The following is a 55,151-nucleotide window of genomic DNA, read 5'->3' on the forward strand; positions in this document are numbered from 1 at the left end:
GAACCCGCAAGCCACCCGAACCCGCAAGCCACCCGAACCCGCAAGCAATCCGGAGCCGGAAGAAACCCTCATGTCCCGCACTCACACCGTCGTCGACAGCCCGTACGGGCCGCTCACCCTGGTCGCCGACGACACCGCCCTGACCGGCCTCTACATGACCGACCAGCGCCACCGCCCCGCCGAGGAGACCTTCGGCGCCCCCGGCGACCCCGACGAGGCCCCGTTCGCCGAGACCATCCGCCAGCTGCGCGGCTACTTCGCGGGCGAGCTGACCGAGTTCGACCTGCCGCTGCGGATGTCCGGCACCCCCTTCCAGCGCCGCGTCTGGTCCGAGCTGCAGCGCATCCCGTACGGCGAGACCCTCTCCTACGGCCAACTCGCCGACCGCCTCGGCCAGCCGACCGCCGCCCGCGCCGTCGGGCTGGCCAACGGCAAGAACCCGGTCGGCATCATCGTCCCCTGCCACCGCGTCGTCGGCTCCACCGGCAGCCTCACCGGCTACGGCGGCGGCCTCGACCGCAAGCGGCAACTGCTGGAGTTCGAGGCGCGGGGGCGGCAGCCCGGTCTCCAACTTTTCTGACGGACCCGGCATAGCGGCACGACCCCGCGCACGTCCAAGGAGGTGACAGACGACCGCGAGACGAGGACGACCGATGACGGGAAACCATGGATGACGAGGAAGAGCGCCGCTTCCGCCAATTCGTCGCGGCGCGCTCGCCCGCGCTGATACGCACGGCGACCCTCCTGACCGGCGGCGACACCCACGCCGCCGAGGACCTGCTGCAGACGGCCCTGGCGAAGGCGGCGGGCCGCTGGGGACGGCTGGAGAGCCCCGAGGCGTATGTGCGGCAGGTGCTCTACCGGCAACAGGTGAGCGTGTGGCGGCTGTTACGGACCCGCCGCGAGACCACGGTGGCCGAGCCCCCGGACAGCCCCGGACGCGAGGACACCACCGGCGCGGCCGAGCTGAGGATCCAGCTGCGCCGGGCGCTGGGCCGCTTGACTCCACGCCAGCGCACCATGCTGGTGCTGCGCTATTTCGAGGACTGCCCCGAGGGGGAGGTGGCCGAGCTGCTCGGCTGCTCGGTGGGGACGGTCCGCAGCACCACCCACCGGGCGCTGGCCAAGCTGCGCGCGCTGGTGCCGGAGCTGGACCCCGGCGCCGTGTCCCGTAACCCCGAATTCGGCAACTCACCTGCGGAGGTGTGGAAGTGAACGCTGAGCAGCTGGTGCGGGACACGCTCCACGAATGGGCCGAGGAGACGCCACCCCCGGCCGGGCCGGATCTGGCGGGCCGGGCCCTGCGACGGCGCCACAGGCGCCGGGCGACCGCGCTGTCCGTGGGGGCGGCCGCCTTCGCGCTGCTGGTGGGCGGGGTGGCGGTGCCGGTGCTGGCGGACGGACACGGCGACTCCGCCGCACCGGCCGCCATACAGTCGGCGGACGTGTCCGCGCACCCGAGCGAGTCGCCGCCGCGCCATCTGATCGCCGCCGGGGACGTCGCGTTGTCCGCGTACCAGGCGGGCCGGAAGGCCCGGACCCGGGACGGGGTTGAGCGGACGACCTACACCTGGTATCTGTACAGCCCACGGACGCAGCGGTACGAGAAGACGCCCTGGGGCTGGCTGGACGTCGCCCCCGGTATGCGGCGGGCGGCCGTCCTGGAGAAGACGCTGCCCGCGCCACGGATCGGGATCCTCGACATGGCCACCGGGAAGGTGACGAAGTGGATCCCGCTGGAGCACCAGGCGGGCGGGGTGAAATGGTCGCCGGACGGCAAGCGGCTGGCGGTGACCACGTACCGCGGCTACCCGGACATCCAGACCGCGGACCGCGCGCGGTTCATGTCCCATGCAAGGACCGGCTATTACCTGGTCGATGTCGACTCGGGCCGGAAGGAATTCCGTCCGATGGGCGCCGAAACGGACAACGTGTTCACCGGGGTCGGCCGGGTCGACGTGCGGTGGAGCCGGGACGGCACGCTGGTGGTGGTTCCGGGCCCGCCGGGCGGAGCCATGGAGATCTGGCTCGACCTGGACGGGCGGTTGAGGAAGGCCCCCGCGTACGAGGGCCCGGACGCGCCGCCCGCCGGTCTGTCGCCGGACGGCCGCTACTACACGGTGGGCGATGGCTGGCTGGCGACCGTGAAGGAGACGCGGACCCACCGGACGGTCGGTGTGCCGTATGGGGGCATGACCCTCGCCTGGGCGGGCAACGACCGCTTGCTGCGCTGGGAGTGCCCGCCGGATCGGCACTGCACACGCGACGTGGGGGAGCGGCTGGTGCTGACCGATGTGGCCGGGCGTACGAGGATCCCTCTCACCGGTTACCGCTACGCCGACACCCCTCAGGACTGGGAGCCGCTGATCACCCGCCGCTGACCGGTGGCCCGGGCGCCCGTCCGCTCCGCCCGGACGGGCGCCAGGGCCCTCACCCCTCCGCCGCGATCCGCTCCAGCAGCGCGGGCAGGGCCGTGCCGATGGGTTCGCGGATCAGCTCCTCCGCGAGCTCGTCGTACGGGGTGGGCTCGGCGTTGACGATGATCAGGCGGGCGCCCGACTCGGCGGCCATGCCTGCGAGGGAGGCGGCGGGCTGGACCTGGAGGCTGGTGCCGACCGCGATGAAGATCTCGCAGGCCTTCGCCACCGCGACCGCGCCCGTCAGGACCTCCGGGTCGAGGCTCTCGCCGAACATCACGGTCGCCGACTTCAGGATCCCGCCGCACGCCAGGCACGCCGGGTCGGGCTCGCCGCCCGCCACCCGCTCCAGGGCCTCCGCCATGTCCGAGCGCGCCTTGCAGCGGGTGCACACCACCGCCCGCGCCGTGCCGTGCAGCTCCAGCACCTTGCGCGCGGGGAGCCCGGCGAGCTGGTGCAGCCCGTCCACGTTCTGCGTGATCACCCGGACCGGGGTGCCCGACCGCTCCAGCCGGGCCACGGCCTCGTGCGCCCGGTTGGGCTTCGCGTGCAGCGCCTGGCTGTCGCGGCGCATCTGCCAGGAGCGGCGGCGGATGTCCGGGTCCGACATGTAGTAGTCGTACGTCACCAGCTTCTCGGCCTCCGGGTCGCGCCGCCAAAGCCCCTGCGGGCCCCGGTAGTCGGGGATTCCGGAGTCCGTGGAGATGCCCGCCCCGCTCAGGATCGCCACCAGGGGCCGGCGTGTCGCTTCGGTGCTCATGGGGCGAGCGTACGCAGCGGGCGCTGACGGCGGCGAGCGCGTTTATGCGGAGCGGTAAAGTCCGGCTCCGTAGGTGATCGTCAGGTGGTCGGTGCGGCGAGGCGGAGAGTTCCGGATGACACGGTCTGTGTGGCTGAGCGATGCGAGTGTGCGGCGGAAGGGTGATCCGCCACCCGAGGACGGCCGCGTCACCTGGGAGATACGCGCCTCCGACGGCCCCGACCCAGCAGGCGGCCGGGCCATCCGGACCCTCGCCTACCCGGAGCGGCGGCTGCCGCCCGGCGGCGGCCCGAAGGAGTACCGCGCCGCCCGCAAGGAGGGTGTCCGCGCCTTCACCCTCTGGGCCGACCCGCACCGCGCGGGGGTGTTCGCGCAGGTCATCACCAAGTCGGCGGCCAAGGGCGGCCCCGCCACGTACGAGGTGCTGGGCGCCGCCGGTGAGCCACTGGCCCTCATCGTGCGCGAACCGGCCATGAGGGGCGGCCGCGTCCGCACCCGCTGGACCGTCCAGCGTCCCGGAGCGCGGCCCGCCGTCGGGCTCAAGGGGCGGCCCTTCTGGTGGGGTGTGTGGTGGCTGATCTCCCCGATCCAACTGGTCATCATGGTCGGCAGCGTGCTCTCGGCCAGTGGCGACATCGCGCGCATGCCGCGCCGTACGAGGTGGCGCACGGACGGCCGGGTCGTGCTCGACTTCCACAGCGGGGCGGACGACAACTTCGAACTCGACGTGGCGGAAGACGGCTGGGACGAGCGCGTGACCGCCTCCCTCCTCGCGCTGCTCGACAGCCACGAAGGCTGGCTGGGCAGCCCGTGGGACGCGGCGGAGCGGTGACCCGAGCGGTTCACTCGCCGTACGGGTCGACAATGGTGTGCTGGCGCCGGGCGGTGGCCAGCACGTGCTGGGGGAACCGGGGCCCTGTGATGTAGTGGCGGCCCTTTGTCTGTCCGACGGCGGTCAGCAGCTCGGCCTTCGTCAGGGCCTGCAAGTCCCGCGTCGCCTGCTGCGTGTTGAGCCCTTCGGCCTTCTCGTAGCGGGATCGCCGTACCCGGCCCACCATGGCCACCTCATGCAGGGCGGTCACCTGCCGCTCCGTGATCCTGTGCTCAGGGGCCGCCTCCATGAGCTGCGTCCAGCAGTCGTTCGACCGCTCGACGCGGCGCTGCACCCGCTGGGCCTGCTGGTGGTAGGCGCGGAGGTTGAACTTGATCCACGGCAGTGTCTCCCGCTGCGGTGACCAGACGGGGCCGCCGACCGTGCGCAGCACCTTGTAGTACTCCCATGTGTTGCCCGGCATGCCCAGCCACTCCTCGATGGAGGAGAACTCGGGGGCGAGGACCCCACCACGGGCGATCAGGAGGGTCTGCAGCGACCGGGACATCCGGCCGTTGCCGTCGGACCAGGGGTGAATCTTCACGAGGTTCAGGTGGGCCATCGCGGCACGGATGAGGGTGTGCTCGTCCAGATCGCCCTCGTTGAGCCAGTCGACCAGCTCGCCCATCAAGCCGGGGACCAGCTCCTGGTCCGGGCCCTCGTAGTCCGTGGCGAACTCATCGCCGGGAGCGGTGATGCGGATGGCCGACTTGCGCCACTGGCCGGCGGTTTTCCTCGGGTGGTGGTGGCCCTGGAGCATCCAGTGGAGGCTGTTGAGCAGTTCCTTGCTGTACCGGAAGTCGGCGACGTCGTGCAGGGACTGGATATACGTCATGGCCTGCTGGTAGGCCAGCGTCTCCGCCTTGTTCTCGTCGCTGGCGTCGACCTCGCGCTCGCCGTCCATGAGGTCGGCGACGTCCCGGACGTCGACCCGGTAGCCCTCGATCGTGTTCGACGCCGCGATCGCGCTGGCGGTGAGTGCCTTGCGCAGGTCGAGCGTCCACTTCATGGGCACCTGCTGCACGGCGTGCCGCAGTTGGTCGCGCATGGTGTCCACCTCGTCCAGGACCTTGCGGTCCATGCGAGGTCGGGCGTCTGATACAACATGCCATCATGATACCCCCCTCCTATCATTCACTCGTCCGAGTGATGTTCCGGACCTTCAGCCCTCCCCGTGGTCGGCACGCCCTACGCTGACCGGAATCCAGTCCTGCACGGTGGGTGACTACCCGGGTGCGTATGGCGAGGGGGTGGCTGACGGTGGCGGACCCGACGGACGAGGACGCGGGCGACGGCGCGGTGGATCTGTTCCGGGCGCTGGGGCGGCAGATCAAGGTGTTGCGGGAACGGGCCGGCCTGACACAGAAGGCGCTGGGGGAACGGCTCGGGTACGCGGAAGAGACGATCTCGGCCGCCGAGCGGGGGCGGCGCGTTCCGCAGCCGGAGTTGCTGGAGGCGGTGGACGATCTGCTCGGCGCGGACGGTGTGTTGAAGGCCGCGAAGGAGGATGTCGAGCGGGCCAAGGCGAAGGCGAGGGTTCGCCATCCGACGTGGTTCAAGGACTACGCGCGGCTGGAGGCGGAGGCGGTCGACCTGTGCTGCTTCGCCAATCAGGCCGTGCCGGGCCTGTTCCAGACGGAGTCGTACGCGCGTGCTGTCTTCGTCAGCCGTCAGCCGCTGTTCGATGACGAGACGGTGGAGACGAGAGTCGCCGCCCGACTGGCCCGGCAGGGAATCTTGACGCGGTGGCCGGTACCCGCCGTGAGCGCCGTCATCCAGGAATGTGTCCTGCGTCATCCGTTTGGCGGCCGGACCGTGCAACGCGGTCAGTTGGAACACTTGCTCGACGTTGCGAGGATGCGTAACGTCGAGGTGCAGATCATGCCCATGGCCAGTGAAGAGCACGCGGGAATGGGCGGCCCCTTCACGCTCCTCACCCCGAAGGGCCGCCCCCAGGTCGGCTATCTGGAAGTGCAGCACGTCAGCCGACTGATCACGGATGCCGAGGAAGTCCGCGTCCTCGCGGCGAAATATGGCAGCATCCGCTCGCAGGCACTCAGACCACGTGAGTCCCTGCTCTTGATCGAGAAGATGCTGGGGGAGCTGTGAACATTGGGAAGAGCGCACCACTTGGCTGGTTCAAGAGCAGCTACAGCGGTGACGAGGGCGGCGAGTGCATAGAGGTCGCCGTGACCGACCACATAGTCCGGGTCCGGGACTCCAAGGACGTGACACGTCCCCACCTCGCCGTCGGCCGCGCCGACTGGGCCCGGTTCGTGCGGTACGTGGCGGGCGACTGAACCCCGCCGGGTTCAGTCCGCGAGCGGCTGGGGGGCGAGACGACGCGCACCCATCAGCGCCAGCCGGTGCGTGCGCGCCGCCAGGTCGCTGATTCGCGCGCCGTCGAAGCCGAACACCGCGCTGCGCACCCGGTCCCGCAGCGGCTCGGTCCACTGCGGCGGGATCGCGGCCGCCCCGCACAGGACGCCCGCCACCGACCCGGCCGTGGCGCCGTTGGAGTCGGTGTCCAGGCCGCCGCGCACGGTGAGGGCGATGGTGGAGGTGAAGTCGCCCTCTCCGTAGAGCAGCCCGGCCGTGATGACGGCGGCGTTGGGCACGACGTGGATCCAGTGCAGCCCGGCCGTCTCCCGCTCCAGCTGGTCCAGCGCGGCCGCCCAGGCCATCCCCGTCTCGTGCAGGGCGGCGGCCCTGCGGACCGTACGGGCCAGCCGGCAGCGCGGCGGGATGCGCTCCAGGGCGGCCTCGATCGCCTCGCGCGGGCCGTCGGCCGTGAACGCGGCGGCGATCAGCGCAGCCGCCCACATCGCCCCGTACACGCCGTTGCCGGTGTGCGACAGCACGGCGTCGCGCCGGGCCATCGCGGCGGCGGTGCGCGGGTCGCCGGGGTTGGCCCAGCCGTGGATGTCGGCGCGGATGAGGGCGCCGATCCACTCCTGATACGGATTGTCGAGGGTGGCGGTGAGCGGCGGCTTCACCCCGGCGGTGAGATTGCGGTAGGCGACCCGCTCGGCGGTGAAGGTCTGCAGATACGGCAGGCGCAGCAGCCACAGGTCACCGACCTGCTCGGTGGTGAAGCCGAAGCCGTGGGTCTCCAGGAGGTGCAGCCCCAGCAGGGTGTAGTCGATGTCGTCGTCCCGGCAGCTGCCGTCGATCCGGCCCCGGACGCACTCCTGCCACTCCGGGCGCAGCTCGAACTCGACGGGGTCCGGTGGCGGCTCCAGCGCGGGGACGTAGTCGGTCAGCGGCAGGGCGCCCGCGCGGCGCAGATAGCGGTCGATGCGCTCGCGGGTCCAATGATCACCGCGCTCGACGGGCTTGCCGAGCATGTTCCCGGCGATGCGGCCGAGCCAGCCGCCGAGGATCCGGTCCGCGAGCGCGCTCCCGGCAAGGGTCATGTGTCAGGTCTACCCGAGCCGGCGCCCCGCCGCAGGCCGACACCATCGCGCCCGGCGAGCGGCCCGGATAGGGTCGCCGCGGGGTGGGCGGATCTTCCGGGGGTGAGAGCGAGGGGTGACGACGGTGGCGGAGAACGAGCGAGTTCCGGCGGAGGCCGAGGCGCCGACGCGGGTGTTGATCGCCGCGGACAAGTTCAAGGGCTCGCTGACGGCGGTCCAGGTGGCCGAGCACGTGGCGGCCGGCCTGCGGCGCGGCGCGCCGGGCGGGGCGGGGGCGGTGCGCGTCGAGGCGCTGCCGGTCGCGGACGGCGGCGACGGGACCGTGGACGCGGCGGTCGCGGCGGGTTTCGAGCGGCGCGAGGCGCGGGTGACCGGGCCGCTGGGCGAGCCGGTGACCGCGGCGTACGCGCTGCGCGGCGAGGTGGCCGTGGTGGAGATGGCCGAGGCGTCCGGGCTGCGCCATCTGCCGGAGGGGCTGTTCGCGCCGCTGGCCGCGACCACGTACGGCAGCGGGGAGCTGCTGCGCGCGGCGCTGGACGCGGGCGCCCGTACCGTCGTCTTCGGGGTCGGCGGCAGCGCGACCACCGACGGGGGCGCGGGCATGCTGGCCGCGCTGGGCGCCCGGCTGATCGACGCCGCGGGGGAGCCGGTCGGGCCGGGGGGCGGCGCGCTGCGGGAGCTGGCCACGGCGGATCTGAGCGGTCTGGACCCGCGCCTGGCGGACACCGAGATCGTCCTGGCCAGCGATGTCGACAATCCGCTGACCGGGCCGAAGGGCGCGGCGGCGGTGTACGGCCCGCAGAAGGGCGCGACCATGGCCGATGTGGTGCTCCTGGACGGGGCCCTCGCCCACTACGCGGCGGTCCTGGAGCGGGCCGTGGGGCCGCGTGCCGCCGAGTACGCGCAGGCGCCCGGCGCGGGCGCGGCGGGTGGCGTCGGCTACGGCGCGCTCATCGGCCTGGGCGCGGTCTTCCGCCCCGGGATCGAGGTGATGCTGGACGTGCTCGGCTTCGCCCCGGCGCTGGAACGCGCCGACCTGGTGATCACCGGCGAGGGCTCGCTCGACGAGCAGACCCTGCACGGCAAGGCCCCGGCGGGCGTGGCGGCCGCGGCCCGGGCGCGCGGTGTCGAGGTGGTCGCGGTCTGCGGCCGCCTCGCGCTGACCCCGGCGGCCCTCGCGGGGGCGGGCATCAGCCGCGCCTACCCGCTGACCGCCCTGGAGCCGGACCCGGCCCGCTGCATCGCCGAGGCGGGTCCCTTGCTGGAGCGCGCGGCGGAGCGGCTCGCTGCGGACTTCCTGGCCTGAGGCCGTTCTGCCCGAAACACCTGCGGGTACGGGTGCGTACCCGTACCCTGGGCTCTTGAGTGGAAGGAGCCTCACCATGGCCGACGCCAATATCCGCATCCCCAGCGAGGCACGCGATCGGCTGGCCGAGATAGCGGCGGCCGAAGGTCTGTCCCTGCGCGCCTACCTCGCCCGGCTCGCCGACACCCTGCTGACCCCGGCCGAGCGAGCCGAGCGAGCCGAGCAGGCTCGCGCCGCTCTGCGGGCGTGGAACGGCTACGACCCCAGCCCGGCCGATGAGGCGGGTCTCGACGCGGAGCTGGACCGGCGCCTGGCCGAGGCGGCCGCCCGGTGAGCGACAGCCTGCACATCGTGCTGGACGACGCGGCCATGGTCGCCGCCGGGCAGGGCAACATCCTGGCGTCCCGTCTCATCCACCGGGCGCACGCCGAGGCGGGCTGGTTCCTCTACGCTCCCGCTTGCGCGCTGGTGGAGGCCGACCGGGCCCGCCCCGGTACCGCGAAGCACATCGCCGCTCTGCCCGGTATCACCGTCCTGGACCTCGATCTGCCGGCCGCTCTGGCGGTGGCCCGGGACACCTCCGCCTGGGCCGTCGCGCACACCCGGTACGCGGCTCAGCCGACGCCCGAGCGCCCTGACGGCGCGGTGGTGGCGACCGCTGCCGCGGACACGTGGAAGGGGCAGGCGGTACCCGTCCTCGACCTGGGGCCGTGACCGGGAGCCGGACGGGCCCCAGGGGCCGCGGGCCTACGGAAACGGGGTGGGCCCGGTGAATCGCTCTGGCCCAACCCGTTGGCGTAGGCATGATCCCGCTACGGCAGCTGCGCCGTCCTCGCCTCGCGGCGGTTGTCGCGGAAGGCGTTGACCCGGCGGGCCGTGGCGAAGAGGGGGATCACCGCGCCGAGGACCACCTGCAGGGCGCAGGCCGTCTGGAGCAGCAGCTCGCCGCCGGGGGCCTCGAAGGCCCAGGCCGCCAGGAGCGCCATGCTGGTGACGATCCAGCTCAGCATGGCGACCGCGAGCCGGCCCCGAGGCTTGGGGTACTCCACCCGGCTCACCATCAGCCAGGCCACGCCGATGATCGCCAGCAGCGTGGGGACGAAGGGCAGGCCCAGCAGTACGACCGAGACCACGGTCAGCGCGCCGAAGGGGCTCGGCATGCCCTGGAAGACCCCGTTGGGCATGGTCACGCAGGAGAATCTGGCCAGCCTCAGCACCACCGCCAGCAGCACCACGATCGCGGCCACCGCCGAGACCCGCTGGTACGCGTCGTCGGCGACCATGCCCCACACGGCCACGAAGTACGCGGGGGCGAGCCCGAAGCTGATCAGGTCGGAGAGGTTGTCCAGCTCCGCGCCCATCGCCGAGCTGCGCAGCTTGCGCGCGACGAGCCCGTCGAACAGGTCGAAGACGGAGGCGAGCAGCATCAGCATCACCGCGGAGGCGGCGCTGTGCCGGGTCATGCCGCCGTCCTCGCTGCCCGTGAGGTGCGGGATGAGGACGCCGGTGGTGGTGAAGTACACCGCCAGGAAGCCGCAGGTCGCGTTGCCGAGGGTGAGCGTGTCCGCTATCGACAGGCGCGTCGAGAGCGGCATGTCGTCCGTCTCGTCGACGTCCTCGTCCACCTCGGCGTCGGGGGCCCAGGTGGCGGCCTGGGTGTCGGGATCAAGCACGGTCAAGGCGTGTCACCCCCGCCGTGGTGGCCTGGCCGACCTCGACGTCGACGTCGATGCCCTCGGGCAGGTAGATGTCGACGCGCGAGCCGAAGCGGATCAGGCCGATCCGCTCGCCCTGCTCGACCTTGGTGCCCTGGGGCACGTACGGCACGATGCGCCGGGCGACGGCCCCGGCGATCTGCACCATCTCGATGTCGCCGAGCTCGGTGTCGAAGTGCCAGACGACCCGCTCGTTGTTCTCGCTCTCCTTGTTGAACGCGGGAACGAAGCCACCGGGGATGTGCTCGACGGACGTCACGGTGCCGGCCAGCGGGGCGCGGTTGACGTGGACGTTCAGCGGGCTCATGAAGATGGCGACGCGGGTGCGCCCGTCCTTCCACGGCATGATGCTCTGCACCACGCCGTCGGCCGGGGAGATGACCCGGCCCTGAGCGATCTCCCGGTCGGGGTCGCGGAAGAACCACAGCATGCCCGCCGCGAGAGCGGTGGCGGGCACGGCGACCGCCGCCCAGCGGCCGGAGCGGCGGGCGCGGGTGAGGCTGACCGCCGCGGTGGCGACGGTCGGGAGGAGCCACGGCGACGCTCCGCGCGCGAGGCGTACGCCGGCCAGGCTGTCGCGTGGTGCAGAGGAATGGCTGTGGGGCATGGATGACCTTCGTAGCGGAGGATGCCGCGACACGAGACTGGGGACGGCGGCTTTCCGGGATGGTATCGGTTGCGAGCGGTAACTGGGCAAGCGCCAGGGCCTGTCGATGGCCGAAGTCTCCCCGGCGTGGTGTGATCTTCTTCTCGCGGATACCCCCGCAATACCATGCCGAAAGGGACATTCAGCCCTGGATGCGATACTCCTCCAGGAGACGTCGTCCGATAATCATTTTCTGGATCTCGGCGGTGCCTTCACCGATGAGAAGCATCGGGGCCTCCCGGTAGAGGCGCTCGATCTCGTACTCCTTCGAGAAGCCATAGCCGCCATGGATGCGGAATGCGTCCTCCACGACCTCCTTGCAGTACTCGGAGGCCAGGTACTTCGCCATCCCGGCCTCCAGGTCATTGCGCCGGCCCGAGTCCTTCTTGCGGGCCGCGTTGACCATCATCGCATGAGCTGCCTCGACCTTTGTGGCCATTTCCGCCAGTTTGAACTGGATGGCCTGATGCTGGGCGATGGGTTTGCCGAAGGTGTGCCGCTGCTGTGCGTATGCAACGCCCAGCTCGAAGGCGCGGCGCGCCACGCCACAGCCGCGGGCGGCCACATTGACCCGCCCGACCTCCACTCCGTCCATCATTTGGTAAAAACCGCGGCCGGTGGTGCCGCCGAGGACCCGATCCGCCGGAATGCGCAGTCCGTCCAGGATCAGCTCGGTGGTGTCGACGCCCTTGTAGCCCATCTTCTCGATCTTGCCGGGGATGGTCAGTCCGGGCCGGACCTCGCCGAAGCCCGGCTCCTTCTCCACCAGGAAGGTGGTCATGGACCTGTGCGGGGCGGCCCCGGCCCCCTCCGCCTCCGCCCCCTCGTCCGTGCGGCACAGCACCGCCACCACCGTGGAGGTGCCGCCGTTGGTCAGCCACATCTTCTGGCCGGTGAGCAGGTAGTCGTCGCCGTCCTGGACCCCCTTGGTGGTGATCGCGGACACGTCCGAGCCGAGACCCGGCTCCGACATCGAGAAGGCGCCGCGGATCTCGCCCAGCGCCATCTTGGGCAGGAAGTACTCCTTCTGCTCCTCCGTGCCGTGCTGCTTGAGCATGTACGCGACGATGAAGTGGGTGTTGATGATGCCCGACACGCTCATCCAGCCGCGGGCGATCTCCTCCACGCACAGCGCGTAGGTCAGCAGCGACTCCCCGAGCCCCCCGTACTCCTCGGGGATCATCAGCCCGAAGACGCCCAGCTCCTTGAGGCCCTCGACGATCTGGGCCGGGTACTCGTCCCGGTGCTCCAGCTCGGTGGCGACCGGAAGGATCTCTTTGTCGACGAAGTCGCGGACGGTGGCCAGGATCTCCTGCTGGACGTCCGTCAGGCCGTCGGTCTGCGCGAGGCGGCTCATCTCAGTCCTCTCCCAGCGTGGGCCGGCCGGGCTGCTCGCCGCCCCGCTCCTTGATGTACGTGGCCGTCGGCACCATCACCTTGCGCCGGAAGACGCAGACGAGCGTGCCGTCCTGCTTGTAGCCCTTGGTCTCCACATGGACCACGCCCCGGTCGGGCTTGGACTTCGACGGGGTCTTGTCGAGCACCGTCGTCTCGCCGTAGATGGTGTCCCCGTGGAAGGTGGGCGCGACGTGCCGCAGCGACTCGATCTCCAGATTGGCGATCGCCTTGCCGGACACATCGGGCACGGACATGCCCAGCAGCAGCGAGTAGATGTAGTTGCCGACCACCACGTTCCTGCCGAAGTCCGTCGTCCGCTCGGCGTAGTTCGTGTCCAGGTGGAGCGGGTGGTGGTTCATGGTGAGCAGGCAGAAGAGGTGGTCGTCGTACTCGGTGACGGTCTTGCCCGGCCAGTGCCGGTAGACGTCGCCGACCGTGAATTCCTCGTAGGTGCGGCCGAACTGCATGGCGCTCACGCCTCCGGGGCTTCGAAGCGGGACGTACGGGTCATGCCGGCGGCCCGGCCCTTGCCGGCGATCACCAGCGCCATCTTGCGGCTGGCCTCGTCGATCATCTCGTCGCCGAGCATCGCCGAGCCCTTCTTGCCGCCCGCCTCGGACGTGTAGTACTCGTACGCGTCCAGGATCAGCTCGGCGTGGTCGTAGTCCTCCTGCGAGGGCGAGAAGACCTCGTTGGCGGCCTCCACCTGCCCGGGGTGCAGCACCCACTTGCCGTCGAAGCCGAGCGCGGCGGCCCGGCCGGCGACCTCGCGGAAGCCGTCCACGTTCTTGATCTGCAGATAGGGCCCGTCGATCGCCTGGAGGTCGTTGGCCCGGGCGGCCATCAGGATCTTCATCAGGATGTAGTGGTAGGCGTCCGCCGGGTAGCCGGGCGGCTGCTCGCCCACGACCAGCGACTTCATATTGATCGACGCCATGAAGTCGGCCGGGCCGAAGATGATCGTCTCCAGGCGCGGGGAGGCCTGCGCGATCGCGTTGACGTGGTTCAGCCCCTGGGCGTTCTCGATCTGCGCCTCGATGCCAATCCGGCCGACCTCGAACCCCATCGTCTTCTCGATCTGCGTCAGCAGCAGGTCGAGCGCCACGACCTGCTCGGCGCTCTGCACCTTCGGCAGCATGACGCAGTCGAGGTTCGGGCCCGCGCCCTCGACCACCGTCACGACATCGCGGTACGTCCACTCGGTCGTCCAGTCGTTGACGCGCACCACCCGGGTCTTGCCCGTCCAGTCGCCCTCGTTGAGGTACTTGACGATCGTGTGCCGCGCCTCAGGCTTGGCCAGCGGCGCGCACGCGTCCTCCAGGTCCAGGAACACCTGGTCGGCGGGCAGGCCCTGGGCCTTCTCCAGGAAGCGCGGATTGCTCCCGGGGACCGCCAGGCAGGAGCGGCGCGGACGCAGGCGGTTGATGGGGGACGGCGCGGTCATGCGGGGACCTCCAGGGGGTCGAGCTGGTTCGCGGTACGGATCTCGTCGACGATACGGCCGATGATCTCTGTGATACCGAAGTCCTTCGGGGTGAAGACGGCCGCCACTCCGGCCTCGCGCAGCGCGGCGGCGTCCGCGGCCGGGATGATCCCGCCGACGATCACCGGGATGTCGGCCGCGCCGGCCGCGCGCAGCCGGGCCAGCACGTCCGGCACCAGCTCGGCGTGCGAGCCGGAGAGGATGGACAGGCCGACGCAGTGCACGTCCTCGGCGACGGCCGCCGAGACGATCTGCTCGGGGGTCAGCCTGATCCCCTGGTAGACCACCTCGAAGCCGGCGTCCCGGGCCCGTACGGCGATCTGCTCGGCGCCGTTGCTGTGCCCGTCCAGGCCGGGCTTGCCGACCAGCAGCCGCAGCGCCCCGACGCCGAGGTCGGCGGCGGTCGCGGCGGCCTTCGCGCGGACCGCGGCCAGCGGGGTGCCCGTCTCGGCGGCGACCGCCACCGGCGCCCCGCCGACCCCGGTCGGGGCGCGGAACTCGCCGAACACCTCGCGCAGCGCCCCCGCCCACTCGCCGGTGGTCACACCCGCGCGGGCGCACTCCAGGGTCGCGGCCATCAGGTTGTCGCTGCCCGCGGCGGCCTTCTTCAGCGCCGCCAGGGAGTCCTGGGCCCGGCCCTCCTCGCGCCCGTCGCGCCAGGCCCGCAGGGCCTCGACCACCCGCGCCTCGTTCGCCGGGTCCACCGTCATGATCGCGGTGTCCAGGTCGGCGGTGAGCGGGTTGGGCTCGGTGGACTCGTAGCAGTTGACGCCGATGATCTTCTCCTCGCCCGCCTCGATGCGCGCCCTGCGCTCGGCGTGCGAGGCGACCAACTGCGCCTTGAGGTAGCCGGACTCGACGGCGGCCATGGCCCCGCCCATCCCCTGGATCCGCTCGATCTCCGCCGTGGCGGCCTCGGTCAGCGCGGCCACCTCGGCCTCGACGACGTGCGAGCCGGCGAAGATGTCGTCGTACTCCAGCAGGTCGCTCTCGTGGGCGAGGACCTGCTGGATGCGCAGCGACCACTGCTGGTCCCAGGGGCGGGGCAGCCCCAGCGCCTCGTTCCAGGCGGGCAGCTGCACGGCGCGGGCGCGGGCGTCCTTGGAGAGGGTGACCGCCAGCATCTCCAGCACGATGCGCTGGACGTTGTTCTCCGGCTGGGCCTCGGTCAGCCCGAGCGAGTTGACCTGGACGCCGTAGCGGAAGCGGCGGTGCCTGGGGTCCTGGACGCCGTAGCGCTCCAGGGTGATCCGGTCCCAGATGCGGCCGAAGGCGCGCATCTTGCACATCTCCTCGATGAACCGGACGCCCGCGTTCACGAAGAAGGAGATCCGGGCCACCACCTCGCCGAAGCGCTCCTGGGGCACCTGCCCGGAGGCCCGGACGGCGTCCAGCACGGCGATGGCGGTGGACATCGCGTAGGCGATCTCCTGCACGGGGGTGGCCCCGGCCTCCTGGAGGTGGTAGCTGCAGATGTTGATCGGGTTCCACTTGGGGATGGCGGCGACCGTGTACGCGATCATGTCGGTGGTCAGCCGCAGGCTGGGCCCCGGCGGGAAGACGTGCGTCCCGCGCGACAGGTACTCCTTGACGATGTCGTTCTGTGTGGTGCCCTGGAGCGCGGCCACGTCCGCGCCCTGCTCCTCCGCGACCACCTGGTACAGCGCCAGCAGCCACATGGCGGTGGCGTTGATGGTCATGGAGGTGTTCATCCGCTCCAGCGGGATGTCGCGGAACAGCCGCCGCATGTCACCGAGGTGGCAGACCGGCACGCCGACCCGGCCCACCTCGCCGCGGGCCAGGACGTGGTCCGGGTCGTAGCCGGTCTGGGTGGGCAGGTCGAAGGCGACGGACAGGCCGGTCTGCCCCTTGGTGAGGTTGCGCCGGTACAGCTCGTTGGACGCCTCGGCGGAGGAGTGCCCGGCGTAGGTCCGCATCAGCCAGGGCCGATCCTTTTTACGCCTGCCGGGGGCTGTCATGCGGCGTCCCGGAAGAGGTTGATGGCGTCCAGGTGCTTGGCCCGCAGCTCGGGGTCGCGGACGCCCAGGCCCTCCTGGGGGGCGAGGCACAGCACGCCGACCTTGCCCTGGTGGAGGTTGCGGTGGACGTCGTGGGTGGCCTGGCCGGTCTCCTCCAGGGGGTAGACCTTGGAGAGGGTGGGGTGGATCCTGCCCTTGGCGATCAGGCGGTTGGCCTCCCAGGCCTCGCGGTAGTTGGCGAAGTGGGTGCCGACGATCCGCTTGAGCGACATCCACAGGTAGCGGTTGTCGTACTCGTGGGTGTAGCCGGAGGTGGACGCGCAGGTGACGATGGTGCCGCCCTTGCGCGTGACGTAGACGCTGGCGCCGAAGGTCTCCCGGCCGGGGTGCTCGAAGACGATGTCCACGTCCTCGCCGCCGGTCAGCTCGCGGATGCGCTTGCCGAAGCGCTTCCACTCCCTGGGGTCCTGGGTGTGCTCGTCCTTCCAGAAGCGGTAGTCCTCCGCGCTGCGGTCGATGATCGCCTCGGCGCCCATCGCCCGGCAGATCTCCGCCTTGCGAGGGGAGGAGACGACACAGATCGGGGTGGCGCCGCCGGCGAGGGCGAACTGGGTGGCGTAGCTGCCGAGCCCGCCGCTGGCCCCCCAGATCAGCACGTTGTCGCCCTGCTTCATCTGGGCGCCGTTGCTGGAGACCAGTTGCCGGTACGCGGTGGAGTTGACCAGGCCGGGGGCGGCGGCCTCCTCCCAGCTGAGGTGCCTGGGCTTGGGCATGAGCTGGTTGGACTTGACGAGCGCGAGTTCGGCGAGGCCGCCGAAGTTGGTCTCGAAGCCCCAGATGCGCTGCTCGGGGTCGAGCATGGTGTCGCTGTGGCCGTCGGCCGACTCCAGCTCGACGGACAGGCAGTGGGCGACGACCTCGTCGCCCGGCTTCCAGAGGTTGACCCCGGGTCCGGTGCGCAGCACGACGCCCGCCAGGTCGGAGCCGATGATGTGGTACGGCAGGTCATGGCGCTTGGCGAGCGGGGAGAGCTTGCCGTACCGCTCCAGGAAGCCGAAGGTCGGCAGCGGCTCGAAGATCGAGGTCCACACCGAGTTGTAGTTCACCGAGCTGGCCATGACGGCCACGAGCGCCTCGCCGGGCCCCAGTTCGGGCACCGGCACCTCGTCGACGTGCAGCGACTTGCGGGGGTCCTTCTCCTTGGTGGTCTGGCCGGCGAACATCTCGGCCTCGTCCTTGTGCACGGTCACCGCGCGGTACGACTCGGGGACGGGCAGGGCCGCGAAGTCCGCGGGCCCCAGGGCGGGGGAGCCGTGGTCGGACTGGGTCGACGCCAGGATCGCGTCAAGGATTTCGTTCATCGGTGCCTCCGGCGAAGCGTCGGGGACGCTTGAGGGAACGCTGGGCTCTTTGACGGGTTCTGCTGGTGCCGTCGGTCCGGCGGAGGTGGTGCTGAGGGGCGCGCGGGTAGCGCGGGGTGCCTGGTGACGCAGGCCGTCCGGGCGCGCAGAAGCGGGTTGCGGGGACAGCCGGCGTGCCCTGTGTGGGGCGTGCCGTTCCGCCCGGACAACATCACGGTATGGCACGCTGTGCCAGCTCGCAAGACACTGCGTGCCAACAAATTCTCTCACTTGTCATCTGCACGGCACACATGAGCGGCGGCGGCCGCCCCGTAAGGGACGGCCGCCGCCGCTCGGTGGAGGAACCGCCGGAGGCGCTACCGCTTCAGGGCCCGCTCGATCGTCCGCATCACCTCGTCCAGCGGGGCGTCCGTGCGGGCCACCATCACCACCACGTCCTCCTCCTCGCTCTTGGGGGAGACCGTGGCCGCCGGGAGGCCCGTGGCGGGGCGGCCGGCGATGCCGGTGCCGAACGTCTGGCGCACGATCTCGAAGGCGTGGTCGAGCTGGGCCTCCACATCGCCCTCGCCGCCCGCGCGCAGCCAGCGCCGCAGGACGTGGTTGTGGGCGGTGACCACGGCGGAGGCGGCGACCTCCGCGAGCAGGGGGTCGTCGTTGCCGTCGTGGTGCGCGCCCTCGTCGAAGTGGCCCAGCAGATAACGGGTGAAGAGCCGCTCGTAGCGGGCCACCGAGGCGATCTCGCGCTCGCGCAGGGCGGGCACCTCACGGGTCAGCCGGTAGCGCTCCACGGAGACCGCGGGGGAGGCGGCGTACATCCGCATGACCTCCTTGATCCCCCGGCACACCGTGTCCAGCGGGTGTTCATGCGGCGGCGCCGCGTCCAGCACGTCCGCGGCCCGCACCAACGTGTCGTCGTGGTCCGGGAAGATCGCCTCTTCCTTGGAGCGGAAGTGGCGGAAGAAGGTGCGGCGGGCGACCCCCGCTCTCGCCGCGATCTCATCGACCGTCGTCGCCTCGTAACCCTGCGTGGCGAACAACTCCATCGCCGCGGCCGCCAGTTTGCGGCGCATGGTCAGGCGCTGCGCGCTGGCCCGGCGGGCTCCGGCGCCGCCGCCGCCGGAGGGGCCGGAGCGGTTCACAGGTGGCGTACGAGCGGCCTTCAGAGGCTGGGACATGTGGGGAACGTACTGCATTTCCGGGGGCGATGCCCCCTGGCCCCCGTCTGGTGCGCGGTCTGGTGCGCGGTGCTCGTGCGGGGGCGGACCCGCGGAGGGATCCAGCAGGCCGCCCCACCCCGGCCGCTCCTCAGGCCTTCGCATACTCGCGGAAGCCGCGCCCCGTCTTCCGTCCCAGGCATCCCGCCGCGACCAGGTGTTCCAGCAGCGGCGCGGGCGCCAGGCCCGGCTCGCGGAACTCCTGGTGCAGCACCTTCTCGATGGCCAGGGACACATCCAGGCCCACCACGTCCAGCAGCTCGAAGGGGCCCATCGGATAGCCGCCGCCGAGCTTCATCGCGGCGTCGATGGCGTCTGGCGAGGCGTAGTGCTCCTGGACCATCTTCACCGCGTTGTTGAGGTACGGGAACAGCAGGGCGTTGACGATGAAGCCCGCCCGGTCGCCGCAGTCCACCGGGTGCTTGCGCACCGCCCGGCACACCGCGTGCGCCGTGGCCCGCGCCTCCTCCGCCGTGAGGACCGTGCGCACCACCTCGACCAGCTTCATCGCGGGCGCCGGGTTGAAGAAGTGCAGGCCGACCACGTCCTGCGGGCGCGAGGTCGCCCGGGCGCAGGCGATGACCGGCAGCGACGAGGTCGTGGTGGCCAGCACCGCGCCCGGCTTGCAGACCTTGTCGAGCGTCGCGAAGAGCTGCTGCTTGACGGCCAGGTCCTCCGCGACCGCCTCCACGGCCAGGTCCACGTCCTCGAAGGCGTCCAGCGACGCGGCCAGGACGATCCGGGCCAGCGCCTCCTGGCGGGCCTGCTCGGTCAGCCGGCCCTTGGCCACCGATCTCGCCAGGGACCTGGCGATCCTGTCCTTCGCCGCCTCCGCCTTCCCCGGGGTGCGGGCGGCCAGCACCACGTCGTGGCCCGCCTTGGCGAAGACCTCGGCGATCCCGCTCGCCATGGTGCCCGAGCCCGCGACCCCCACCGCGCGGACCTCCCGCGCGGCGGCCCGGGCCGCCCCGGCCGGGTCCGGCGTCAGCGCGTCCGGGACCACCACCCCGCTGCCGGGCGCCTCGTACGTGTAGAAGCCCCGGCCCGCCTTGCGGCCGGTCAGCCCGGCCGCGGCGAGCTGGCCCAGGACGGGCGCGGGCGCGTGCAGCCGGTCGCCGGAGGCCGCGTACATCGCCTCCAGGACGGTCCGGGCCGTGTCGATGCCGACCAGGTCGAGCAGCGCCAGCGGCCCCATCGGCAGGCCGCAGCCCAGCCGCATCGCGGCGTCGATGTCCTCGCGCGCCGCGTACTTCGACTCGTACATCGCGGCGGCCTGGTTGAGATAGCCGAACAGCAGCCCGTCGGCGACGAACCCCGGCCGGTCGCCCAGCGCCACCGGCTCCTTGCCCAGGTCGCGGGCGAGCGCGGTGACCGCCGCGACGGCCGCCGGGGCGGTCAGCACGCTGGAGACCACCTCGACCAGCTTCATGGCGGGCGCGGGATGGAAGAAGTGCAGGCCCAGCACGCGCTCCGGGTGGGCGGAGTCGGCGGCCAGCCGGGTCACGGACAGGGCGTTGGTGCCGGTCGCCAGGATCGCGTCGGGCCGCACCACGGAGTCCAGGGCGGTGAGGACCTCGTGCTTGATGTCGTAGCTCTCCGGCACGACCTCGATCACCAGATCCGCGCCGGCCGCGGCCCGCAGATCCGTGGAGACCCGGAAGCGGGCCAGCGCCGCCTCCCGCTCCCGCTCGGTCATCCGCTCGCGGCGCACGGCGCGGGCGGTGGCTGCCTCCAGCGCGGCGACCGCCCGGCGGGCGGCGCTCTCGCTGATGTCGACGCCGATCACCTCGCGGCCCGCCCGGGCCAGCAGCTCGGCGATTCCGGTGCCCATCGTGCCGAGACCGATGACGGCCACAGTAGTGAGCGGGGCCCCGGAGGGGGAGAGATCTGGGGTGGGCGTACGGCCGGGCGCGGGGCCGGACGTACGGCCGGAGGTACGGCTGGCGTCGGTGGTCGGAAGACGGTCCATCGCGGACTCCAGAGGGTGTTCCCCGGACGCGGGGATGAAGTGACGACTGAGAGGAGCTTTCGGTCATGCACGGCGGGCTGACACGAAACTCCGACGGAAGGGCTTGCACGCTCCCTGACGAACAGCGCCACACGGAGCAGACTGCCCGTGGGAGACACGCGGCCGGCCCTGTCCCGGGGCCACGCCGTACCGAACCGCACTGCCGAACCGACTTCACCCGGCGGCTGCGTCACCAGGCCGCCAGAGCAGGGGTGCTGCTCGTGTCGCCAGTTTAACCGGCGGGTAACCAAGACGCCAGAGCTTGTTTCGTGACCCGCGCGCCGGGGCGCCGGTCACCGGGGAGGGGAGACCACCACATGGACGAAGAATTCCGCGTACTCACCGACCGGGTGCGGGCCTCGCTCTCGTCCCCGGAGGAGGCCAGGGCCCACGCGTCGCTGCTCGCGCTCGTACGGCAGGGCACCCCCGCCGCCCGCGAACAGCTCGCCCGCATCCTCGTCGCGCCCGAGCAGCCCCTGTGGGCCCGGGAGACCGCCGCCTTCGTGCTCGGCAGCGCGGGCGACCGCCGCGCCTTCGAGACCCTCGTCCTCCTCCTCAACTACCGCGAACCGGCCCGCTGCGCGACCGCCGCCCGCGTCCTGGCCCGCCTCGGCGACCCGCGCACCGCCCGCGCGGCGGCCGCCCTGGCCACCAACCCGCTGCGCACCGCCTACTCCCTGCACCCCATCCGGCTGCTCGTCGAGCTGCGCGCCCCCGAGTCCGTCCCCGCTCTCGTCGCCGCGCTCGAACGCCAGTTGGCCGCGCGCGACCGGCACTGGCCGATCGCCCGGGCGTGCGTCGAGGGCCTCGGCGCCATCGGCGACGAACGCGCCGTTCCCGCCCTGACCGCCGCGGCCCGCCACCCCCGCCTCAGCGCGGCCGCCGCGGCGGCCATGGCCCGGATCAGCGGCGGAGGCACCCTGACAGCCGACGCCCCCGCCACCGACACCCCCACCACCGGCACCCGCCGCCCGGCCCCGAACAAATCCGGCCGCACGCGGGTGCGCTGACGCGCGCGGCGCGGGTGCGGCCCCGGGGTGGGCGGCGCGGGCACGGCCCCGCCCCGGAGGCTGCCACCGGCGGTCGCGCGCCCCGGCGGCCCGGGGCCGCCGACGCGACAGGGCGGTTACGCGGGGGCGGGGATTCGGTTACGCGGGGGCGGGGGACCGGTTACGCGGCGGCGGGGGCGAGTTCGCGGGCGTACCGGACCTCGGGCACGGACACGCCCTCCACCTCGTACGCCTCCGTCCCGCCGTCCGGGGCGAAGCCCGCGCGCTCGTAGAAGCGGCGGGCGCGGTCGTTGCCCGCCAGGACCCACAGCCGCAGCCGCGGGAAGCCGCGTTCCGACAGGCGGGCGACCGACTCCGTCAGCAGCAGCCGCCCGATGCCGGCGCCGACCAGGTCGGGCCGTACGTAGAGGGCGTACAACTCCGCGTCGCCCGACGGCAGATCGCGGTCGCGATACGGACCGAAGCACGCCCAGCCGACCACCTCGCCGACGCCCGAGCCGACCACCTCGCCGGCGCCCGTCTCGGCGACCACGTTGACCACGTCGCCCACGCCTCTGGAGAAGAACTCGCGCCGCCGGCACGCGTCCTGCTCGACGCTCATGCCGTCCAGGTGCGCCTGCGGTATCAGCCCCCGGTACGCCACCTGCCACCCGCGCACCCGCACCGCCGCGACCGCGTCGATATCCGCTTCCGTCATCTCCCTCACGCGCACGCCGTCCATCCGTCCACCGTAGGCGGCTTGACCCTGCCGCCGGCGGCAAGGTCGCAGGATCCCGGCCATGAACCACATCAGCGACACCGACCACGGCTCCGGTCCGGCCGCCCTCCCGTTCGACGGCAGGGTCGCCCTCGTCACCGGCGCGGGCACCGGGATCGGCCGGGCCACCGCCCGGGCCCTCGCCGCGCGGGGGGCGCTCGTGGTGGCGGTGGGGCGGCGCCCCGCGCCGCTGGACGAGACGGCGGAGGGCCACCCGCGGATCCGGCCCCTGGCGGCCGACATCACCGCGGAGGGCGCCCCCGAGGACATCGTGCGGCGCGTGATCGAGACCCACGGGCGGCTGGACGTGCTGGTCAACAACGCCGCGATCGTGCGCGGCGCGCCACTGGGCGGCCTCACCCCCGAGCTGGCCGCCCCGCTGCTGGCCACCAATCTCCTCGCGCCCGTCCTGCTGACCCAGGCGGCCCTCGCCCCGCTGGAGGAGACCGGCGGGGTGGTGGTGAACGTCAGCACCTCGGTCGGGCAGCGCGCCTGGCCGGGCAACTCCTTCTACGCGGCGACGAAGACGGCCCTCGAAACCCTGACCCGCAGCTGGGCCGTGGAGCTGGCGCCGCGCGGGGTCCGGGTGGCGGCCGTCGCGCCCGGCGCGATCGAGACCCCCATCGGGGAGCACCAGGGGCTGACCCCCGAACAGCGCGCGAGGGTCCGGGCCTGGCAGCTGGCCCACACCCCGCTGGGGCGGATCGGGCGGCCGGAGGAGGTGGCGTGGGCCATCGTCCAACTCGCCTCGCCGGGGGCGTCGTTCGTGACGGGAGTCGTGCTGCCGGTGGACGGCGGGGCGGTGGTCGGCTGAGGGCCCCGCCGTCCGGTGGACGTATCGCCTGGCAACCGCATCGCCTGGTAGCTGTATCGCCTGGTAAAGATTGCACCGGAGGTGGGACCGGTGCGGATCGGGGAGCTGGCGAAGGCGACGGGCGCGACGCCGCGCGCGCTGCGCCACTACGAGCAGGCGGGGCTGATCACGTCCGCGCGCGAGCACAACGGCTACCGCGTCTACGACGAGCGCGCCGCCGTCCGGGTCCGCAACATCCGACACCTGCTCTCCGTGGGCCTCACGCTGGACGATGTCCGCTGCTTCCTGCCCTGCCTGGACGGCGACATGACGAGCGCCAGGCCCGCCGCCGAGGGGCTCAGGATCGCCCGCGAGCGGCTCGCCGTCCTCGACGCGCGCATCGCCGCCCAGGTCGAGGCCCGCGACCGCCTGGCGGCGGCCCTGAGCCGGGCGGACCCTCACAGCAGCGTCAGCTGATCCGGCACGCCGGCGGCGGAGCCGGACTCGGCGCCGGTCCCGGGGCCGGCGCCGGGGCCGGCGCCGGCCGGGGCGGGGGGTGCTTCCCGGGCGCCCCGGTGCGCGCCCGCGCGGTAGGGGCCGATGCCGTACTCGTCGGCGAACTCGTGGACCATCCCGGTGATCCGCCGCTGGTACCACCGGGGCGCGTACGAGCCGCCCGCGTACAGCGCCTCGTACCGGCGCAGCAGGTGCGGGTGGTGGCGGGCCAGCCAGGCCGTGAACCACTCGCGGGCGCCGGGCCGCAGGTGCAGCACGAGCGGCGTCACGGAGGTGGCGCCGGCCGCCGCTATGGCCCGTACGGTCGCGCGCAGCCGCTCGGGGGAGTCGCCGAGGAAGGGGATCACCGGGGCCATCAGCACCCCGCACGGGATGCCGTGGTCGGCCAGGGTGCGCACCGCCTCGAGCCGCCGCTGCGGCGAGGGGGTGCCCGGCTCGACGGTGCGCCACAGCTCGGGGTCGGTGAAGCCGACCGAGACGGAGACGCCGATGTCGGTGACGCGGGAGGCGCGCCGCAGCAGCTCCAGGTCGCGCAGGATCAGGGTGCCCTTGGTGAGGATGGAGAAGGGGTTGGCGCGCTCGGTCAGGGCGGTGAGGATGCCGGGCATCAGCCGGTAGCGGCCCTCCGCCCGCTGGTAGCAGTCGACATTGGTGCCCATGGCGATGTGCTCGCCGCGCCAGCGGCCGGAGGCCAGCTCGCGGCGGAGCAGCTCGGGGGCGTTGACCTTCACGACGATCTGGGTGTCGAAACCGAGCCCGGTGTCGAGGTCGAGATAGCTGTGGGTCTTGCGGGCGAAGCAGTAGACGCAGGCGTGGGAGCAGCCGCGGTACGGGTTGACCGTCCACTCGAACGGCATCCGGGAGGCGCCGGGCACCCGGTTGACGATCGAGCGGGCGCGGATCTCGTGGAAGGTGATGCCGCGGAACTCGGGGGTGTCGAAGGTGCGGGTGGTCACCGCGTCGGCCGCGAAGAGGGCGGGCGCGGCGGCCCCGTCGCCGTCGGTCAGGTTGTCCCAGCGCATGGCGTGCACCTCCGGGTCTCGCTCCTCCCAGCATTAGAACACACGTTTGATTGATGGGAGAGGTGGCGGCGGCCCGCGTCCGCCGCCCCGGGGGAGGGTGACCGTGATCCCTGCTAGCCGCGTTCACCGAGCGCTGTCGGCCCCGCCGTCCACGGCCGGAGCTTGGCGGGGTTGCGCACCGACCAGATGCGCTTGATCCGGTCGCCCGCGATGTCGAACGCGTACACCGACACCGTGACCCCGTCCTGCTGGGCGATCAGGCCGGGCCGGCCGTTGACCGTGCGTTCCAGCAACGTCAGGTCGCCCAGCTTGCCCGCGAGGTTGACCAGGAAGCGCACGATCTGCCGGGCGCCCTCGATGGGGCGGAGCAGCGCGCCGGCGGCGCCGCCGCCGTCGGCGATCGCGGTGGCGCCGGGGTCGAGGAGGCCGATGAGGGCGTTGATGTCCTTGGCTTCCCACGCCTGCTTGAAGTTCCTGATGATGTCGGCCTGCCAGGCCACCGGAGTCGCGGGGGCCTGCGCCACGCGGATCCGGCGGCGGGCCGAGGACGCCAGCTGGCGGCAGGCCGCGGGGGTGCGGCCGAGGATCTCGGCCACCTCGGCGAAGGAATACCGGAAGACGTCGTGGAGGATGAACGAGACCCGCTCGGCCGGGGTCATCGATTCCAGCACGACGAGGAAGGCCATGTTGACCGACTCGTCGAGGGTGACCCGGTCGGCCGGGTCGGCGGTGATGCCGTCCGAGGGCCCGGCGTGCCACTCCGTGGGTTCGGGCAGCGGCTCGGGGATCCACTCTCCCACGTAGGTCTCCCGCCGGACCCGTGCCGAGGAGAGCACATTGAGGCAGAGCCGGCTGGTGACCGTGTTCAGCCAGGCCCCGGGGGAGGTGATGTCGTCCCGCTGCCGCGGGGGCAGGGCGTACCAGCGGGCGTAGGTCTCCTGGACGACGTCCTCGGCCTCGGCCAGCGAGCCGAGGAGCCGGTACGCGAGATTGATCAGGTGGCGCCGCTCGTTCATGACCGCGCTCTGGCGCGGGTCCGGCCGGCCGTCTCCTGGCTCGGAGGGGGTGGTCGCCATCGTGGTCACTGACTCCCTTGGTCGTGTCTGCCGTCATCCGTTCGACCGGACAGCGCGGTGAATTGTCAGGTCGGCGCGCGTCGCCCGACGTTGCGGGGTCCCTCCGCCGCCCGCGCCGCGGTCCTGCGCCGATTGGGCAAACTCGCAGCCGAGGTGGTTGGCTTGCCGCAGGCGAGGCGCCACGCGCCGGGGCGCCGGGCAATGAGTGGAGGAGAGCAATGGGCCAGGTCGAGGCCACCACCGAGCGGATCGTCACGGGAAGCCCCGAGGACGTGTTCGACGCGCTCGCCGACTACAGCGGGACGCGCGGCAGGCTGCTTCCGGAGCAGTTCAGCGAGTACGAGGTGCGCGAGGGCGGCGACGGTGAGGGCACGCTCGTCCACTGGAAGCTCCAGGCCACCAGCAAGCGGGTGCGGGACTGTCTGCTCGAGGTGTCCGAGCCGACGGACGGGCAGCTCGTCGAGAAGGACCGCAACTCCTCGATGGTCACCACCTGGACCGTCACCCCGGCGGGCGAGGGCAGGGCGCGGGTGCAGGTCACCACGGTCTGGCAGGGTGCGGGCGGCATCGGCGGCTTCTTCGAGCGGACCTTCGCGCCCAAGGGGCTGGCCCGTATCCATGACGCGGTGCTCGCCAAGCTCGCGGCCGAAGTCGAGAAGTAGGCGAGACGGCAGCCGGGACGGCACTCGAGATCTGGTCGAGAAGCAACTCCCGGCATCACCGGATCGGGTGGTTTCCCCCGCGCTGTGATTGCGTGGCCGCACACCCTCCGACCGGGGCGAAAGCCCCTCATGTCCCTCTCCCCGCCGGTCAACGGCGATTCGTCGCGCTTGATCCCAGTTGTCGCGTAATGCGAGAAATGGGCGGCGGTGCAGGCGCGACGAGGGGAGAAGGACATGGGCGGGATCACCTGGACCCCCCTGGCCAAGGGGGACGAGCCGGGACGTGCTGCCGCCCCCGCGCCCGCCTGGGCCAGGACGGCGTACGAGGCGGCGCGGGAGACGGCGCACCAGGCAGGGCGCGAGGCGTCGGCGCCCTCGGCGTACCCGGCATCCCCGGCGCCCCCGCCATCCCCGGCGTATCCGGCGGCGAAGGAGCCCGGCTGGGACGTCAGGGAGGCCCAGGACGCCCGGGAGGCCCAGGACGTCAGGGAAGCCCGGGAGGCGCGGGAAGCCCGGGGCCCCGGGGCGGCGGACGGCGCTCCGGGCGGGCTCAGCCCGGCCCGGGTGCGGATGGTGTTCCTCGGGCTGGTGCTCACGCTGCTGCTGGCGGCCCTCGACCAGACCATCGTGGCCACCGCCCTGCCCAAGGTGGTCGGTGAACTGCACGGCCTTGACCGGATGCCGTGGACCGTCACCTCTTATCTCCTCGCCTCGACCATCGGGCTGCCGGTCTACGGCAAGCTGGGCGACCTCATGGGGCGCAAGGGCGTCTTCCTCTTCGCCATCGCGGTCTTCGTGCTCGGCTCCGCGCTGGCGGGCTGGTCCCGCACGATGAACGAGCTGATCGCCTTCCGGGCGGTCCAGGGCGTGGGCGCCGGAGGCCTGATGATCGGCGTCCAGGCGATCATGGCGGACATCGTCCCGGTCCGCCAACGCGGCCGCTACATGGGGCTCATCGGCGCCGCCTTCGGCCTCGCGTCGGTCGCCGGGCCCCTGCTCGGCGGGTTCTTCACCGACCACCTGTCCTGGCGCTGGTGCTTCTACGTCAACGTGCCCTTCGGCCTGGTGACGATGGCCGTCGTGACCCTCGCGCTCAAGCTCCCCAGGCCCGTCCGGCGCGGGCGCTTCGACTATCTGGGCGCGCTGCTGCTGGCCGCGTCCTCCACCTGCCTGGTGCTGCTGACGAGTTGGGGCGGCACCGAGTACCCGTGGCGGTCCCGCGTCATCCTCACGCTCGCGCTCGGGGCGCTGGGCAGCGCGATCCTGTTCGCCGTCGTCGAGGCCGTGGCGCCCGAACCGCTCATCCCGCTGCGGCTGTTCCGCGACTCGGTGTTCTGTGTCACCGGGCTCATCGGCGCGGTCGTCGGCGTGGCGCTGTTCGGGGCCGCCAGCTATCTGCCGACCTTCCTCCAGATGGTCGACGGCGTCAGCGCCACCGAGTCGGGGCTGCTGATGCTGCCCATGATGGGCGGCATGGTCGTGGCGTCCATCGCCTCCGGCCAGCTCATCAGCGGCACCGGCCGGTACCGGATCTTCCCGATCCTCGGCGGGGCGGCGTCCGCGGTCGGCATGTGGCTGCTGTCCCGGCTGTCGGAGGACACCTCCCGCCAGGACTACAGCCTGTGGATGGGGGTCCTCGGGCTCGGCGTCGGGCTGGTCCTGCCGGTGCTGATCCTCGCCGTCCAGAACTCCGTACGCCCCGCCGACCTCGGCACCGCCACCAGCGCCAACAACTACTTCCGGCAGATGGGCGGCAGCGTCGGCGCGGCCGTCTTCGGCACCCTCTTCGCCCACCGCCTCGCCGACCGGCTCGCGGTCGAACTCCCCGCCGGCGGCGCGGACCCGGGGGCGGCCGGCGCCGGAGGGCTGCCCGACCTGCCCGACCCCGAGTCCGTCACGCCGCAGCTGGTGCACTCGCTGCCCGGCCCGCTGCGCGACGGCTACATCGCGGCGTACGCCGACGCCATGCCGCGGATCTTCCTCTATCTCGTGCCGGTGCTCGTCCTGGGCTTCCTGCTCGCCTTCCTGCTGAAGGAGAAACCTCTGGTGTCCCACACCGACTTTGCCGTCCAGCAAGACCCCGTCGTCCCGGCCGCGCGCACCGTGCCCAGGACCGCGCCCGCGCCCACCACCGCCGGTGTGCCGGTCTGCGGCACCGTCCAGCACCACGACGGCACCACGGTCCCGCGCGCCGCGCTCACCCTCATCGATGTGGCGGGGCGCCAGATCGGGCGCGGGGCCACCGGGGAGGACGGGCGGTACGCGCTGAGCACGCCGGGCGCCGGCTCGTACATCCTGATCGCCGCGGCCGGCGGCCACCAGCCGCGGGCGGTCAGCGTCACCGTCGGCGACCGCCCGGTCGACCTGGACGTCGTGCTCGGCGGCGCGGGCCGGCTGGCCGGGACGGTGCGCACCGCCGACGGCGCGCCGGTGCGGGACGCGACCGTCACCCTCACCGATGTGCGCGGCGAGGTCGTCGCCACCACCCGCAGCGGGCGCGACGGCGGCTATGTGATCGCCGAGTTGGTGGCGGGCGAGTACACCCTCGCCTCCAGCGCCCCCGCCTTCCGCCCCGCCGCCCTCCCGGTCACCGTCCAGGCCTCCCGCGAGACCCGGCAGGACATCGAGCTGGCGGGCGGAGCGGTGCTGCGCGGCGTGGTGCGCGCGGGCGGCGGACGGCTCGTCGAGGACGCCCGCGTCACGCTGCTGGACGCGGCCGGCAATGTCGTGGACACCGCGACCACCACGGCGGACGGCGCCTTCCGCTTCGTCGACCTCTCGGCGGGCGAGTACACGGTGATCGCGGCCGGCTACCCGCCGGTCGCCACCGTCCTCCAGGTCGCGGGCGGCGGCCGCACCGAGCGGGACCTCCAACTCGGCCACGAGGACTGAGGGATCCGGGGCACGGGACGGCGGCTTTCCCGTGCCCTAGACTTCCCGGCCACTGGCGAGAACGCGACGCCGAAGGCACGCGAGGAGGAGTCGGCATGGCAACGGGGGGATGGGGTCCGCCGAACGGGCCCGGGCAGGGAGGCAACGGCTGGGGGCCGCCGCCGGCACCGGCACCGGATCCGTACGGACCGCCGCCGGCGCCGTATCCGGCGCCGCAGCCGTACGGGCCGCCGCCGCCGAACCCGTACGGGCCGCCCCCGCCGCCGCCCGGCCCCTACCGGCCGGCGCCCGCGGGCCGGCGCTGGTACCGGCGGGTGCCCTTCCTCTCCTTCCTCTTCCCCCTGCTCCGCCTGGCGCAGCGGCCCGCGCGGAAACTGTTCGACCAGGACGGCGGCGCACGCGTCCACGACCCCGTGGTCGACCGCGTCCAGATCACCCGCACGGTGCTCGGCGTCCTCGCGACGTTCGCGCTCTACTACATGTACGGATCGGACGACGACCTGAAGGACCAGGCCAGCGAGAGCGCCGCCCAACTCATCATGACCCCGGTCCTGCTCCTCGTCGCCGGACCGGTGATCGTCGCCCTCTTCATCCGCTACGCGCCCCCGGAGCGGAGGCGGTTGCTGCGCTCCCGGCTGAGTGTCCCGGCCAAGACCGTCGGCTGGTACGTCCTGACCGTGGCCGTCCTCGGCGCCACCCTGTGGGTGGGCTTGGCCAACATCGACGCGATGGAAGGGCTGCACGGGGTGTGGCTGTTCGTGGCCGCCGTCCCGGCGCTCTGGTTCGTGCTGTGGCTGCTGCCGTTCTTCTTCATGGCCTCGGCCTACGTCGCCCGCTCCGCCTTCAACACCGCCTATGTGCACGCCGCGCTGCCGGCCGTGATCACCGTGGTGATGGTGTGGATCATCGCCGTCATGAACGCGACCGGGAGCGGTATGCCGGGCGGGCCGCTGTGGGCCCAGTTCTGCTCCCTGTTCGGCGGCCCGCTCTCGGTGACCGCGCTCTCCCTGTGGGAGCTGCGCCGACTGCGCACGCGCCACGGCGTGACCATACGGGGCTGACCATGCGCGGCTGAGACGCCGGCCGCGGCATCCCCCTATTCGGGTGTTGCGGCGCGCGCCGGGGCACGACGGTCGTACCGTGGGTAGCGGTGGCGCAGATCTTGCCTGGCTAAGGAGTTTTCCGCCGATGGACCGTGGCATGTCGCGCGGCGACGATGAGCTGGGCGGGGCACCCCGGGTGCCGGCGCAGCGCGGTGGTGAGCCCGGGCGGATGCCGCTCGCGGTGGTGATCATCGATGCCGAGGGGCTGGTGACGCACTGGAGTTCGGGGGCGCGCCGGCTCTTCGGCCCGGCCCGTGAGGAGGCCGTGGGCCGCCCGGCGGTGGATCTGCTGCCGGTCTCGGGCGCGCTCGGCGGCGCGGGCTGGCAGGGCGGGGCGCCGCGCCACCCCGCGACCGGGTACGCCACGGCCGGGCGGGCCCGGATGGCGGATCGGGAGCACGGCCAGGTCGAGGTGTTGTGGTGGGCGTATCCGCTGGTCGGCCCGGGCCCCGAGCGGCTGCTGGTGCTGGCGGCCGACGCCTCGCGCCTGGCCGCGGCCGAGCGCGGGTCCGGCGGGGAGCGGGAGCGGTTCTCGCCCGGCTTCGCGCTGCACACCGAGTTCCCCGGCGCGGACCGGCTCGCCGGGCGGCTGCCGGACATCCTGCCCAACATGGGCCCGGTCAGGGGCGGCCGGATCGTCTCGCAGATCCTCGAACTCGGCTATCCGGTTCTAGAAATCAGCAAGTACGAGCGGGTGCCGGTGACGCCGGACTGGGGCAGGCCCCGGTATCGCGAGCGGCAGGCGCGCCAGGAGGCGGCACGGCGTGCGGCCTCCGCCGGGGGAGCGCGGGAATTACCGGGCGCCCCCGGCGCCCCGTACACATCCGCACCCGAAGAGCCCGACACGCTCGACGAGGTCGATCTGGAGTACGCCGCCGTCCGCGAGCGCCTGGAGTTCCTCAACGAGGTCAGCGGGCGCATCGGCACCTCCCTCGACCTCGCCCGCACCATCCGCGAGGTCACCAGCGCCGCCGTGCCCCGCTTCGCCGACTTCGCCGGCACCCATCTGCGCGCCCAGGTGCTGGCCGGCGAGGGGTTCCCCGACGGCCCGCCCGACGTCACCACCGTCTGGCACCGGGTGTGGGTCGAGCACAACGACGAACCGGGCCGCTGGGACGACACCGTGCCGGTCGGGGAGTCCATCGCCTTCCCCGAGCACACCCCGTTCTTCCAGTGCATGGTCACCGGCGAGCCCGTGCTGATCCCGTACGTCGACGACGTGCTGGGCGACCGGATCGCCGCGCAGTTCGAGAAGCGGGACCTGAGGCCGCTGATCAACGGCCGGTCGCTGCTGATCGTGCCGCTGAAGGCGCGCGATGTGGTGCTGGGCTTCATGGTGCTGATGCGCCGCCCCGGGCGGGAGCGGTTCCACGACATGGACCGTACGACGGGCGCCGAACTCGCCGCCCGCGCGGGCCTGGTGCTCGACAACTCCCGCATGTACACCTACCAGGAGAACGTCGCCGAGACGCTTCAGGACAGCATGTTGCCGCAGGTCACCCCGCACATGGCGGGCTGCGACATCGCCACCCGCTATCTGCCGGGCACCCGGCTCGGCCGGATCGGCGGCGACTGGTTCGACTGCGTCAAGCTGCCCGGCTCGCGGACCGCGCTGGTGGTCGGGGATGTGATGGGCCACGGGCTCAACTCGGCGGCGATGATGGGCCAGTTGCGTACCGCCGTACAGACCCTGGCGGCCCTCGACCTGCCGCCCGCGCAGCTGCTGCGCCACCTCGACGACCTCGCGCGGCGGCTCGGCGAGCACTACCTCGCCACCTGCCTGTACGCGGTCTACGACCCCATCCGCTCCGAGTTGCTGATCTCCAACGCGGGCCATGTCCCCCCGGTGCTGGTGCGCGCCGGGGACGGCCGCAGCGAGCTGCTCGACCTGCCGACCGGGGCGCCCATCGGGGTCGGCGGGGTGCCCTTCGAGACGGCCCTGATACGGGTGGCGCCGGGCGACCGGCTGGTGCTGTGCACGGACGGCCTGGTGGAGGTGCGCGGCCAGGACATAGGCGCCGGGCTCGCCGCGCTGTGCGCGTCCGCCGCACACCCGGCCGCCTCGATGGACGAGGCGTGCGACACCATCATCCGCGCCCTCAACACCCAAGGTGGCCGCAAGGACGACGTGGCGCTGCTGATGGCCCGGCTGAACGGCGTCCCGGCCCACGACGTGGCCCGGTGGCGGCTCGCCCTGGACCCCGGGGAAGTGGGCCGGGCGCGGCGGCTGGTGCGCGAGCGGCTGCTGCGATGGGGCCTGCCGGAGGCCGTGGAGACTACCCAACTGCTGGTCAGCGAGGTCGTCACCAATGCGATACGGCACTCCCACACCCATCACGTGGTGCTGCGCCTGGTGCGCACGGAGGCGCTGCTGTGCGAGGTGGCCGACGACGACCACGAGCTTCCTGCGCTGCTGAGCGCGGGCCCCGACGACGAGGCGGGGCGCGGGCTGCGGGTGGTCAGCGCCCTGGCGCGGGAGTGGGGCAGTACCCGGACGGCCCAGGGCAAGACCGTCTGGTTCGAACAGGCCCTCTCCCACCGCGCCAGGGGGCCTCTCATACCGAGGAGTGGCGGATGACCGTGTCGGAGCGCTACCGGCAAGCGTGGGAAGGCTACTGGCGGAACACCTCGGACGCGCCGGGCGAGGCCATCTGGGACACGGACCCGTCGCTGGCGGCGATTCCGCACCTGCGGCTGCTGACCCCGTACGCCGACACCGGACTGCCGATCGTGGACCTCGGCTGCGGCAACGGCACCCAGACCCGCTGTCTGGCCGCCCACTTCCCGCGCGCCCTCGGCGTGGACCTGTCCCGGGCGGCCATCGACCACGCGCGGCGCGCCGATACGGCGAAGGTGGCCGAGTTCGAGCAGCTCAACCTCACCGACGCCGAGGCCGTACGCGAACTGCACGAGCGCCTCGGCGACGCCAACGTCTACCTGCGCGCGGTCATCCACCAGAGCGACCCGTCGGACCGGCGGCCGGTGGCCGAGGCGGTGGCGACCTTACTGGGGCGGCGCGGGCGGGCGTTCGTGGCCGAGCTGACCGAGGAGTCCAAGACCGTACTGCGGTTGGCCGCCCAGGACCCCGGGGGCCCGCCGCCCAAGCTCCGCCGGGTGTTCGACCACGGCCTGCGCCCCGCCGACGCGCAGGACGCGGAGGTGCCGGAGCTGCTGCGCGAGGCGGGGCTGACCGTGCTGGCCCAGGGGCCCACCACCCTGCCGCAGACCGAGTACCGGGCGGACGGGACGCGGATCGACCTGCCGGCGCGGTGGTTCGTGGTGGCTCCGGGCACCGCTCCGCCCGGCGAGGCCTCCCGGGCCTGAACGCCACGGTCATCATGCCCGTTCGGCGGTGGTGGCCCCGTGACGAGCCGCCGGTGTCCGCGTGGCGGAGGCGAGGAGCGCCAGTTTGTCGGCGCTGTCGCTGCCGGGGTCCGGGTGGTAGATGACGAGCGTCTGGCCCGCCGTGCCGCTGCCGCCGATGCCCAGCCGCTCCCGGTTGAGCCGGAGGAGACCGACCTGGGGGTGGTCGAGGTGCTTGAGTTCACCCTCGCACGCCACCACGTCGTGGCGTGCCCAGAGCCGGCTGAAGCGGGGGCTGGCGAGGGAGAGTTCGCCGACGAGCTCGATGAAGCGGGGGTCGTCCGTGTCGGTGCCGACGGACGCGCGGAAGCCGGCCACCAGGCACCCGGCGGCGTCCTCCCAGTCCGAGTAGAGGGCCTGTTCGGCGGGGTCGAGGAACGCGTCCCGCAGGCGGTTGGCCCCCGTCGTGAGGCGCGGTGACACGGCGGTCGCCAAGGCGTTGGCGGCGAGGACGTCGAGATAGCGGCCCTCGACGTAGGCCGGGAAGGGGAGCGCGGCGACGAGCCCCGCTATGCCCGGCGGGACCGTCTCCTTCCGGGCGCGCCGCCGGCGCCGCCGGGGCTTCTCGGCGCCGAGGCTCAGCAGGTACGCCGTCGCGTCGTCGTCGAGTCGGAGCACGCGGGCGAGGGACTCCAGGACCTGCACGGAGGGGTTGCGGTCGCGGCCCTGTTCCAGGCGCAGGTAGTAGTCGGCGCTGATGCCGGCGAGCATCGCGACCTCTTCCCGGCGCAGGCCCGGCACGCGCCGTATCCCCACCACGGGGATACCGGCCTGTTCGGGAGTGACCAGCTCACGGCGCGCGCGTATGTAATCGCCCAGCGGGTTTCGTTCGTCGGCCATCCCACCACCGTAATGCGCGCGATCGGGCGCCTGCCTGGTCCTGTCACCCCCAGGATCGCGGGGGCCCTGGCTGGGGCGGGGCCCGGGCGGCAGCGTGTTCGGCGGCCCACCGGGCCGAACACCGCGAGGAGCGAAGACATGACAACGTATCTGCTGGTACACGGGTCCTGGCACAGTGGCCGGGCCTGGGACCGCGTGGTCCCGCTGCTGACGGCGGCCGGACATCGGGCGATCGCGCCGTCCCTGACCGGCTACGGCGACAAGGCGCATCTGCTCGGCCCCGAGGTGGGGCTCGACACCCACGTCGAGGACGTCGTCCGGCTGATCACCGGGGAAGACCTCACCGATGTCGTGCTCGTCGGCCACAGCTACGCCGGGCTGGTCATCTCGTCCGTGACCAACCAGATACCGGAGCGGATCGCGCACCTCGTCTACCTCGACGCGATGGTCCCGGAGCACGGCGAGACGGCGGCCGATGTCCTCCCCGTCGCCCAGAAGGTGATCGACCGTGCCCTGGCGTCCGAGAGCGGCTGGCGCGTGCCGCCGCCGCCCGAAATGCCGGGTCCCGCCGGTCTGTTCGGCGTCACCGACCCGGAGGACGTGGCGTGGCTGCGCACCATGCTGTCGGATCAGCCGGTGCGCTGCCTCCAGCAGCCGGTCCGGCTGGACAACCCGGCAGTGAACGGGATCGCGCGGACGCACGTCCACTGCACCGCCGTCGAGCTGGACGGCTTCGTCCGGCGCCCCGTCCCCGCGACCCAGCCGAACGGCTCCCCCTCTCAGGTGTGGGAACTGCCGACCGGCCACGACTGCATGATCACCATGCCGGTCGAACTCACCGACCTCCTGCTCAAGCTCGGCTGAAGGCGGGCCTCAGCGTCCCGCGCGCAGCGTGATGACGGTGGCCGTGCCGAGTGAGCCCGCGGTGCGGATCGTACGGGTCGTGGTGGCCCGCCCGCCGATGAGGCGCCGCAGGGAGGCGGGGCCGGGCTGGAGCCGGCCCCGCTCGAACAGGACCAGGCTCACCTCGACCCCGGAGGGCGGCGACATGCGCCGGTACTGGCCGTAGGTGACCGCGTCGCAGCCCGAGTACCAGCCGAGGTCGGGCTCGTAGCCGGTGACCAGCAGGCAGGGTCGGTCGCCCGCGAGCTGCCGGGCCACGGCGACGGTGGACAGGTGTTGGGCGTGCGGGCCCGGAGTGGCGGCGTGCGCCACGTACTGGGCGGTCGCCGGCACGGTGACGGCGGCCAGCGCGGCGACGGCGGTGAGCACGGTCGCGGACCAGCGGCCGGCCGCCTCGGCGAGGGTCTGCACGCCGAGCACGGTCAGCAGGGCGACGGACAGGTAGACGAAGCGGGGCTCGCCGTCCGTGGCCACGCCGAGCATCACGAAGGTGAGGACGGCGGTCAGGCCCAGGAACACGCGCCGCCGGTCGTGGGGCCGCGGCCGGTGGTGGCGGCGGCGCCGGAGCGCGGCGCCCAGCCCCCACAGCCCGGCGGCCATCAGGACGGCGCCGAGGTCACCGGCCAGCCGGTACGGGAAGACGGACACGTAGTAGACGAGGCCGTCGCCCACATAGCTCCGGCCGGCCTGCTCGGTCGCGGAGAGGATCAGGCCGAGCGGGCTGCCCGTGACCTCGGTGGCGTAGACGAAGTGCGGTATCAGCCCGGCGACGAAGACGGCGGCGCACAGGGCGAGCCGGCGGCCTTGGGCCAGCCACGCCCGGGGGCCGTACGCGACGACGGCGGCGATGACGACGGCCCCGAGGGTGCCCACCACGCCGTACCGCAGATAGAAGGCCGCGAGGGCGGCGAAGGGCAGGACGGCCAGGGCCCGTGAACCCGGCTTCTCCTGGGCGCGGACGAGCAGGTGGACCACGATCAGCAGCAGGCCCGTGGCGCCGATGTCGTTGAGGAACTGCGGTACGCGGCGCAGGAAACCCAGCCCGCCGAGGAGCAACAGCGTGGCCACGACGGCCCGCCGGGGCGTGGTCAGCCGGGCGGCGACGAGATACGTCGTGGCGAGGGTGAACAGGACCAGCAGCAGCGCGACCACCCGCAGGGCGCCCACGTCGTCGTGGACGGCCAGGGCGAGCCGGCCGAGCGCGGGGAGCCCCACCGGGCGGTAGGTGCCCCAGCCCGCGTCCGGGGTGCCGTCGAGCCAGGAGCGGGCCTTGTTCGCGTACACCGCCTCCTCGTGGCCGATCAGCGGCTCGTGGTCCTGGAGAGCGGCCCACACGGCGGCGGCCGCCCCCAGCACCGCGACGGCGCCCGCCCACGCGGGTATGCGCCGCAGCCGGTCCGTGGCCCGGACGACCACGGGCGGCGGACCGGACGCCGCCCCGAATCCCCTTCCGGCGAGCAGCCACGCCGGGGTGGCGACGAGCAGCCAGGGCCAGGGCTGCCAGCCCGGAAGCCATCCGCCGACACCCACCGCGAGCAACCCCTGCTGCACGACGGCGGCGAGCGTCGTCACAACAGCCACCGCCAGGGCCACCCGGCGGCCCCACGGCGTCCTGGCCTTCCCGGACGCTTCCGGCGTGCCACGGACCGGGGCAGGGCGGATGGGGGCGGTGATGGGCACGGGACACCTCACGGCAGACGGCGGCAGGGAAGGGCCCGATGCTCTCCCGGAGCCGCTGAGACGACGCTGAAGGATCCTGAAGACCTCTTCAGGGGCGGCGGAAACGGCTGTGGATACTTGAGCGGTGCGGCTACTGGTGGTGGAAGACGAGGAAGGGCTCGCGGTCGCCCTGAAAAGGGGCCTGGAAGCGGCCGGATACGCGGTGGACGTGGCCCATGACGGCCTGGTCGGCCTGCACATGGCGCGCCAGAACCCGTATCAGGCGATCGTGCTCGACATCATGCTGCCCGGCCTCAACGGATACCGGGTCTGTGCCCGGCTCCGGGCGGAGGACATCGAGACGCCCATCCTGATGCTCACCGCCAAGAACGGCGAGTACGACGAGGCCGAGGCGCTGGACACCGGAGCCGACGACTTCCTCGCCAAGCCCTTCTCGTACGTGGTCCTCGAAGCCCGGCTGCGGGCCCTGCTCCGGCGCGGAGGCGCCCGCACCCGCACCGTGCTGCGCATCGGGGACCTGTGGGTCGACCCCGCCAACCGGACCAGCGGCCGTGGCGACGTCCGGATCAGGCTGACCGCCAAGGAGTTCGCGGTGCTCGAATGCCTCGCCCGGCGGGCCGGTGAAGTCGTCCCCAAGACAGACATCGTCGATCAGGTCTGGTCGGCCGATTTCGAAGGCGACCTGAACATCGTCGAGGTGTACGTGAGCGCCCTGCGCCGCAAGGTCGACGCGCCCTTCGGCCGCGCGTCGATCGAGACGGTACGCGGCATCGGCTACCGCATGACCGGCCATGCCGCCTGAAGCGCGCAAGCCGATCGCCCTCCGGGTCGGGCTCGCGGCGGCCTGTCTGCTCGTCGCGACCGCCGCGTACGCGCGGTACCCGGATGCCGTGGACCGGCTACGGCGGCCCGAGGCCGGGGCCCCGGCCATCATGCTGCTCGTCGGCGCCACGGTGTGGGCGTTCTCGCGCTCCGTCCGGCGGGCCCTGTCCCTGCGGCTGCGCTTCGCGCTCGTGGTCGGTGCCGGTACGGCCCTCCTCTTCGCCGGCGAACTGTGGTGGTCGGTCACCACCGGCGGCTCCGCGTTCGGCTACCTGCCCGGCCTCGGGTGGGGACTGGCGTTCTGGGCACCCCTCGTCGTCGTGGTCCTCGCCGCCACCGCGTGGATCGCGGCGGACCGGGCGCTGCGCCCCGTCGAGGCCATCCGCCGCGAACTGGAGGACATCACGGCCCGGTCGCTGGGCCGCCGGGTGCCGGTCGCGTCCTCGGCCCCGGCCGACGAGATCGCCCGGCTTGCTCGGACCGTCAATACGACCCTGGACCGGCTGGAGCGGTCCGCCGAACTCCAGCAGCGGTTCATCGCCGACGCCTCCCACGAACTGCGCAGCCCCCTCGCCGGGCTGCGGGCCTCCCTCGAATCGTCACTGACCCACCCGGAGGGGGTGGACTGGCAGGCCCGCGTGCGCGACGCGCTGCGGGACATCGTGCGGTTGCAGGACCTCAGCCACGATCTGCTGCTCCTGGCCCAACTGGACGGCGGCGCGCCCGTCGCCGACACGCGGGTGAACCTCACCGACCTCGCCCACGACCTCGCCGTGGAACACCTCCATCTGCCCCACCCCCGGCCCCTCGACATCCGCTGCGCCGCCGCCGACGACCCACCGGCCTGGGTCCGGGGCAGCGACGTCCAGCTCGAACGGCTGCTGCGCAACCTGCTGGGCAACGCCTGCCGTCACGCCGGCACCACGGTCGAGATCACGGTCCGTACCGAGCGCCACGAGAACGGGGCCACCGTCGTGTTCGAGGTCCGCGACGACGGCCCCGGCATCCCCGTGGCCGACCGGGAACGGGTCTTCAAACGCTTCAGCCGGCTGGAGGACGCCCGCACCCGGAAGTCCGGCGGGGCCGGGCTCGGCCTGGCCATCGCCCGCGAGATCGCGGTCCGCCACGGCGGCACCCTCCACTTCGCGGACGCCCCGCGCGGCGCGCGCGCCGTCGGCCGCCTGCCCTCGGCCACGACCACGGCCCCGGGCGGCGTCTAGCGGGTTTCGGCCCGGCGGTGCACGGCCGGGTTCAGTTCGGCCGGGTTCAGGTGGCCTGGTTCACGTGGCCCGGTCGATCAGGCCGAGCAGGCCCGCGAGGGTTTCCCGCTGCTCGGGGCCGAGGGCTCCGAAAATCTCCCTGAGCACCTGTTCACCGGTGCCATGGGCGGCGTCGAGCGCCGCGCTTCCCTCGTCGGTGAGGCTGACGAGTTTGGCCCGGCGGTCGGCCGGGTCCGGAGTGCGTGCGACGAGGCCGTCGCGTTCGAGGGCGTCGACCGTCTCGGTGACCGTGCGGGCGGCGAGGTCGAGTCGCTGGGCCAGCGCGGACTGGCGGAGCCGGCCCTGCTCGGCGAGCACCCGCAGGAGTTTCGTGCGCGCGAGGGACGGCCCTCGCTCGGTCATCCGGTCGTCGACCACCCGCCGCACCCGATGCGACAGGACCAGGAAGCGCATTCCCAGCTCCTCGGGCGTCACCGTGCCGCTCACCCGAACTCCTTCACTAGCCTAATGATGAGGTGCCTCACTATATTGCTGAGGTACCTCATTATCTGCCGAGGAGGATTCCCGTGAATCATCGACCCGTCGCCGTGATCACCGGTGCGACGAGCGGACTGGGCCGGCTCACGGCGCTGGAACTGGCCCGCCGTGGCACCGCGCCGGTCATCGTGGCCCGCAGCCGGGCGCGGGCCGACGAGCTGCGCCGCGACATCGAGGGCGTCGCGCCGGGCGGCGCCCCCGTCGAGGTGTTCCTGGCCGACCTGTCCTCGTTGCGCGACGTACGCCGGGCCGGGCAGGAGATCGCCGCCCGCTGCCCGCGCATCGACGTCCTGGTCAACAACGCGGGCGTACACGCCTTCTCCCAGCGGATCACCGCCGAGGGGCTGAGCGAGATGCCGGTGGTGAACTACCTCGCCCCGTGGCTCCTCACCCACACGCTCCGCGACGCGCTGATCGCCTCCGCCCCCGCGCGGATCGTCACCGTCGCCTCCGAGGCCGCCCGGCGCGCGGGCGGCCTCGACCCGGCGCGCGACCTGACCCTCACCGCCCCGTACGGGCGCCGCGCGTCGAGCCGCCTGTACGGGCGCACGAAGCTGATGGACATCATGTTCAGCGCGGAACTCGCCCGGCGGCTGACGGGTACCGGAGTCACGGCCAACTCCTGCGACCCGGGGTTCAACACCACCGGTCTCGGGCGCGACCTGCCCGGAGCCGGGGTGCTGGAGAAGGCGCTCACCCGCGCGGGCATCGGCGATCCACGGCGCGGCGCCGGCATCATCGTCCGGCTGGCCACCGACCCCGCGTTCGCCACGGTCACCGGCGGCTACTTCTCGGTGAAGGAGGCCAGGCCGTTGGAGTGTCCACCGCCGGGCCGGAGCGCCGAGACCCGGCGCGAGCTGTGGGAGGAGACGTCCCGCCTGGTCGAGAAGATCCTGGGCATCACCTTGTGACGCGCGCTCCGGGGCCCGCTTGGGAGGTCCGAGCGGTCAGCTCGGGGCCGGGGTGGGCGTGTCGTCGGCCTTGATGTCGAAGTTGATCTTTTTGCCGTCGACTGAGATCACCGTGACCGTCACGCCCAGGGTGCTGCCGTCGGCCGCGGTGAGCTTGCACCGGGTCGTGGTGTCGGCCTTGCCCACGAGGGGCGGCAAGTCGCGTTACGCGCCGTGGTAGAGGCGGTCCAGGTCGATCAGCTCGATCGAGGGGTCGTCGTCGGCGCGGCGGCGCAGTTCGTCGGTGAACCCCCCGCCGCTGTAGCACTGGAGCCGGGTGGCGTCGGTGGCGGTGCCGCGTGCGGTGAGGAGGGCGCGGATGCGCTGGAGGCGTTCCAGGTGCCCCATCCCCATGACGTCGTTCCACTTGGCCTCACCGATCGCGAGCAGCGTTTCTCGGCCGTCGCCGTTCTCGCCATGCGTCGCGACGTCGACTTCGTGGCCGGTCTTCGCCACGGGATCGTTGACGGTGCCGCTGGCGACCCTGGTGACCTGTCCGCCGTGGGTCTCGGGGGCCGCGTGCCAGCGGGCCCATTCCCTGCAGACCTGCTCGAAGTGCGGGCCGACGACCTTGCTGCGGAAAGTGGTCTGGGCGCGCCGCCATACCGCGGTGGCGCGTCCGGGACGCTCGAGGTCGCCCCAGGCGGGGCGCATGACCGCGTGGTAGAAGGTGACGAGTGGTTCGGCGATGCGGTAGGCGGAGCGGTTGCGGCGGAAGGCGTCGGCTTCGTGGGTGATCATGCCGACGTCCTGGAGAACGCTGAGCGGGTGGGCGAGGTCGGTGGATTTCCGTCCGAGGTAGTCGGCGATGCCGCCGCGTGCGGCGTTACCGGCGGCGATGGCGGCCAGGACGGAGTGATAGAGGGCGGTGTCGTGTAGTTCCGGTTCTTCGGCGAGCAGGTAGCGGGGTTCGCGGAAGAGCGGGCGGGCGGGGTTGAGGACGGCTCGGACGACCCAGTCGTCGAAGTCGTCGGGTCCGCTGGGGGTGTCGCCCTGGGTGAACTCGCGGCGGTAGGCGGGGGTGCCGCCGACGATGGCGTTGGTGAGCAGGGCGGTGCGTGGGTCGCTGATCTCCCAGAACTCGGCGGCGAGGCGGAAGTCCAGGGTGGGAACGACGAGTTCGAGGGCGGCACGTCCGCGCAGGGGGGCGTTGCCGGCGAGGAGGCTGCCCATGAAGGACAGAGCGGAGCCGCACAGCAGGAGCCGTACGGGGGTGTTGGCGTGCTGGGCGGTGGGGTCCAGGGCACGTTGGATGATCGAGGGAAGGGCGGGCGAGGCCTTGGCGAGGAAGGGGAACTCGTCGATGACCGCGGTGGTGGGGCCGCCCCGGTCGGCGATGCGCATGAGTTCGGTGACTGCCTCGTCCCAGTGGGCGAAGCGGAACGGGGTGGGCTGGTCGCGGTAGCGTGCGAGGGCTTCGCCGAACTGGCGCAGGGCGTCGGTCTCTGTGGTCTCGGTCGCGGTGAACATGAAGCCGTTGTCGGCTCGGGTGAGGGCGTCGAGGAGGAACGTCTTGCCCTGGCGGCGGCGCCCGGAGACCACGCCGAGCGTGGCGCGCGGCCCGGGCAGGGCGGCGAAGCGGGTCAGTTCGGCCCACTCGAAGTCGCGGTCGAACATCTCGGCGGGTTTGTCCACGGCACACCTCGGCATGAATAGGTGCAGTTATTATATCTCGAGTTATCCATTTTCCGGGACGGTGAGCATGAGGTTACTCCGGGTGTCTCCGGGGGGTCGGGCGCAGCTCAGGACGGCCTCACGCAGCCGGCGATGGCCTCACGCAGCCAGCGATGTGCCGGATCGTCCGCCCGGCGAACGTGCCACGCCTGCTGGTAGGCGAACCGGGGGAGGTCCAGCGGCGGCGTGAACTTCCGCAGTGTCCGGTGCCGCCGCATCGGCCCCACCGCCCGGCCGGCCACGGTCAGGACGAGATCGGTGCCCGCGAGCAGATCCACCGCCGCACTCCAGTGGGGCAGGGTCACGGCGAGACGCCGCCGCAGTCCGCGCGCCGCCAGCGCCGTCTCGATCTCGTCCTGCGCATCGGGTCGCATGGCCACCATGATGTGCGGCCGCTCCAGCCACTCCTCCAGCGACAGCCCTCCTTTCGCGGGCAGTGCCGCCCTGTCCGCCAGGCTGACGAACTCTTCCCGGAAGAGCTCCCGGACCTCGATGTCCTCGGGCGGGTGGGGAAAGACTCCGAGCGCGAGGTCGAGTTCGCCGTCCGTGAGCTGCGCCAGCATCGCCTCCCGGCCGGCCTGGCTGATCGCGAGGTCGAGGCCGGGCGCCTCGCGGCGGACGTGCCGCACCAGCGGGGGCAGCACGATGCGCGCCGCGTAGTCCGACAGCGCGAGCCGAAACCGCCCGCGGGTCAGCGACGGGTCGAAGTCGGGTGCGCTCAGCAACTCGTTCAGGCCGGTCAGGGCGTCTTCGAGGGGCCGTACCAAAGCCTGGGCGCGCGCCGTGAGGACCATGTGGCCGCCCTGGCGCACCAGCAGGGGATCGTCGAACCGCGTCCGCAGTTGCGCGAGTGCGTGGCTGACCGCCGGCTGGCTCTTGTGCAGCCGGAGCGCCGCGCGCGTGACGTGTTTCTCGGCCAGCAGGGCGTGCAGGGTCAGGAGCAGATTGAGATCGGTCCGACGGAGCTCATCCATGCGGCGAATGGTAGGGATGCGCACAAAGCATTTCCATGAGCGAACCTGATGGAGCAGGGTCGAGGCCATGTCCACCATCTCCGGCGCGGACGCCGCGCGCACCCCCTCCACCACGAGTGAATCCCCGCGCCGCGTCCCCATCCTCTGGCTCGCGTTGCTCGCCACACCGGTCGCCGCCGCCAGCAACGCGGCCGTCCTGATCCTGGGCGCCATGAGCCGGTCGTTCGATGTCACCACGGCCACCGCCTCATGGCTGGTCACCGTCTTCGGGCTGGCACTGGCGGTCGCCACGCCCCTGATCGCGACGCTGCTGCGACGGCGCGGCACACGCGCCGCGCTGTGGCTCAGCGCCGCCTTCGTGGCCGCCGGCACCGTGCTGGTGGCCGTCTCGCCGTGGCTGGCGCTCACCCTCGTCGGGCGGGCCGGCCAGGCGGTGGGCGGCGCGGGCATGATGGCCATCGCCATGAACCTGGCCGGCACCGCCCGCCGCATGGGTGTGATCAGCGCCGGGGCCGGGATCCTGGGAGCGGTGGGGCCGCTGCTCGGCGAGCGCCTCACGGACGCGGTCTCCTGGCGGGCGGCGCTGTCCATCCTGGGGGTCACCCTCCTGGCCGTCCCCGCCGTCAGCCGCCACACCGCGCCGGCACCCCCCGCCGAGGGCCGTTTCGACGCCAGGGGCGCGGTGCTGCTGGCGGTCCTGTCCAGCGGACTCGTCCTGCTGCCGTCCAACCCGCTGCCCGCCCTGGGCGTGGCGGCCATCGCCGCCCTCCTCCTGGCCCCGCACATCCGCCGCCGCCCGGACGGCTACGTCCCCGCCGCCGCGCTGCGCTCCCGCCTCTTCCGCGGCTCGGTCCTGATCGCCCTGGTCCTGTCCGCGTCGTACTTCACCCTGCTGTTCGCGGTCCCACGGCTGATCTCCGATCGGGCCGGCTGGACGACCGGCGCGGTGGCGGTGGGTCAGATGATCGCCATGATCGCCGGGTCGGCGTTCACCCTCCTCTTCGCGGCCGTCTCCGCCCGCCTGGGCCGGACCTGGGTGCGAGCGGTCCTGCTCACGGCCGGGGCGCTCGCCGTGGCGGGGGCCGTCCTCGGCCACAGCGCCCCCGTGCTGCTGGTGGCGATCGGCCTGGCCGTCTTCGGTGCCACCGGTGCCAACGCCACCCAGTCCATGGCCGCGGCCTCCGCCGTACCTGACCGGCAACGCCCCACCGCCATCGGCCTGTTCCAGCTCGGCTACCTCATGGGCGGAGCCCTCGGCCCGGCCCTGGCGACCACGCTGGTGCTTCGTTAGCCCGGCCGCCGACCGCCCCCGGTCAGAACTTCGCGTCCGGTAGCCGGGGTCCGCGCCCGGCGCGTAACGTGACCCGGCATGAAGATCCTCATCAGCGCCGACATGGAAGGCGCCACGGGAGTGACCTGGCCCGCGGACGTGCTGCCCGGCACGCCGCAGTGGGAGCGCTGCCGTCGTCTGTTCACCTCCGATGTGAGCGCGGCGGTCGCCGGGTTCTTCGCGGGGGGCGCGGACGAGGTGCTGATCAACGAGGCGCACTGGACGATGCGCAATCTGCTGCTGGAGGAGCTGGACGAGCGGGCGGTCATGCTGACGGGCAAGCACAAGAGCCTGAGCATGGTCGAGGGGGTGCAGCACGGCGATGTGGACGGGATCGCGTTCGTCGGCTACCACACCGGCGCCGGGACCGAGGGCGTCCTCGCGCACACATATCTCGCCAACTCCATCACCGGCGTGTGGGTGGACGGCGTGCCCGCCAGCGAGGGGCGGCTCAACTCGCTGGTCGTCGCCGAGTACGGGGTGCCGGTGGTGCTGGTGACGGGGGACGACCGGACCTGCGAGGACGCCAAGGGGTACGCGCCCGGGGCGCGGTCGGTCGCCGTGAAGGACTATGTGTCGCGGTACGCGGCGGTGTGCCGCACCCCGGCCCGTACGGCGGCGGACATCCGGGCGGCGGCTCGGGAGGCGGTCCCGCTGGCCGTGCGGCACGAACCGGCCCAGGCCGGGCCGTTCACCGTGGAGCTGGAATTCGACGCGGAGCACCTGGTGGGGGCGGCGACCGTGGTGCCGGGCGTGGAGCGCAGCGGAGTGCGGCGCGTCGCCTACACCTCGCCGACCATGTACGAGGGCATCCGCTGCTTCAAGGCGGTCACCACGCTCGTGTCGGCCGCGGTGGAGGAGCAGTATGGCTGAGCCGGGGTCGAGCCGGCCGAGCGGGCCGAATGAGCCGGGCGAGCCGGGCGAGGTGATCGACGAGCGGGCGCTCGAGGAGGTGGTGCGGTTCACCTCCGAGCTGATCCGCATCGACACCACCAACCGCGGCGGCGGCGACTGCGCGGAGCGCCCCGCCGCCGAATACGTCGCGGAGAAGCTGGGCGAGGCGGACATCGCCGCCACCTTGCTGGAGCGGGACCCGGGGCGTACGAACGTCGTCGCCCGGATCGCGGGCACCGACCCGGAGGCCCCCGCGCTGCTGGTCCACGGCCATCTGGACGTGGTGCCCGCCGAGCCCGCCGACTGGAGCGTGCACCCCTTCTCGGGCGAGGTGCGCGACGGCGTGGTGTGGGGCCGGGGCGCGATCGACATGAAGAACATGGACGCGATGGTGCTCGCCGCCGTCCGCGCCTGGGCGCGGGCGGGGGTGCGGCCGCGCCGGGACATCGTGCTGGCGTTCACCGCCGACGAGGAGGACAGCGCGGAGCCCGGCTCCGGCTTCCTCGCCGACGAGCACGCCGACTTCTTCGAGGGCTGCACGGAGGGCATCGGCGAGTCGGGCGCCTTCACCTTCCACGCCGGGTCCGGGGTCCGGCTGTATCCCATCGCGGCGGGGGAGCGCGGCACGGCCTGGCTGAAGCTCACCGCGCGGGGCCGGGCCGGACACGGCTCGAAGGTCAACCGCGACAACGCGGTCAGCCGGCTGGCCGCCGCCGTGGCGCGGATCGGCGAACACCGCTGGCCGGTGCGGCTCACGCCGACCGTGAAGGCCGCGCTGACCGGGATCGCCGCGCTGCGGGGGCTCAAGGCCGACGTGGACGCGGCCGACTTCGACGTGGACGCGCTGCTCGCCGAACTCGGGCCCGCCGCGTCCCTCGTGGAGCCCACGGTCCGCAACAGCGCCAACCCGACGGTGCTCGAGGCCGGTTACAAGGTCAACGTCATCCCCGGCAGCGCCACGGCGTATGTGGACGGCCGGATCGTGCCGGGCGGCGAGGAGGAGTTCCGCGCCACCCTGGACCGGCTCACCGGGCCGGAGGTCGACTGGGAGTTCCACCACCGCTCGGTGGCCCTGGGCGCCCCGGTCGACAGCTCCACGTACCAGGCCATGCGGGCCGCGGTCGAGCACTTCGACCCGGGCGGCCACGCGGTGCCGTACTGCATGTCCGGCGGCACGGACGCCAAGCAGTTCTCCCGGCTCGGCATCGCCGGGTACGGCTTCTCGCCGCTGCGGCTGCCCGAGGGCTTCGACTACCAGGCGCTCTACCACGGCGTGGACGAGCGCGTGCCGGTGGACGCCCTGCACTTCGGCGTGCGGGTGCTCGACCACTTCCTGCGGAGGGCTTGAGGATGGGTGACAACACCGCGGTGACCACTCCCTTCGGCGCCTGGCGGTCCCCGATCGACGCCGCGCTCGCCGCGTCCCACGACGGCCACCCGGAGTACGTGGGCACCGTCGGCGACGAGGTGTGGTGGACCGAACCCCGCCCCGAGGAGGGCGGCCGGCGCACGCTGGTGCGGCGGCGGCCCGACGGCGCGGAGGTCAGCGCGCTGCCCGCCCCGTGGAACGCCCGCAGCAGGGTCATCGAGTACGGCGGCCTGCCGTGGGCCGCCGTGCCCCGCCCGTCCGGCGGCCCGCTCGTCGTCTTCGCCCACTTCGCCGACCAGCGGCTGTACGCGTACGAGCCGGACGACCCGGCGGGCGCCCCGCCGCGCCCGCTCACCCCGGTGTCGGACCTCGGCGGCGGGCTGCGCTGGGCGGACCTGCGGCTGCACGCCGAGCGGGGCGAAGTGTGGGGCGTGCTGGAGGAGTTCACCGGCCCGGGACCGACCGCCGTGCGCCGGGTGATCGCGGCGGTGCCGCTGGACGGGTCGGCCGCCGACGACCGCGCGGCGGTGCGCGAACTGACCGACGACCGCCACCGCTTCGTCACCGGGCCCCGGCTCTCCCCGGACGGGCGGCGGGTGGCCTGGATCGCCTGGGACCACCCGCGGATGCCCTGGGACGGCACGGTCGTGATGGTGGCGGAGGTGGCCGGGGACGGCACGTTCGCGCGGGCCCGCGCGGTGCTGGGCGGGCCGGACGAGTCGGTCGCCCAGGCCGAGTGGGCCCCCGACGGCGCGCTGCTCGCGGCCACCGACCGCACGGGCTGGTGGAATCTGCACCGGCTCGACCCGGCGGAGGCGGACACCGACGGCGGAGCCGGGGCGGGGCGGCCGGTCGCGCTGTGCCCCCGCGAGGAGGAGTTCGGCGGGCCGCTGTGGAAGCTCGGCCAGCGCTGGTTCGCCCCGCTGCCCGGCGGGCTGATCGCCGTCGTGCACGGCCGGGGCGCCGCCCGCCTGGGCATCCTCGATCCGCGCACCGGCGAGCTGGCCGACGCGCCGGGACCGTGGACCGAGTGGGACGCGACGCTCGCCGTGGACGGCAGCCGGGTGTTCGGCGTCGCCGCGAGCCCGTACAGCTCGCCCGAGGTGGTGGAGCTGGACACCCGCACCGGCCACGCCCGGGCCATCGGCGCCGCGCACATCGACCCGATCGACCCGGCGTACTACCCGCGCCCGGTGGAGCGCACCTTCACCGGCCCGGGCGGCCGGGAGGTCCACGCGACCGTGTACCCCCCGCGCAACCCGGACCACACCGCGCCCGACGGCGAGGCGCCGCCGTACGTGGTCTGGGCGCACGGCGGCCCGACCGGCCGCGCCCCGGTGGTCCTCGACCTGGAGATCGCGTACTTCACCTCGCGCGGCATCGGCGTCGCCGAGGTCAACTACGGCGGCTCGACGGGCTACGGCCGCGCCTACCGGAACCGGCTGCGCGAGCGGTGGGGCGTGGTGGACGTCGAGGACTGCGCCGCCGTGGCCGAGGCGCTCGCCGAGGAGGGCAGCGCCGACCGGGCCCGGCTCGCCATCCGCGGTGGCAGCGCGGGCGGCTGGACCGCGGCCGCCTCCCTCACCTCCACCGGGCTGTACGCGTGCGCCACGGTCAAGTACCCGGTCCTGGACCTCACGGACTGGTCCGACGACGGGACCCACGACTTCGAGTCGCGCTACATGGAGACGCTGATCGGGCCGCTCGCCGAGGTCCCCGAGCGCTACCGCGACCGCTCGCCCGCGCACCGCGCCGACCGTGTCACCTCCCCCTTCCTGCTGCTCCAGGGCCTGGACGACCCGGTGTGCCCGCCCGTGCAGTGCGAGCGCTTCCTCGCGGCGGTCGCCGGGCGCGGCGTCCCGCACGCGTACCTCACCTTCGAGGGGGAGAGCCACGGCTTCCGCCGGGCCGAGACGATGATCCGCGCCCTGGAGGCCGAACTGGGCCTGTACGCGCGGGCCTTCGGGATCGCCCCGCCCGGTGTGCCCACCCTGGAGCTCACCGACGGAACCGCGTAGCGTCACCCGCGGCACCGCCCCCGCCGCGGACTCCGCACCGCCCCTGCCACCGACCCACCTGGAGGAGCCAGTTGACACCCCCGAGCGCACCGCGCGTCGTCGGCCGTGATCCGCTGCCCGCCGCCGTGGCCGGCGCGTGGCCGCGCGAGGCCGCGCCCGACACCTGGCTGCTCAGCGTCTCCCGGTACATCTCCGCCATGGACCAGGACCGGCCCGGCAAGATCCTGGACGCCGACGAGCGGGAGCGGGCCGCGCGGTTCGTACGGACAGAGGACCGGCACCGGTACACGGCGGCGCACCTGGGCCTGCGGGAGCTGCTCGGCGGCTACCTCGACCTGGACCCCGCGACGGTGCCGTTCACCCGGGAGGCCTGCCCCGGCTGCGGCGGCCCCCACGGCCGTCCCGCGGTCGCCGGCACCCCGCTGCACTTCAACCTGTCGCACGCGGGCGACCTGGTGCTGTTCGCCTTCGCGGGCGCGCCGATCGGCGCCGACGTGGAGAGGGTGCAGCCCGCGTCCGTCGTGGCCCAGGTGGCCGGCAGCCTGCACCCGGCCGAGCGCGCCGAGTTGGAGTCGCTCGCGGAAGCCGACCGGCCCGCAGCCTTCGCGCGCTGCTGGACGCGCAAGGAGGCGTATCTCAAGGGCCTCGGCACGGGCCTGTCCCAGGACCCGGCGCTCGATTACGTCGGCACGGGGGAGCGGCCGGTGCCGGTCGGGCCCTGGACGCTGACCGACATCCCCGGCGAGCATCTGGCCGCGGCCGCCGCCGATGCCGCCGACACCGGTGGGACGGGGTACGCGGCGGCGTACGCGCTGCTGGGCTGAGGCGCTCCGGCCGCGGCCGGAGCGCGGCGCGCGGGTGTTCGGGGCGGGGACGCTCTGGTCAGCGGCGCCGCGCCGTTGTTCCATGGTCATCACACGGTCGCCGTAGCCGGAGGCGACCCAAGGCAGTCGGAGTGAGGCAGCCCGTGGCAACGAGCGTGCGACGTACCACCCTGACCCTTCCCACCGCCCCGCTCGGGCCCGAGAACCCCCTGCCCGCGCTGCGGCTTCCGCGCGAGGTGCACCGTATCGACGAGACCACGCGGGCCGCGCTGCCCGCCGACATGGCCCGTCAGACCGCGTACGAGCCGCTGCGTTCGGTGCTGCCGGTGCGGCTGCGCGACGGCTACGGGCGCCGGCGGGCCCCGGCCGGTCTGGACGCCCTCGTCCTCGAGAACGACCGGCTGCGGGTCACCGTGCTGCCCGGCCTCGGCGGCCGCGTGCACTCCCTCCACCACAAGCCGACCGGCCGCGAACTCCTGTACCGCAACCCCGTGGTGCAGCCCGCCGACTTCGCGCTGAACGGCGCCTGGTTCTCCGGCGGCATCGAGTGGAACATCGGCGCCACCGGCCACACCACCCTGGCCTGCGCCCCGCTGCACGCCGCCCGCGTCCCCGCGCCCGACGGCGGGGAGATGGTGCGGCTGTGGGAGTGGGAGCGGCTGCGCGACCTGCCCTTCCAAGTCGACCTGTGGCTGCCCGAGGACTCCGACTTCCTGTACGTGGGGGTGCGGATCCGCAATCCGCACCACCGGCCCGCGCCCGTCTACTGGTGGTCCAACATCGCGGTCCCCGAGGCGGAGGGCACCCGCGTCCTCGCCCCCGCCGACGCCGCCTGGCACTTCGGCTACAGCCGCACCCTGCGCCACGTCCCCGTCCCCGCGTGGGACGGCGCCGACCGTACGTACCCGCTGCGCGGCGCCTACCCCGCCGACTACTTCTACGACCTGCCCGAGGACGCGCGCCCCTGGATCGCCTCGCTCGACGAGGAGGGGCACGGGCTCGTCCAGACCTCCACCGACCTGCTGCGCGGCCGCAAGCTCTTCCTGTGGGGCGCCGGGCCGGGCGGCCGGCGCTGGCAGCGGTGGCTGACCGAGCCCGGCACCGGGGGCTACGCCGAGATCCAGGCCGGGCTCGCCCGCACCCAGCTGGAGCACGTGCCGCTGGAGGCGGGCGAGGAGTTCGCCTGGCTGGAGGCGTACGGACCGCTGGCCGCCGACCCGGCCGCGGTCCACGGCGAGGACTGGGCCGCGGCCCGGCGGGAGGTCGAGTCCCGCCTGGAGTCGGCCGCGCCGCGCGCCGCCGTCGCGGCGGCCTACGCCGCCTGGCGCCCGTACGCCGACGCCGAGCCCGGCGAGCGGCTGGCCACCGGCTCCGGGTGGGGAGCGCTGGAGGTCGAGCGCGGCGGCTACCGGCTGCCCGGCACGCCCTTCGACCCGGACACCCTCGGCGAGCAGCAGGAGCCGTGGCGCCGGCTGCTGCGCACCGGCGCCTTTCCGGCCTGGGAGGCGGACGAGCCGCTGACCGACCCCGGCTGCTCCCTGGTCTCCCCGCCCTGGCGCGACCTGCTGGAGGCCGCGCCCTCCACGGCCGCCGCCGAGTACCACCTGGGCGTGGCCCAGTGGCACGCGGGCGACCGCGCCCAGGCCGCCCGCAGCTGGGAGCGGTCGCTGCGGTGGGCGGAGACGCCGTGGGCGCTGCGCTGCCTGGCCGTCGCCGACAGCGTCGCCGGCCACCCGGCCCGCGCCGCGGACCGCCTGCTGCGCGCGATGGACCTGGTCCTGGCCGCGGCCCCGCCGCCGGCGGAGGTGGGCGTGGGCGCGAGCACGGGTGCGGGCGTGGGCGTGGCCGTGGACGAGGACGGGGCTCCGGGCCCGCACGGGCGGCCGGCCCGGGTCCCGGCCGCGGCGACCGCCGGGGTGGGCGCCCTGGACGCCGGGGGCGCCGGGGGCGCGCGGGGTGCGGGCACGCCGGCGCACGCCCCCGCGCGGGCGGGCGGCGGCCATGACGCGGGCGCCCCCGGCGCCGTTGTGCCCGATGGAGCCCCGGGGGAGGTGGGCATCGCGCCGGTCGCCCCCGCCCCGCCGGCCGGCTTCGCGTACCCGGCCGCGACGGAGGCCGCCGAGGCCGCGCTCGGCCGTGAGACGGTCACCGCGCTGCTCGCGGCCGGGCGGGCCGGGGAGGCGCTGACCGTGCTCGGGACGCTGCGCCCCGCCGTCCGTGAGCGCGGCCGCTTCCGGCTGCTCACCGCCCAGGCGCTGCTGGCGCGGGGCGACGCCGCGGCCGCGCGGGCGATCTTCGACGAGGGTTTCGAGGTGGCGGATCTGCGCGAGGGCGACGAGGCGCTGAGCGAGACCTGGTACGCGATCGCGGAGCGGCTCGTCGCGGGCGACGGGGGAGCGGTGACCGAGGACGTACGGGAGCGGGCGCGCGCCGAGCACCCGCTGCCGGAGCGCTACGAGTTCCGGATGCGGCCCGCATAACGGCGGCCGTCGCGGGCACCCGCCGGACGTCCGGGACCAGCGGAACCGGACGTCCGGGGCCGGCCACGGAACCGGACATCCGGTTCTCACACACGGAAGGAGCCGCGACGGTGAACACGCCGCACGACCCCGGCGCCGACCCCGAGGACGAGGGCATCCCCGACCTCCAGGACGGCACCCCCGAGCAGCAGCGCGCGAGCGATCCGCAGCAGCTGCCGGTGCCCGGTGACGAGCCGACGATCGCCGAGTACCGCGCCACCACCAACGAGGGCGCGCGGGAGCGCGAGTCCCTCGACGAGCGGCTGCGCGACGAGGAGCCGGAGCTGTGGGAGCGGCCCGGCGGGGTGGAGGAGGAACGGGCGGGGCTGCTCTACGACGAGCCCGACCCCGACCTGCCGCGCGAGCAGGACGTGTACTCCCAGGAGGGCTCGACCAGCGGGCTGTCCGCCGAGGAGGACGCGGTCCGCATCAAGGACGACGAGGACCTCGGCGAGGAGCCCTTCCCGCCCGCCTGACGGCCGAGTCCGGGCCCGGCTGACGGCGGGCCCGGTCGGCGGCGGTTCAGGGGGGGCGGTTCAGCCGGGGGCCGGGCCCGGCCGGCGGCGGCTCAGGCCGCCTGTCCCTGCTGCCGGTCGACGTACTCGAAGACCGAACCGTCGGGGTGACGGGCCACCAGGTTGCGGCCGATGGGCGTGGGCAGCGGACCGGCGATGATGTCCGCGCCCACGGCCCGCAGATCGGCCACCGCGTCGTCCACGTCCTTCACCGCGATCGTCGCGGTGATCTTGCGGAGGATGGACAGCTCCGCCTCCGGGCCGCTCATCAGGAAGAAGCACCCGACGGCCGCCACCGAGACACCGCCGCGCTGGAAGCGGAGCGCCTCGGTGCCGGTCAGTCGTTCGTATACGGCGATCGCGGCGTCCAGATCCTTGACGCACACCCGTAGCGAGGTCCCGAGAATGTCCATGCGGGCGAGCCTAGAAGATTCATGAAGATCTTGGGGTTCTGGCCCCGCCGTGTGAGCGGCGGGGCCAGACTCGTTGTTGTGGTGATGGGTGAATGGTCCGGAGAGACGGTCGGGCCGGATGTGTGGGAGACCTGCCGGGAGTTGATTCCGGCGGGGAGTGTGTTCGCGTTCCTGGCCGAGCATCGTGGTGCGCTGTTTCCGGTGGAGATGTTCGCGGACATGTATCCATCGGCGAACGGGCGGCCGAGCATGCCCCCGCAGATCCTGGCCGCTGCGATCACCCTGCAGGCCCTGCACGGGCTATCGGACTTCGAGACGGTCCAGGAACTGCGCTGCGACCTGCGGTGGAAGGCCGCCTGCGGGCTGGGCCTCAACGACATGGCCTTCGACCCGTCGCTCCTGGCCTACTTCCGCCGTCGTCTGGGCCGTTCCACCCGCCCGAACCGGGTCTTTGAGGCCGTGCGTGAAGTCGTGAAGGCCACCGGTGTCCTCAAGGGCAAGCACCGCCGGGCACTGGACTCCACCGTCCTCGATGACGCGGTGGCCACCCAGGACACCGTCACCCAGATCATCTCCGCGATCCGCCGGGTGATCCGCGAGGTCCCCGGAGGCGAGGAGACGGCGGCGCAGTGGTGCCGCGCGCACGACTACACCGACCCGGGCAAGCCGAGGATCGCCTGGGCCGACGAGCAAGCACGCGCCACGCTGATCGACGCGCTGGTCACCGACGCGATCAACCTGCTCGGACACCTGCCCGAGCGGGAACTCGGCGAGAAGGCGGCGAACGCGGTGGGCCTGCTGGCCCTGGTCGCGGGCCAGGACGTGGAGCCGGCCGAAGACTCCGACGGGCGTGACGGACGCTGGCGCATCGCCCGGCGCACAGTCGCGGACCGGACCGTGTCCACCGTCGATGCGGACGCACGCCACATCCACAAAAACCGCACCCGCCACCAGGACGGCTTCAAAGGACATGCGTCCTTCGAGCCGGAGACCGGGCTGTTCACCGCCGTCGCGCTCACCAGCGGCCACGGCTCCGACAACCACGAGGCCGCCGTCGCCACCCGCCTGCTCGCCGACGAGGAACCGGACACGCGGTTAACCGTGCTCGGCGATTCCGCCTACGGCACCGGCGACCTGCGTGCACACCTGCAGGCCGACGGCCATACCCCGGTCATCAAGCCGCCGCCGCTGCGGCAGGCCGTCCCCGGCGGTTTCACCATCGACGACTTCCACATCGACCTGGCGGCCGGCACCGCGACCTGCCCGGCCGGACACACCGCCAACCTCGGACAGGTCAAAGCCGACGGTGCCCGCACCGCTCAGTTCAAGCACCTGTGCACCAACTGTCCCCTGCGCGGGCGCTGCACCAGGTCCAAGACCGGGCGCACCCTCAACGTCCACCCCCAGCGCGAACTGCTGTCCGCGGCCCGCCACCAGGCGGCCACCGACCCCGCCTGGCAGGACGAATACCGCAGATGGCGGCCCCCGGTCGAACGCGCCATCGCCTGGCTGGTCGCCAAGGGAAACCGTCGAGTCCGCTACCGCGGCGTCATCGCCAACAACATCTGGCTCCACCACCGCGCCGCCGCCCTCAACCTCCGCCGGCTGATCAACCTCGGACTCACCCGAACCAGCGGCACCTGGCACCTCACCCCAGCCACCCCATAGCCAAGAGGGGGCCACCCGGCCTCCGGCCGGATGGCCCCCTCTTCAAGATCTTCATGAGCCTTCTAGTTGACACGCGCCGGGCGTCATAAGAGGCCCGGAGGAGGTCACCCGCACGGTCCCGGACACGGTCTCGGACACGGTCTCGGACGCGGTCTCAGACGCGGCAGAGCACCTCGCCGTGCAGCACGGTGAACCAGCCGTCCTCCCGCTCGCCCCACTCCCGCCACGCGTCC

The 55,151-nt window shown here is 73.2% G+C and carries 51 protein-coding genes and 1 pseudogene (1 of these 52 running past the window's edge); 29 read left to right on the forward strand and 23 right to left on the reverse strand.

Going from position 1 to position 55,151, the window contains the following annotated elements; genetic code table 11:
* Positions 1-70 precede the first annotated feature (70 nt).
* The 3 genes from BBH68_RS24920 (at position 71) to BBH68_RS24930 (ending at position 2,381) form a co-directional block, all read left to right on the forward strand.
* Positions 71-580: a methylated-DNA--[protein]-cysteine S-methyltransferase gene (locus BBH68_RS24920; protein WP_065965737.1), complete on the forward strand. Its 510-nt coding sequence runs from the start codon at positions 71-73 to the stop codon at positions 578-580.
* 86 nt (positions 581-666) lie between these two features.
* Positions 667-1,215 (forward strand): SigE family RNA polymerase sigma factor, encoded by a 549-nt coding sequence (locus tag BBH68_RS24925; RefSeq protein WP_065965738.1) that lies wholly within the window; start codon positions 667-669, stop codon positions 1,213-1,215.
* Positions 1,212-2,381: a TolB family protein gene (locus BBH68_RS24930; protein ID WP_065965739.1), complete on the forward strand. Its 1,170-nt coding sequence runs from the start codon at positions 1,212-1,214 to the stop codon at positions 2,379-2,381. The genes BBH68_RS24925 and BBH68_RS24930 overlap by 4 nt, the downstream gene beginning before the upstream one ends.
* A 49-nt stretch (positions 2,382-2,430) precedes the next feature.
* Here the strand turns inward: BBH68_RS24930 and BBH68_RS24935 are convergent, their stop codons facing one another.
* A complete protein-coding gene (locus BBH68_RS24935; RefSeq protein WP_065965740.1) occupies positions 2,431-3,177 on the reverse strand; it encodes an SIR2 family NAD-dependent protein deacylase in 747 nt (248 codons plus the stop codon).
* Positions 3,178-3,292: 115 nt separating this feature from the next.
* Here BBH68_RS24935 and BBH68_RS24940 point away from each other — a divergent pair, with 115 nt between their 5' ends.
* The gene (locus BBH68_RS24940; protein ID WP_174589086.1) at positions 3,293-4,009 is read left to right on the forward strand and encodes a hypothetical protein; all 717 of its coding nucleotides are present in this window, start codon (positions 3,293-3,295) and stop codon (positions 4,007-4,009) included.
* 10 nt (positions 4,010-4,019) lie between these two features.
* Here the strand turns inward: BBH68_RS24940 and BBH68_RS24945 are convergent, their stop codons facing one another.
* On the reverse strand, positions 4,020-5,129 hold the full coding sequence (locus tag BBH68_RS24945) for a Fic family protein (RefSeq protein ID WP_065965741.1): 1,110 nt from the start codon (positions 5,127-5,129) through the stop codon (positions 4,020-4,022).
* A gap of 158 nt (positions 5,130-5,287) precedes the next feature.
* On the opposite strand from BBH68_RS24945, the gene BBH68_RS24950 reads away from it, so the two are divergent.
* Both BBH68_RS24950 and BBH68_RS24955 read left to right on the forward strand, forming a co-directional pair.
* Complete coding sequence (locus BBH68_RS24950; protein ID WP_065965796.1) at positions 5,288-6,157, forward strand: helix-turn-helix domain-containing protein; 870 nt, start codon at positions 5,288-5,290, stop codon at positions 6,155-6,157.
* Positions 6,154-6,348 (forward strand): DUF397 domain-containing protein, encoded by a 195-nt coding sequence (locus tag BBH68_RS24955; protein WP_065965742.1) that lies wholly within the window; start codon positions 6,154-6,156, stop codon positions 6,346-6,348. The genes BBH68_RS24950 and BBH68_RS24955 overlap by 4 nt, the downstream gene beginning before the upstream one ends.
* A gap of 12 nt (positions 6,349-6,360) precedes the next feature.
* On the opposite strand, the gene BBH68_RS24960 is transcribed toward BBH68_RS24955, so the two are convergent.
* Positions 6,361-7,464 carry an ADP-ribosylglycohydrolase family protein gene (locus BBH68_RS24960; RefSeq protein WP_065965743.1) on the reverse strand — a complete coding sequence of 368 codons (1,104 nt, stop codon included), beginning with the start codon at positions 7,462-7,464 and terminating at the stop codon, positions 6,361-6,363.
* A gap of 124 nt (positions 7,465-7,588) precedes the next feature.
* On the opposite strand from BBH68_RS24960, the gene BBH68_RS24965 reads away from it, so the two are divergent.
* From BBH68_RS24965 to BBH68_RS24975, 3 genes are all read left to right on the forward strand, one after another.
* Entirely contained in the window at positions 7,589-8,770 is a 1,182-nt protein-coding gene (locus BBH68_RS24965) for a glycerate kinase (RefSeq protein ID WP_065965797.1), read from the forward strand.
* Between the two features lie 76 nt (positions 8,771-8,846).
* Entirely contained in the window at positions 8,847-9,104 is a 258-nt protein-coding gene (locus BBH68_RS24970; protein ID WP_065965744.1) for a hypothetical protein, read from the forward strand.
* Positions 9,101-9,484 carry a PIN domain-containing protein gene (locus BBH68_RS24975; RefSeq protein WP_174589087.1) on the forward strand — a complete coding sequence of 128 codons (384 nt, stop codon included), beginning with the start codon at positions 9,101-9,103 and terminating at the stop codon, positions 9,482-9,484. Before BBH68_RS24970 ends, BBH68_RS24975 begins: the two co-directional genes overlap by 4 nt.
* 98 nt (positions 9,485-9,582) lie before the next feature.
* On the opposite strand, the gene pssA is transcribed toward BBH68_RS24975, so the two are convergent.
* From pssA to BBH68_RS25020, 9 genes are all read right to left on the reverse strand, one after another.
* A complete protein-coding gene (gene pssA / locus BBH68_RS24980; protein ID WP_174589088.1) occupies positions 9,583-10,449 on the reverse strand; it encodes a CDP-diacylglycerol--serine O-phosphatidyltransferase in 867 nt (288 codons plus the stop codon).
* Positions 10,436-11,092, reverse strand: coding sequence for a phosphatidylserine decarboxylase (locus tag BBH68_RS24985; RefSeq protein ID WP_065965746.1), 657 nt, complete (start codon positions 11,090-11,092; stop codon positions 10,436-10,438). Before BBH68_RS24985 ends, pssA begins: the two co-directional genes overlap by 14 nt.
* 181 nt (positions 11,093-11,273) lie before the next feature.
* Positions 11,274-12,488 (reverse strand): acyl-CoA dehydrogenase family protein, encoded by a 1,215-nt coding sequence (locus BBH68_RS24990; protein ID WP_065965747.1) that lies wholly within the window; start codon positions 12,486-12,488, stop codon positions 11,274-11,276.
* Between the two features lies 1 nt (position 12,489).
* Complete coding sequence (locus tag BBH68_RS24995) at positions 12,490-12,996, reverse strand: MaoC family dehydratase (RefSeq protein ID WP_065965748.1); 507 nt, start codon at positions 12,994-12,996, stop codon at positions 12,490-12,492.
* A gap of 5 nt (positions 12,997-13,001) precedes the next feature.
* Positions 13,002-13,973: an HpcH/HpaI aldolase/citrate lyase family protein gene (locus BBH68_RS25000; RefSeq protein ID WP_065965749.1), complete on the reverse strand. Its 972-nt coding sequence runs from the start codon at positions 13,971-13,973 to the stop codon at positions 13,002-13,004.
* Positions 13,970-15,991, reverse strand: a complete 2,022-nt coding sequence (locus BBH68_RS25005; protein WP_065965750.1) for a protein meaA — start codon at positions 15,989-15,991, stop codon at positions 13,970-13,972. Before BBH68_RS25005 ends, BBH68_RS25000 begins: the two co-directional genes overlap by 4 nt.
* Positions 15,988-17,352, reverse strand: coding sequence for a crotonyl-CoA carboxylase/reductase (gene ccrA / locus BBH68_RS25010; RefSeq protein ID WP_065965751.1), 1,365 nt, complete (start codon positions 17,350-17,352; stop codon positions 15,988-15,990). The genes BBH68_RS25005 and ccrA overlap by 4 nt, the downstream gene beginning before the upstream one ends.
* 356 nt (positions 17,353-17,708) lie before the next feature.
* Positions 17,709-18,527 carry a TetR family transcriptional regulator gene (locus BBH68_RS25015; protein ID WP_065965752.1) on the reverse strand — a complete coding sequence of 273 codons (819 nt, stop codon included), beginning with the start codon at positions 18,525-18,527 and terminating at the stop codon, positions 17,709-17,711.
* A 130-nt stretch (positions 18,528-18,657) separates the two neighbouring features.
* On the reverse strand, positions 18,658-20,535 hold the full coding sequence (locus BBH68_RS25020; protein ID WP_076970649.1) for a 3-hydroxyacyl-CoA dehydrogenase family protein: 1,878 nt from the start codon (positions 20,533-20,535) through the stop codon (positions 18,658-18,660).
* Positions 20,536-20,891: 356 nt separating this feature from the next.
* Here BBH68_RS25020 and BBH68_RS25025 point away from each other — a divergent pair, with 356 nt between their 5' ends.
* Complete coding sequence (locus BBH68_RS25025) at positions 20,892-21,584, forward strand: HEAT repeat domain-containing protein (RefSeq protein WP_065965753.1); 693 nt, start codon at positions 20,892-20,894, stop codon at positions 21,582-21,584.
* A 160-nt stretch (positions 21,585-21,744) separates the two neighbouring features.
* Here BBH68_RS25025 and BBH68_RS25030 read toward each other — a convergent pair whose 3' ends face one another.
* Complete coding sequence (locus tag BBH68_RS25030; protein WP_065965754.1) at positions 21,745-22,305, reverse strand: GNAT family N-acetyltransferase; 561 nt, start codon at positions 22,303-22,305, stop codon at positions 21,745-21,747.
* A 58-nt stretch (positions 22,306-22,363) separates the two neighbouring features.
* On the opposite strand from BBH68_RS25030, the gene BBH68_RS25035 reads away from it, so the two are divergent.
* Both BBH68_RS25035 and BBH68_RS25040 read left to right on the forward strand, forming a co-directional pair.
* A complete protein-coding gene (locus BBH68_RS25035) occupies positions 22,364-23,155 on the forward strand; it encodes an SDR family NAD(P)-dependent oxidoreductase (protein ID WP_079151183.1) in 792 nt (263 codons plus the stop codon).
* Between the two features lie 90 nt (positions 23,156-23,245).
* Positions 23,246-23,611, forward strand: coding sequence for a MerR family transcriptional regulator (locus tag BBH68_RS25040; protein ID WP_065965755.1), 366 nt, complete (start codon positions 23,246-23,248; stop codon positions 23,609-23,611).
* Here the strand turns inward: BBH68_RS25040 and BBH68_RS25045 are convergent.
* Entirely contained in the window at positions 23,593-24,672 is a 1,080-nt protein-coding gene (locus BBH68_RS25045; protein WP_079151193.1) for an Rv2578c family radical SAM protein, read from the reverse strand. The two genes, BBH68_RS25040 and BBH68_RS25045, sit on opposite strands and share 19 nt — an antisense overlap.
* Positions 24,673-24,785: 113 nt before the next feature.
* A complete protein-coding gene (sigJ, locus tag BBH68_RS25050) occupies positions 24,786-25,748 on the reverse strand; it encodes an RNA polymerase sigma factor SigJ (protein ID WP_065965756.1) in 963 nt (320 codons plus the stop codon).
* Positions 25,749-25,966: 218 nt separating this feature from the next.
* Here sigJ and BBH68_RS25055 point away from each other — a divergent pair, with 218 nt between their 5' ends.
* The 5 genes from BBH68_RS25055 (at position 25,967) to BBH68_RS25075 (ending at position 33,729) form a co-directional block, all read left to right on the forward strand.
* Positions 25,967-26,410, forward strand: coding sequence for an SRPBCC family protein (locus BBH68_RS25055; protein WP_065965757.1), 444 nt, complete (start codon positions 25,967-25,969; stop codon positions 26,408-26,410).
* Between the two features lie 570 nt (positions 26,411-26,980).
* On the forward strand, positions 26,981-29,302 hold the full coding sequence (locus BBH68_RS25060; protein WP_425428842.1) for an MFS transporter: 2,322 nt from the start codon (positions 26,981-26,983) through the stop codon (positions 29,300-29,302).
* A 95-nt stretch (positions 29,303-29,397) separates the two neighbouring features.
* Positions 29,398-30,363: a hypothetical protein gene (locus BBH68_RS25065; RefSeq protein WP_065965758.1), complete on the forward strand. Its 966-nt coding sequence runs from the start codon at positions 29,398-29,400 to the stop codon at positions 30,361-30,363.
* 127 nt (positions 30,364-30,490) lie between these two features.
* On the forward strand, positions 30,491-32,983 hold the full coding sequence (locus BBH68_RS25070) for a SpoIIE family protein phosphatase (RefSeq protein WP_079151186.1): 2,493 nt from the start codon (positions 30,491-30,493) through the stop codon (positions 32,981-32,983).
* Complete coding sequence (locus BBH68_RS25075; RefSeq protein ID WP_065965759.1) at positions 32,980-33,729, forward strand: class I SAM-dependent methyltransferase; 750 nt, start codon at positions 32,980-32,982, stop codon at positions 33,727-33,729. Before BBH68_RS25070 ends, BBH68_RS25075 begins: the two co-directional genes overlap by 4 nt.
* A gap of 12 nt (positions 33,730-33,741) precedes the next feature.
* Here the strand turns inward: BBH68_RS25075 and BBH68_RS25080 are convergent, their stop codons facing one another.
* Positions 33,742-34,608: a helix-turn-helix domain-containing protein gene (locus BBH68_RS25080; RefSeq protein WP_065965760.1), complete on the reverse strand. Its 867-nt coding sequence runs from the start codon at positions 34,606-34,608 to the stop codon at positions 33,742-33,744.
* A gap of 138 nt (positions 34,609-34,746) precedes the next feature.
* Between BBH68_RS25080 and BBH68_RS25085 the strand changes: the two genes are divergently transcribed.
* On the forward strand, positions 34,747-35,472 hold the full coding sequence (locus BBH68_RS25085; RefSeq protein WP_065965761.1) for an alpha/beta fold hydrolase: 726 nt from the start codon (positions 34,747-34,749) through the stop codon (positions 35,470-35,472).
* A gap of 9 nt (positions 35,473-35,481) precedes the next feature.
* Here BBH68_RS25085 and BBH68_RS25090 read toward each other — a convergent pair whose 3' ends face one another.
* Positions 35,482-37,191 carry a glycosyltransferase family 39 protein gene (locus tag BBH68_RS25090; protein WP_245738298.1) on the reverse strand — a complete coding sequence of 570 codons (1,710 nt, stop codon included), beginning with the start codon at positions 37,189-37,191 and terminating at the stop codon, positions 35,482-35,484.
* Positions 37,192-37,315: 124 nt separating this feature from the next.
* Between BBH68_RS25090 and BBH68_RS25095 the strand changes: the two genes are divergently transcribed.
* Together BBH68_RS25095 and BBH68_RS25100 are read left to right on the forward strand one after the other, a co-directional pair.
* Complete coding sequence (locus BBH68_RS25095; protein ID WP_065965762.1) at positions 37,316-37,993, forward strand: response regulator transcription factor; 678 nt, start codon at positions 37,316-37,318, stop codon at positions 37,991-37,993.
* A complete protein-coding gene (locus BBH68_RS25100; RefSeq protein WP_065965763.1) occupies positions 37,983-39,233 on the forward strand; it encodes a sensor histidine kinase in 1,251 nt (416 codons plus the stop codon). The genes BBH68_RS25095 and BBH68_RS25100 overlap by 11 nt, the downstream gene beginning before the upstream one ends.
* A 60-nt stretch (positions 39,234-39,293) precedes the next feature.
* Here the strand turns inward: BBH68_RS25100 and BBH68_RS25105 are convergent, their stop codons facing one another.
* Entirely contained in the window at positions 39,294-39,719 is a 426-nt protein-coding gene (locus BBH68_RS25105; protein WP_104531401.1) for a MarR family winged helix-turn-helix transcriptional regulator, read from the reverse strand.
* 80 nt (positions 39,720-39,799) lie between these two features.
* On the opposite strand from BBH68_RS25105, the gene BBH68_RS25110 reads away from it, so the two are divergent.
* Positions 39,800-40,681 carry an SDR family NAD(P)-dependent oxidoreductase gene (locus tag BBH68_RS25110; RefSeq protein ID WP_174589089.1) on the forward strand — a complete coding sequence of 294 codons (882 nt, stop codon included), beginning with the start codon at positions 39,800-39,802 and terminating at the stop codon, positions 40,679-40,681.
* A 36-nt stretch (positions 40,682-40,717) separates the two neighbouring features.
* Here BBH68_RS25110 and BBH68_RS40870 read toward each other — a convergent pair.
* From BBH68_RS40870 to BBH68_RS25120, 3 genes and pseudogenes are all read right to left on the reverse strand, one after another.
* Positions 40,718-40,870 (reverse strand): annotated as a pseudogene (locus BBH68_RS40870) (DUF4333 domain-containing protein); the annotation flags it as partial.
* Positions 40,871-40,885: 15 nt separating this feature from the next.
* Positions 40,886-42,337, reverse strand: a complete 1,452-nt coding sequence (locus tag BBH68_RS25115; protein ID WP_174589092.1) for an AAA family ATPase — start codon at positions 42,335-42,337, stop codon at positions 40,886-40,888.
* Between the two features lie 125 nt (positions 42,338-42,462).
* On the reverse strand, positions 42,463-43,368 hold the full coding sequence (locus BBH68_RS25120; protein WP_065965766.1) for a LysR family transcriptional regulator: 906 nt from the start codon (positions 43,366-43,368) through the stop codon (positions 42,463-42,465).
* A 67-nt stretch (positions 43,369-43,435) separates the two neighbouring features.
* On the opposite strand from BBH68_RS25120, the gene BBH68_RS25125 reads away from it, so the two are divergent.
* The 7 genes from BBH68_RS25125 (at position 43,436) to BBH68_RS25155 (ending at position 52,798) form a co-directional block, all read left to right on the forward strand.
* Positions 43,436-44,659 carry an MFS transporter gene (locus BBH68_RS25125; RefSeq protein ID WP_079151187.1) on the forward strand — a complete coding sequence of 408 codons (1,224 nt, stop codon included), beginning with the start codon at positions 43,436-43,438 and terminating at the stop codon, positions 44,657-44,659.
* Positions 44,660-44,737: 78 nt separating this feature from the next.
* Positions 44,738-45,571 (forward strand): M55 family metallopeptidase, encoded by an 834-nt coding sequence (locus tag BBH68_RS25130; protein ID WP_065965767.1) that lies wholly within the window; start codon positions 44,738-44,740, stop codon positions 45,569-45,571.
* A complete protein-coding gene (locus BBH68_RS25135; protein WP_079151188.1) occupies positions 45,564-46,940 on the forward strand; it encodes a M20/M25/M40 family metallo-hydrolase in 1,377 nt (458 codons plus the stop codon). The genes BBH68_RS25130 and BBH68_RS25135 overlap by 8 nt, the downstream gene beginning before the upstream one ends.
* Positions 46,941-46,942: 2 nt before the next feature.
* The gene (locus BBH68_RS25140) at positions 46,943-48,979 is read left to right on the forward strand and encodes a S9 family peptidase (protein WP_065965769.1); all 2,037 of its coding nucleotides are present in this window, start codon (positions 46,943-46,945) and stop codon (positions 48,977-48,979) included.
* 71 nt (positions 48,980-49,050) lie between these two features.
* Positions 49,051-49,803 carry a 4'-phosphopantetheinyl transferase family protein gene (locus BBH68_RS25145; RefSeq protein WP_065965770.1) on the forward strand — a complete coding sequence of 251 codons (753 nt, stop codon included), beginning with the start codon at positions 49,051-49,053 and terminating at the stop codon, positions 49,801-49,803.
* Between the two features lie 143 nt (positions 49,804-49,946).
* Positions 49,947-52,283 carry a DUF5107 domain-containing protein gene (locus BBH68_RS25150; RefSeq protein ID WP_065965771.1) on the forward strand — a complete coding sequence of 779 codons (2,337 nt, stop codon included), beginning with the start codon at positions 49,947-49,949 and terminating at the stop codon, positions 52,281-52,283.
* Positions 52,284-52,393: 110 nt separating this feature from the next.
* Positions 52,394-52,798 (forward strand): DUF5709 domain-containing protein, encoded by a 405-nt coding sequence (locus BBH68_RS25155; RefSeq protein WP_065965772.1) that lies wholly within the window; start codon positions 52,394-52,396, stop codon positions 52,796-52,798.
* Positions 52,799-52,890: 92 nt separating this feature from the next.
* On the opposite strand, the gene BBH68_RS25160 is transcribed toward BBH68_RS25155, so the two are convergent.
* Complete coding sequence (locus BBH68_RS25160) at positions 52,891-53,250, reverse strand: VOC family protein (RefSeq protein ID WP_065965773.1); 360 nt, start codon at positions 53,248-53,250, stop codon at positions 52,891-52,893.
* An 84-nt stretch (positions 53,251-53,334) separates the two neighbouring features.
* On the opposite strand from BBH68_RS25160, the gene BBH68_RS25165 reads away from it, so the two are divergent.
* Complete coding sequence (locus BBH68_RS25165; protein WP_065960697.1) at positions 53,335-54,918, forward strand: IS1182 family transposase; 1,584 nt, start codon at positions 53,335-53,337, stop codon at positions 54,916-54,918.
* A 154-nt stretch (positions 54,919-55,072) separates the two neighbouring features.
* Here the strand turns inward: BBH68_RS25165 and BBH68_RS25170 are convergent, their stop codons facing one another.
* Positions 55,073-55,151, reverse strand: partial view of a methyltransferase domain-containing protein gene (locus tag BBH68_RS25170; RefSeq protein WP_065965774.1) — the final stretch only. 761 nt of this gene lie beyond the right edge of the window; 79 of the gene's 840 nt are visible here — the last part of the coding sequence; its start codon lies beyond the right edge, outside the window; the stop codon is at positions 55,073-55,075.

The sequence above is a fragment of the Streptomyces sparsogenes genome (assembly GCF_001704635.1).
In the GTDB taxonomy this organism is placed as follows: domain Bacteria; phylum Actinomycetota; class Actinomycetes; order Streptomycetales; family Streptomycetaceae; genus Streptomyces; species Streptomyces sparsogenes.

What these genes read in the sequence shown, in the direction of transcription:
- BBH68_RS24920 (WP_065965737.1), top strand. Translation starts at nt 71, where the DNA reads ATGTCCCGCACTCACACCGTCGTCGACAGCCCGTACGGGCCGCTCACC.
- BBH68_RS24925 (WP_065965738.1), top strand. Translation starts at nt 667, where the DNA reads ATGGATGACGAGGAAGAGCGCCGCTTCCGCCAATTCGTCGCGGCGCGC.
- BBH68_RS24935 (WP_065965740.1), bottom strand. Translation starts at nt 3,177, where the DNA reads ATGAGCACCGAAGCGACACGCCGGCCCCTGGTGGCGATCCTGAGCGGG.
- BBH68_RS24940 (WP_174589086.1), top strand. Translation starts at nt 3,293, where the DNA reads ATGACACGGTCTGTGTGGCTGAGCGATGCGAGTGTGCGGCGGAAGGGT.
- BBH68_RS24945 (WP_065965741.1), bottom strand. Translation starts at nt 5,129, where the DNA reads ATGGACCGCAAGGTCCTGGACGAGGTGGACACCATGCGCGACCAACTG.
- BBH68_RS24950 (WP_065965796.1), top strand. Translation starts at nt 5,288, where the DNA reads ATGGCGAGGGGGTGGCTGACGGTGGCGGACCCGACGGACGAGGACGCG.
- BBH68_RS24960 (WP_065965743.1), bottom strand. Translation starts at nt 7,464, where the DNA reads ATGACCCTTGCCGGGAGCGCGCTCGCGGACCGGATCCTCGGCGGCTGG.
- BBH68_RS24970 (WP_065965744.1), top strand. Translation starts at nt 8,847, where the DNA reads ATGGCCGACGCCAATATCCGCATCCCCAGCGAGGCACGCGATCGGCTG.
- BBH68_RS24985 (WP_065965746.1), bottom strand. Translation starts at nt 11,092, where the DNA reads ATGCCCCACAGCCATTCCTCTGCACCACGCGACAGCCTGGCCGGCGTA.
- BBH68_RS24990 (WP_065965747.1), bottom strand. Translation starts at nt 12,488, where the DNA reads ATGAGCCGCCTCGCGCAGACCGACGGCCTGACGGACGTCCAGCAGGAG.
- BBH68_RS24995 (WP_065965748.1), bottom strand. Translation starts at nt 12,996, where the DNA reads ATGCAGTTCGGCCGCACCTACGAGGAATTCACGGTCGGCGACGTCTAC.
- BBH68_RS25000 (WP_065965749.1), bottom strand. Translation starts at nt 13,973, where the DNA reads ATGACCGCGCCGTCCCCCATCAACCGCCTGCGTCCGCGCCGCTCCTGC.
- BBH68_RS25005 (WP_065965750.1), bottom strand. Translation starts at nt 15,991, where the DNA reads ATGACAGCCCCCGGCAGGCGTAAAAAGGATCGGCCCTGGCTGATGCGG.
- ccrA (WP_065965751.1), bottom strand. Translation starts at nt 17,352, where the DNA reads ATGAACGAAATCCTTGACGCGATCCTGGCGTCGACCCAGTCCGACCAC.
- BBH68_RS25015 (WP_065965752.1), bottom strand. Translation starts at nt 18,527, where the DNA reads ATGTCCCAGCCTCTGAAGGCCGCTCGTACGCCACCTGTGAACCGCTCC.
- BBH68_RS25020 (WP_076970649.1), bottom strand. Translation starts at nt 20,535, where the DNA reads ATGGACCGTCTTCCGACCACCGACGCCAGCCGTACCTCCGGCCGTACG.
- BBH68_RS25025 (WP_065965753.1), top strand. Translation starts at nt 20,892, where the DNA reads ATGGACGAAGAATTCCGCGTACTCACCGACCGGGTGCGGGCCTCGCTC.
- BBH68_RS25030 (WP_065965754.1), bottom strand. Translation starts at nt 22,305, where the DNA reads ATGGACGGCGTGCGCGTGAGGGAGATGACGGAAGCGGATATCGACGCG.
- BBH68_RS25035 (WP_079151183.1), top strand. Translation starts at nt 22,364, where the DNA reads ATGAACCACATCAGCGACACCGACCACGGCTCCGGTCCGGCCGCCCTC.
- BBH68_RS25045 (WP_079151193.1), bottom strand. Translation starts at nt 24,672, where the DNA reads ATGCGCTGGGACAACCTGACCGACGGCGACGGGGCCGCCGCGCCCGCC.
- sigJ (WP_065965756.1), bottom strand. Translation starts at nt 25,748, where the DNA reads ATGGCGACCACCCCCTCCGAGCCAGGAGACGGCCGGCCGGACCCGCGC.
- BBH68_RS25055 (WP_065965757.1), top strand. Translation starts at nt 25,967, where the DNA reads ATGGGCCAGGTCGAGGCCACCACCGAGCGGATCGTCACGGGAAGCCCC.
- BBH68_RS25060 (WP_425428842.1), top strand. Translation starts at nt 26,981, where the DNA reads ATGGTGTTCCTCGGGCTGGTGCTCACGCTGCTGCTGGCGGCCCTCGAC.
- BBH68_RS25065 (WP_065965758.1), top strand. Translation starts at nt 29,398, where the DNA reads ATGGCAACGGGGGGATGGGGTCCGCCGAACGGGCCCGGGCAGGGAGGC.
- BBH68_RS25070 (WP_079151186.1), top strand. Translation starts at nt 30,491, where the DNA reads ATGGACCGTGGCATGTCGCGCGGCGACGATGAGCTGGGCGGGGCACCC.
- BBH68_RS25075 (WP_065965759.1), top strand. Translation starts at nt 32,980, where the DNA reads ATGACCGTGTCGGAGCGCTACCGGCAAGCGTGGGAAGGCTACTGGCGG.
- BBH68_RS25080 (WP_065965760.1), bottom strand. Translation starts at nt 34,608, where the DNA reads ATGGCCGACGAACGAAACCCGCTGGGCGATTACATACGCGCGCGCCGT.
- BBH68_RS25085 (WP_065965761.1), top strand. Translation starts at nt 34,747, where the DNA reads ATGACAACGTATCTGCTGGTACACGGGTCCTGGCACAGTGGCCGGGCC.
- BBH68_RS25100 (WP_065965763.1), top strand. Translation starts at nt 37,983, where the DNA reads ATGCCGCCTGAAGCGCGCAAGCCGATCGCCCTCCGGGTCGGGCTCGCG.
- BBH68_RS25115 (WP_174589092.1), bottom strand. Translation starts at nt 42,337, where the DNA reads ATGTTCGACCGCGACTTCGAGTGGGCCGAACTGACCCGCTTCGCCGCC.
- BBH68_RS25120 (WP_065965766.1), bottom strand. Translation starts at nt 43,368, where the DNA reads ATGGATGAGCTCCGTCGGACCGATCTCAATCTGCTCCTGACCCTGCAC.
- BBH68_RS25125 (WP_079151187.1), top strand. Translation starts at nt 43,436, where the DNA reads ATGTCCACCATCTCCGGCGCGGACGCCGCGCGCACCCCCTCCACCACG.
- BBH68_RS25130 (WP_065965767.1), top strand. Translation starts at nt 44,738, where the DNA reads ATGAAGATCCTCATCAGCGCCGACATGGAAGGCGCCACGGGAGTGACC.
- BBH68_RS25135 (WP_079151188.1), top strand. Translation starts at nt 45,564, where the DNA reads ATGGCTGAGCCGGGGTCGAGCCGGCCGAGCGGGCCGAATGAGCCGGGC.
- BBH68_RS25140 (WP_065965769.1), top strand. Translation starts at nt 46,943, where the DNA reads ATGGGTGACAACACCGCGGTGACCACTCCCTTCGGCGCCTGGCGGTCC.
- BBH68_RS25160 (WP_065965773.1), bottom strand. Translation starts at nt 53,250, where the DNA reads ATGGACATTCTCGGGACCTCGCTACGGGTGTGCGTCAAGGATCTGGAC.
- BBH68_RS25165 (WP_065960697.1), top strand. Translation starts at nt 53,335, where the DNA reads ATGGGTGAATGGTCCGGAGAGACGGTCGGGCCGGATGTGTGGGAGACC.